General features: G+C 45.9%; 37 protein-coding genes. 16 read left to right on the top strand and 21 right to left on the bottom strand.

Annotation, left to right across the window (positions count from 1 at the left end):
- The first annotated feature begins 391 nt into the window (after window positions 1-391).
- From QUB12_RS26970 to QUB12_RS26950, 5 genes are all read left to right on the top strand, one after another.
- Window positions 392-1,294, top strand: a complete 903-nt coding sequence (locus tag QUB12_RS26970; RefSeq protein WP_333140586.1) for a glycoside hydrolase family protein — start codon at window positions 392-394, stop codon at window positions 1,292-1,294.
- A 41-nt stretch (window positions 1,295-1,335) separates the two neighbouring features.
- Window positions 1,336-2,238, top strand: a complete 903-nt coding sequence (locus QUB12_RS26965) for a peptidoglycan-binding protein (protein ID WP_333140584.1) — start codon at window positions 1,336-1,338, stop codon at window positions 2,236-2,238.
- Between the two features lie 152 nt (window positions 2,239-2,390).
- On the top strand, window positions 2,391-4,511 hold the full coding sequence (locus tag QUB12_RS26960) for a caspase family protein (protein ID WP_333140581.1): 2,121 nt from the start codon (window positions 2,391-2,393) through the stop codon (window positions 4,509-4,511).
- Between the two features lie 135 nt (window positions 4,512-4,646).
- On the top strand, window positions 4,647-6,059 hold the full coding sequence (locus QUB12_RS26955; RefSeq protein ID WP_333140579.1) for a caspase family protein: 1,413 nt from the start codon (window positions 4,647-4,649) through the stop codon (window positions 6,057-6,059).
- Window positions 6,060-6,155: 96 nt separating this feature from the next.
- Window positions 6,156-10,520 (top strand): nSTAND1 domain-containing NTPase, encoded by a 4,365-nt coding sequence (locus QUB12_RS26950; RefSeq protein ID WP_333309225.1) that lies wholly within the window; start codon window positions 6,156-6,158, stop codon window positions 10,518-10,520.
- Between the two features lie 243 nt (window positions 10,521-10,763).
- On the opposite strand, the gene QUB12_RS26945 is transcribed toward QUB12_RS26950, so the two are convergent.
- Window positions 10,764-11,441, bottom strand: a complete 678-nt coding sequence (locus QUB12_RS26945; protein WP_333309223.1) for a hypothetical protein — start codon at window positions 11,439-11,441, stop codon at window positions 10,764-10,766.
- 278 nt (window positions 11,442-11,719) lie between these two features.
- The gene (locus QUB12_RS26940; protein WP_333283184.1) at window positions 11,720-12,313 is read right to left on the bottom strand and encodes a glyoxalase-like domain protein; all 594 of its coding nucleotides are present in this window, start codon (window positions 12,311-12,313) and stop codon (window positions 11,720-11,722) included.
- Window positions 12,314-12,558: 245 nt separating this feature from the next.
- Here QUB12_RS26940 and QUB12_RS26935 point away from each other — a divergent pair, with 245 nt between their 5' ends.
- Window positions 12,559-12,963 (top strand): gamma-glutamylcyclotransferase, encoded by a 405-nt coding sequence (locus QUB12_RS26935; protein WP_333078464.1) that lies wholly within the window; start codon window positions 12,559-12,561, stop codon window positions 12,961-12,963.
- A 20-nt stretch (window positions 12,964-12,983) separates the two neighbouring features.
- Here the strand turns inward: QUB12_RS26935 and QUB12_RS26930 are convergent, their stop codons facing one another.
- From QUB12_RS26930 to QUB12_RS26920, 3 genes are all read right to left on the bottom strand, one after another.
- On the bottom strand, window positions 12,984-13,337 hold the full coding sequence (locus QUB12_RS26930) for a response regulator transcription factor (protein ID WP_333140567.1): 354 nt from the start codon (window positions 13,335-13,337) through the stop codon (window positions 12,984-12,986).
- A gap of 114 nt (window positions 13,338-13,451) precedes the next feature.
- The gene (locus tag QUB12_RS26925) at window positions 13,452-13,823 is read right to left on the bottom strand and encodes a response regulator transcription factor (protein ID WP_445300676.1); all 372 of its coding nucleotides are present in this window, start codon (window positions 13,821-13,823) and stop codon (window positions 13,452-13,454) included.
- A 286-nt stretch (window positions 13,824-14,109) separates the two neighbouring features.
- The gene (locus QUB12_RS26920) at window positions 14,110-14,682 is read right to left on the bottom strand and encodes an ATP-binding protein (protein ID WP_333140565.1); all 573 of its coding nucleotides are present in this window, start codon (window positions 14,680-14,682) and stop codon (window positions 14,110-14,112) included.
- Between the two features lie 223 nt (window positions 14,683-14,905).
- Between QUB12_RS26920 and QUB12_RS26915 the strand changes: the two genes are divergently transcribed.
- Window positions 14,906-15,358, top strand: coding sequence for a hypothetical protein (locus tag QUB12_RS26915; RefSeq protein WP_333140563.1), 453 nt, complete (start codon window positions 14,906-14,908; stop codon window positions 15,356-15,358).
- A gap of 61 nt (window positions 15,359-15,419) precedes the next feature.
- Window positions 15,420-17,600 (top strand): NACHT domain-containing NTPase, encoded by a 2,181-nt coding sequence (locus QUB12_RS26910; protein WP_333300345.1) that lies wholly within the window; start codon window positions 15,420-15,422, stop codon window positions 17,598-17,600.
- Window positions 17,601-17,787: 187 nt separating this feature from the next.
- Here QUB12_RS26910 and QUB12_RS26905 read toward each other — a convergent pair whose 3' ends face one another.
- The 3 genes from QUB12_RS26905 to QUB12_RS26895 form a co-directional block, all read right to left on the bottom strand.
- Window positions 17,788-18,375 carry a zf-HC2 domain-containing protein gene (locus QUB12_RS26905; RefSeq protein ID WP_333140559.1) on the bottom strand — a complete coding sequence of 196 codons (588 nt, stop codon included), beginning with the start codon at window positions 18,373-18,375 and terminating at the stop codon, window positions 17,788-17,790.
- Window positions 18,376-18,515: 140 nt separating this feature from the next.
- Window positions 18,516-19,175 carry a sigma-70 family RNA polymerase sigma factor gene (locus QUB12_RS26900; protein ID WP_041622468.1) on the bottom strand — a complete coding sequence of 220 codons (660 nt, stop codon included), beginning with the start codon at window positions 19,173-19,175 and terminating at the stop codon, window positions 18,516-18,518.
- A 93-nt stretch (window positions 19,176-19,268) separates the two neighbouring features.
- Window positions 19,269-19,760 (bottom strand): molybdenum cofactor biosynthesis protein MoaE, encoded by a 492-nt coding sequence (locus QUB12_RS26895; protein WP_333140557.1) that lies wholly within the window; start codon window positions 19,758-19,760, stop codon window positions 19,269-19,271.
- A gap of 636 nt (window positions 19,761-20,396) precedes the next feature.
- Between QUB12_RS26895 and QUB12_RS26890 the strand changes: the two genes are divergently transcribed.
- Window positions 20,397-20,801, top strand: a complete 405-nt coding sequence (locus QUB12_RS26890) for an SH3 domain-containing protein (RefSeq protein WP_333140555.1) — start codon at window positions 20,397-20,399, stop codon at window positions 20,799-20,801.
- 137 nt (window positions 20,802-20,938) lie between these two features.
- On the opposite strand, the gene QUB12_RS26885 is transcribed toward QUB12_RS26890, so the two are convergent.
- Window positions 20,939-21,919: an aspartate carbamoyltransferase catalytic subunit gene (locus tag QUB12_RS26885; protein WP_333140553.1), complete on the bottom strand. Its 981-nt coding sequence runs from the start codon at window positions 21,917-21,919 to the stop codon at window positions 20,939-20,941.
- Window positions 21,920-21,951: 32 nt separating this feature from the next.
- On the opposite strand from QUB12_RS26885, the gene QUB12_RS26880 reads away from it, so the two are divergent.
- Window positions 21,952-22,089, top strand: coding sequence for a hypothetical protein (locus QUB12_RS26880; RefSeq protein WP_333309221.1), 138 nt, complete (start codon window positions 21,952-21,954; stop codon window positions 22,087-22,089).
- 482 nt (window positions 22,090-22,571) lie between these two features.
- A complete protein-coding gene (locus QUB12_RS26875) occupies window positions 22,572-22,790 on the top strand; it encodes a DUF4327 family protein (protein ID WP_193973492.1) in 219 nt (72 codons plus the stop codon).
- Window positions 22,791-22,955: 165 nt separating this feature from the next.
- On the opposite strand, the gene QUB12_RS26870 is transcribed toward QUB12_RS26875, so the two are convergent.
- The 10 genes from QUB12_RS26870 to QUB12_RS26825 all read right to left on the bottom strand — a co-directional run bounded on the left by QUB12_RS26870 (window position 22,956) and on the right by QUB12_RS26825 (window position 34,135).
- Window positions 22,956-24,197: a protein kinase domain-containing protein gene (locus tag QUB12_RS26870; protein ID WP_333309219.1), complete on the bottom strand. Its 1,242-nt coding sequence runs from the start codon at window positions 24,195-24,197 to the stop codon at window positions 22,956-22,958.
- 812 nt (window positions 24,198-25,009) lie between these two features.
- A complete protein-coding gene (locus QUB12_RS26865; RefSeq protein ID WP_333309216.1) occupies window positions 25,010-27,313 on the bottom strand; it encodes a serine/threonine phosphatase in 2,304 nt (767 codons plus the stop codon).
- A 481-nt stretch (window positions 27,314-27,794) separates the two neighbouring features.
- Entirely contained in the window at window positions 27,795-30,350 is a 2,556-nt protein-coding gene (locus tag QUB12_RS26860) for a DHH family phosphoesterase (RefSeq protein WP_333309214.1), read from the bottom strand.
- A 118-nt stretch (window positions 30,351-30,468) separates the two neighbouring features.
- Window positions 30,469-31,284 (bottom strand): PD-(D/E)XK nuclease family protein, encoded by an 816-nt coding sequence (locus tag QUB12_RS26855; RefSeq protein WP_333140549.1) that lies wholly within the window; start codon window positions 31,282-31,284, stop codon window positions 30,469-30,471.
- A 190-nt stretch (window positions 31,285-31,474) separates the two neighbouring features.
- Window positions 31,475-31,819: a DUF5615 family PIN-like protein gene (locus QUB12_RS26850; RefSeq protein WP_333283144.1), complete on the bottom strand. Its 345-nt coding sequence runs from the start codon at window positions 31,817-31,819 to the stop codon at window positions 31,475-31,477.
- Entirely contained in the window at window positions 31,816-32,109 is a 294-nt protein-coding gene (locus QUB12_RS26845; RefSeq protein WP_333140545.1) for a DUF433 domain-containing protein, read from the bottom strand. Before QUB12_RS26845 ends, QUB12_RS26850 begins: the two co-directional genes overlap by 4 nt.
- Window positions 32,110-32,245: 136 nt before the next feature.
- Complete coding sequence (locus QUB12_RS26840; RefSeq protein ID WP_333158798.1) at window positions 32,246-32,551, bottom strand: type II toxin-antitoxin system RelE/ParE family toxin; 306 nt, start codon at window positions 32,549-32,551, stop codon at window positions 32,246-32,248.
- Window positions 32,548-32,802: a type II toxin-antitoxin system ParD family antitoxin gene (locus QUB12_RS26835; RefSeq protein WP_333105636.1), complete on the bottom strand. Its 255-nt coding sequence runs from the start codon at window positions 32,800-32,802 to the stop codon at window positions 32,548-32,550. Before QUB12_RS26835 ends, QUB12_RS26840 begins: the two co-directional genes overlap by 4 nt.
- Before the next feature lie 185 nt (window positions 32,803-32,987).
- A complete protein-coding gene (locus QUB12_RS26830; RefSeq protein WP_333283141.1) occupies window positions 32,988-33,656 on the bottom strand; it encodes a Uma2 family endonuclease in 669 nt (222 codons plus the stop codon).
- A gap of 218 nt (window positions 33,657-33,874) precedes the next feature.
- Window positions 33,875-34,135 (bottom strand): hypothetical protein, encoded by a 261-nt coding sequence (locus QUB12_RS26825; RefSeq protein ID WP_333283138.1) that lies wholly within the window; start codon window positions 34,133-34,135, stop codon window positions 33,875-33,877.
- A 164-nt stretch (window positions 34,136-34,299) separates the two neighbouring features.
- On the opposite strand from QUB12_RS26825, the gene QUB12_RS26820 reads away from it, so the two are divergent.
- Complete coding sequence (locus QUB12_RS26820; RefSeq protein WP_333228438.1) at window positions 34,300-34,539, top strand: helix-turn-helix transcriptional regulator; 240 nt, start codon at window positions 34,300-34,302, stop codon at window positions 34,537-34,539.
- A 414-nt stretch (window positions 34,540-34,953) separates the two neighbouring features.
- On the opposite strand, the gene QUB12_RS26815 is transcribed toward QUB12_RS26820, so the two are convergent.
- Together QUB12_RS26815 and QUB12_RS26810 are read right to left on the bottom strand one after the other, a co-directional pair.
- Window positions 34,954-35,538, bottom strand: coding sequence for a PAP/fibrillin family protein (locus QUB12_RS26815; RefSeq protein WP_333283136.1), 585 nt, complete (start codon window positions 35,536-35,538; stop codon window positions 34,954-34,956).
- A gap of 255 nt (window positions 35,539-35,793) precedes the next feature.
- A complete protein-coding gene (locus QUB12_RS26810) occupies window positions 35,794-37,470 on the bottom strand; it encodes a glycosyltransferase family 4 protein (protein ID WP_333283133.1) in 1,677 nt (558 codons plus the stop codon).
- A gap of 413 nt (window positions 37,471-37,883) precedes the next feature.
- Between QUB12_RS26810 and QUB12_RS26805 the strand changes: the two genes are divergently transcribed.
- The 4 genes from QUB12_RS26805 to QUB12_RS26790 all read left to right on the top strand — a co-directional run.
- A complete protein-coding gene (locus QUB12_RS26805; RefSeq protein ID WP_006631296.1) occupies window positions 37,884-38,123 on the top strand; it encodes a DUF3134 domain-containing protein in 240 nt (79 codons plus the stop codon).
- A 129-nt stretch (window positions 38,124-38,252) separates the two neighbouring features.
- Window positions 38,253-39,368, top strand: a complete 1,116-nt coding sequence (gene mraY / locus QUB12_RS26800) for a phospho-N-acetylmuramoyl-pentapeptide-transferase (RefSeq protein ID WP_333309212.1) — start codon at window positions 38,253-38,255, stop codon at window positions 39,366-39,368.
- Window positions 39,369-39,690: 322 nt separating this feature from the next.
- Complete coding sequence (locus QUB12_RS26795; protein ID WP_333309210.1) at window positions 39,691-40,398, top strand: L,D-transpeptidase; 708 nt, start codon at window positions 39,691-39,693, stop codon at window positions 40,396-40,398.
- Between the two features lie 66 nt (window positions 40,399-40,464).
- Window positions 40,465-40,716 (top strand): glycosyltransferase (locus tag QUB12_RS26790; RefSeq protein ID WP_333309208.1); only part of this gene is annotated, 252 nt, incomplete at its 3' end.

Raw genomic sequence — 40,716 nt, 5'->3', positions numbered from 1 at the left:
TTTTTGTAGGTTGGGTTGAGGAACGAAACCCAACGCCACGCTTGATTGTTGGGTTTCGTTCCTCAACCCAACCTACGAAGTTATTTAATCCACGATCCTAAGTGTAATTTGATAGTGGTGGAATTGGGCGATCGCGATCGTTAAATAGAACAAGCAGCACACCGCTCTCGATCGGCAAAAATAAACTTTTGTAAAGGTTCAAGAAAATCCCGGAAATTACTTTGGGACAGACGTAACCAGTGAAATCACCGATCAAACAAAGACTTTGGATAACAAGTATGAATTGATAAACTCTTTTCACACGTTGTCAGAGGCAGGCAAAAGTTTGGCGATCGGGATCTTCAGGATGCGTCCTTCCAGTTCATCTACCTTTTCCAAAGGAAAAACTAAAATGCCAAGAAGATCACTTGAAATCTTCGGCGATGGTCGCGTGTACGAAATAAAAGACGACCTAGCCGTTAAAGTCACCGAGACAAATGGGCAAGTAAAAGCATTAATTGATGCTTTAAAGTTCAGCGTGGCTAAAACATACAACATTAATCCTCCAGAAAAACAACCGCCTGATGTGGCAGAACGCAGAGGTTCAAAGCAAATCAATGGAGAAGGCTTTAAGCTTCTGACTACGTTTGAAGGATGTAAGCTAACTGCTTATGATGACGGCGGTGGAGTTTGGACAATTGGTTACGGACACACTGGCAACGATGTTTTTCCAGGACTGACGATTAGCCAAACGCAAGCAGAAGAATTGCTGAGCAAAGATTTAGAAAAATTTGAATCCTTTGTTGAGGATGCCGTTGAAGTTCAGCTCAATGACAATCAGTTTTCTGCACTGGTTTGTTTCTGCTTCAACGTGGGGCCAGGAGGTTTTGGAGATTCAACTCTTCTGAGGCTTTTGAACGAGGGAAATTATCAAGGAGCTGCTAATCAGTTTCCTCGCTGGAATAAGGTAAATGGTGAACCCTGGCTAGGGCTGACACGCCGACGATTGGCTGAACGAGCACTGTTTTTGGGAAAACCCTGGCAGTCATTCTTAACCTATGAAGGAACAGGCGAAGAAGTAACAGGTGAAACAATCTCAGAAGCACCTCGCACTTTGAAACTCACCGAACCCATGATGCAAGGTGAGGATGTTCGTCAAGTGCAAGAAGCTTTGAAAACAGCAGGAATTAATCTCGAACCTGATGGATTCTTTGGTAATGATACTGACAAGGCAGTGCGACAGTTTCAGCAGCAGAAAGGGCTAACGGCGGATGGTGTGGTAGGTGCCCAAACACGAAAAGAATTGGGACTATAACATCGATTGTGTAACCAAATTCAAACCGATAGGAGAAAACCATGACTGACTCAAGCGATCTTCTCTTTAATCAACCTGTAATTGTCGAGGCTTGTGAAGAATTTGTCGAACGGGATATGTTGGGAATTAAAGGCAGTTTTCCCGGATTGCTCAAAGATGCACCCATGTCTTCGACTGCGGTGGTCAATGGCTTATCTCAGCAGTTGATATATCAACTCCAACTGATTGTGCCAGATGCCTTTGTCAGTTTTGATGACCTCAATGTAGACTTGCTGGATGCAGCCTTTCCCTATGTACAAGCCCCTGCAAAACAGGCACTCCAGAGAGCGATTCAAGATCGAGGTCAAACTATGCAGGTGAACTCTGCCTACCGCACGATCGCTCAGCAAATGCTGCTATACAACGATCGCTTCAACAACTCTAATCCTGTAGCTGCACCGGGAGCCAGCAACCACCAAACTGGGTTAGCGATCGACATTGAAGATGCAAGAGGCTGGGAAGTTTATTTGATGCGGTATGGCTGGTATCCATTACGAAACGATCCGCCTCACTTCGACTACCAAGGCGGCGGCAGGATCGATCTTCGCAGCAAATCAATACTCGCATTTCAGCAGCTTTGGAATCAGAACAATCCTAATGCAAAGATTAGCGAAGATGGCAGCTTTGGCCCTCAAACTGAGGATGCGCTTAATCGTTCTCCGGCTCCAGGGTTTCCTAAAGCGCCGTGGGATGACAAACCCAGAACGTTGCGCTTGGCGGTGCCCCGAATGGAAGGTTCGGATGTACTCAAGCTTCAGGAGGGTTTGAAAAAGGCTGGGATTGTAGTTGGGGCTGATGGTGAATTTGGGCCAGCAACAGATAAAGCCGTCAAGGAATTTCAGCAGAAGAAGGGTTTGAAGCCAGACGGAATTGTCGGACCAAAAACCCGCGAACAAATGGCTTGAACTGTTCGCGATCGAATTAACAAAATCTTGAACTGAAGGATACGTTGCTGAATGGGCAGAGTTTTCTGAAAAGCTTGAAATTGCGGCTCTAGAACTCTGCCGATACACCAACTCTCTGAGTTAAATACAGATGCTGGAGTGATGAGGTAAAAATGGCTGACCAACCCGATCAAACACTGAATTTTTACGCATTATTAATTGGCATTGACTACTACTTACCCAATCGGTTGTACAAGAATCTTAAAGGAGCCGTGCGTGACATTAATCTTGTAGCAAGCTACCTCTCCGAGACACTGAAGATTCCATCCGAAGGGATTTTCAAGCTAACTTCTCCGAATCCTGAAGTCGCTGAAACAATCGAAACCAAAGACCCGGAACCAACTTATGAAAATATTGTGGCGAAGTTTAAGGCTATTACAGAACTAGCGCAGCCGGGAGAGCAGGTTTACATTCACTATTCTGGACATGGAGGACGGACGACAACTATTTATCCAGAATTGAAGGGGAATGACCAACTCGATGAGGGAATTGTGCCAATAGATGTTGGCAACGAATCTGGGCGCTACCTGCGAGATGTGGAATTGGCGACACTGTTGAAGCGGATGACGGACAAAGGGTTGATTGTCACCCTTGTCTTGGATAGCTGCCACTCTGGAGAAGCAACTAGAGGCGACGATGTTGCAATTCGAGGCCCCGGAGAAACCGACACAGCACCGCAAGACTCTGAAAGCTTGGTTGCCCAGCGACAAGAGCTAATCGCAAACTGGCACACTCTGACTGATGGGATTCCTGCAAGTATTACCCCCGGGCAGTGGCTTCCTCAACCTAGAGATTATGTATTGCTAGCTGCCTGTCGTCCTAGCGAGTATGCCTACGAGTATGCGGTGAGCGGTAAGGAGCGACATGGGGCGCTGACGTACTGGATGATCGATACGTTAACCAGTAGCCCTTCAGGATTGACATACAAAACATTGCACGATCGCGTCAGTGCGAAAATTCAAAGCAAGTTTCCTCAGAGGCCAATGCTGGTGGGCGAGAGCGATCGCTTTGTCTTCGGAGTTGAGCGCGGATCTTTACAATATGCCGTCAACGTGCTTGAGGTAATTGAGGAAGAGGTAACAGAGGCAGACTCAGAACCGAAGAAAGTCGTCAAGCACGTTCGGCTGAATGCGGGGATGGCAAACGGTCTCAGTCCAGGTTATCGTTTCGCAATCTATGCGTTTGGCACGACAGATTTTACCCAGAAAAATAAGCAATTGGCGATCGTTGAAATTGCCAAAGTTGGTGCTTCTGATGCCTGGGCAGATGTAATTGAAGTGCTACGTCAGGACAAGATTGACCAAGGTTCTCAAGCAGTGATGCTGTCAGCCCCTGTCGATTTGGTACGGGGAGTACGCCTTTTCAAAAAAGAGGTTGGTGAGAAAGACAATGAACTGCCTCAAGCAATTGCGGACAAGCAAGATAATGCACTCTCAGCAGTTAAGGAAGCATTGGCAGGAAATGGCTGGTTGAAACTGGCGGATGCACAACAAAAGGAAGATTATCTAGTTGCGGTTAATCAACTCGGTGAGTATGAGATTTGCGTTGGCACGCCCATTGAAAACCTGCTACCTGCCCTGAAGATTGAGCATTCTGAGGCTCCGCAACAGGTAGTACAGCGTCTGGTACATTTGGCAAAATATCAGGCAATTCAGGAGTTGAGCAATCAATTTTCTGAGTTGACTAATCAGCTAGAAGTGGAATTACTCACACAACCAAACTGGCTACCAGGGATGCCTAAAAAACCGCAGCCGTTTCCCGATCCAACTAATTTAGTTGTTAAATCTGGTGAGTACGCATTCTTGCGAATTAAGAATACTTCCTCTCAAGTTTTGAATGTTGCTGTGCTGGATCTCGAATCAAACTGGGCGGTTTCCCGCATTCAACTCCAAATACCAGAGGCGATTTTTTATCCATTCAATCCCAATCAAGAAATGTTAATTCCGCTTGCGATCAATCTCCAGGATACTGTGAAATATTCCAAAGGAGCCGAAACCTTGAAAGTTTTTGCGACTGTCAGACAGAATGATTTTCGTTGGCTGGAGTTGCCCTCACTTGATGAAGAAATTGCATCAAAGGCAGGACTCCAACGCGACCCCGATCCGCTTGGGATACTTTTGACTGCGGTTGGTGCTGATGTTGATGATGAACCCCCAACTCGCGCAGCAGTTCCGATTTTCGATCCGAGTCAGGAATGGACCACGAAGGAGATCCAGCTCACGGTAATGCGATAGGTGTTTTGTGAATAGGGCTATTCATCCAATTGGAATAGATCGCTGGTGATTAGCATCAGTTCCATGCTGACTTCTTGAATAGTCCTAGACTCATCAATATCCAGAGAGCCAATTAGTAAATAACTTGTCTGTGCAATGTCCGAACAGCAACCTACTAGCCGACGTGCAGAACCAATAATCTCAGAGTTAGAGGTGTACTCAGAGTATCGCAAGTGCGATCGCTGGGCAATTATTGTTGGTATATCACGGTACCGATATCAAGGTTGGAATCTGAGATACGCTGATCGGGATGCAGAGGAGCTTTACAACCTGCTCCTCACTCCTAGTGGAGGCAACTTTAAGAAAGAATTCATCTGTAAATTAATCAATGAGGAAGCAACAACTGCCAACATTACACGAGCACTCCGTGCTTTTTTGAAAAAGCCAGCACGAGAAGACCTTGTTGTTATCTACTTCGCCTGTCATGGCACACCGGATTTTGACCGACCAGGCAATATCTACCTGCTTACTCACGATACAGCTCCTGGTGATATCGCAGGGACTGCGCTACCCATGCGTGAAATTGACTTGTCTCTGAGAGAAAATCTGCTCGCTGAGAAAGTCATTGTCTTAGCTGATACTTGCCACAGTGCAGCCATTGCTGGAGGAATTGGTCGTAGAAGTGCTGTTGATGATTCTACATTTGTAAACCGCTATCTACAGGAAGTGAGTAAGGCCAGAGGAGGAATCGCTCTACTAACCTCGGCGGAGGCAAATGAGGTTTCGTTTGAGGATGCTAGATGGGGAGGAGGGCATGGAGTTTTTACCCACTATCTGTTAGAAGGAATGCGAGGTGCTGCCGATGGTGACAAAAATGGAATTGTGACGGTTGGGGAGCTATTTGAGTATGTGCGTGACAATGTTAAACGTGCAACCGATCACAGGCAGCATCCTTTGATTGGTGCAAATGTATATGACCGTAGTATGCCTGTTTCAATGGTACCTTCTACGGAACTCTCTAATATTTTAAGAAATGAGCAACAGCCATACACAGAATTTCACCTAAAGGACGAGGCAAAAGAACGTCAACCTAAAAATGTGAAATTGCCCAAGTGGCAATTAATCGGAGTGGGTCTTGTTTGTGTAGTCATTGTTATTACAATCGTTTATCCTATTTTAACTAATGTTGATCGACCTCCACAAGTTATACCAACACAAACTTATGTAGAGCCTCAAATCCTGAAAGATTATGAAATTCGTATTTATTTTATAAAAGATAGACCGGATGTAGAAACAAGAGCCAATAAGATTAAAGAATTATTTAGCAAAAATTTTGGGGATAAAAATATATTTTTACTTCCTCAAGAACAAGATTTTTTCGACAAATATACATTCCCGAATCCGGACATCAATACACCAGTCAATGAAATTCGTTACACTTCAAAAAATGAAGAGGCAGCTAAGTATTTAGAGAAAATTCTCCAAAACAAATTGCCTTCAGAGCAATTTGATCTTTTGCCCATTGGTTCTGCTTCAGGGAAATATGTATCTATTTTTATTAGACCTTAACCCGAAAGATTTGTTTGCCAATTTCTGTATTTCCTACTTATCTGAAATAAGACTCAATTATTGAAGGCTTTGTCCAGTCATAAGAGATAAATTACTATGTCAAACTTTGAACACAGTTATGCCCTAATTATTGGTATTAATGACTACAAAAACGGCATCTCTGCACTCAAAACAGCCGTCAGCGATGCGACAGAAATTGCCCGCATCCTCGAAACCGAGCATGATTACACCGTCACTCTGCTTCTGAATCAAGCAGCTACCCTCAGCCAACTTCGGCAGGTATTAGAGATAGAATTGCCGCAACAAATTCAAAAGGGCGATCGCTTTCTCTTCTACTTCGCTGGACATGGGATTGCCCTCAACGGTGAGGATGGCCCTGAAGGCTATCTGATTCCTCAAAACGCTAAGTTGGGCAATGTTAGCACTTACCTGCCGATGTCAGAGGTGAATAAAGCCTTGCTTCAGCTTCCCTGCAGTCACTTTTTAGGCATTCTCGACTGTTGTTTTGCGGGTGCTTTTCGCTGGTCAAGCCTACGCAAAGCGATTCCTGTTGAACTGGTTACGATCCACAAAGAACGCTACGATCGCTTCATTCAAGACCCCGCATGGCAAGTCCTTACTTCGGCTGCCTACGATCAATCTGCATGGGATGCCTTTGACTTGAAAGACGATCGCGGACAAATTGGAAGCCATTCACCGTTTGCCGGTGCTTTGATAGAAGCACTTGAGGGTAAAGCCGATGCCTTTCCGCCAGCAGAACCCGGTAAGCCTGCGGGGGATGGTGTAATTACGGCAACCGATCTCTATGTGTATTTGCGCGATCGAGTGGAAATTGCGACTGAAGCACGTGCCATCCGCCAGACGCCAGGGATTCATTGCCTCAACAAACACGACAAAGGCGAGTATATTTTTCTGACACCAGGACACGCCCTGAATCTACCGCCCGCACCACCATTGGATGTTTCCAAAAATCCCTATCGTGGCTTGTTACCCTTTGAAGAGGAACACAACAAACTGTTTTTCGGTAGAAACGAACTAATAGAAAAGTTACAAAATATTGTCCAAACTAATCCTCTAACAGTGGTTTTGGGTGCTTCGGGTTGTGGTAAATCCAGTTTGGTAAAAGCCGGATTAATCCCCAAATTGAAACAGCAAAAAAGCGACAAATGGTGTATTTTATCACCAATACGCCCCGGAGCAACACCTTTTCAAGCCTTGAATAATGCGCTGATTGATGCCCAATTACCCAAAATTGAATTACAAAATCAACAAAAAACTCTGAGTCAAAGTATTGCGGTTTGGGCTAAAAATCATCCCGATTCCCATTTATTAATCTTTATAGATAAAAGCGAAGAAATAATTACACTCTGTCAAGATGAGGATGAGCGCCCGGAATTTTTCCAACAAATACTTACAGCAATTGATGCCCATCGGGATAAATTACGAGTAGTGTTAAGCCTACGTTCTGACTTTGAAACCCAAGTCAGAGATGCTGGCTTAAAGTTTTTCCCCACAGTCCTTAAAAAAGAAGTGGGAAACACTGACACCGAGCTTAAAGAGCGTTGGCTCAACGGACGATTTATTGTACCAGCGATGACACGAGCCGAACTACGGGAAGCGATTGAGAAACCCGCTGAAGCACGGGTAATGTATTTTCAACCCCACGATTTAGTAGAACAATTAATTAATGAAGTGGCAGATATGCCGGGAGCATTGCCACTGCTTTCTTTCGCGTTGAGGGAACTTTATCTGAAGTATTTAAAGCGACAACGGGATGCACAAAATCGAGGAATAACAATTGACCGGGCGCTGACTCAAGAAGATTATCAAGCTTTGGGAGGAGTCATCCGATCGCTGACTCAAAGAGCTGATGAGGAATATCAGGCGCTAGTTCAAGAAAATCCAGCTTATAGCCAAGTTATCCGTCATGTAATGCTGCGGATGGTAGCCCTGGCTGGGGGTGAATTAGCGCGCAGACAAGTCCCGTTATCGGAATTGGAATATCCGCCAGATAAAAATAGTTTAGTTAAGAAAGTAATTGAGCGTTTTAGCACAGCCAGGTTGTTAGTGAAAGGGCAAGATGCAGAGGGAAATCCCTACGTGGAACCAGCCCATGATGCTTTGGTGCGGGCTTGGCAAAAGCTGCTGAATTGGGTAAAAGAGGAGAAAGATTTAGCACTGCAAAGGCGTTTAACTCCATCCGCTTTAGAGTGGAAATATCGGCAACAGGCAAAGTTTCTTTGGAATGCTAATCCCTATTTGGATGTATTGAATAAGGAGGTACTCAACTCCCCTGATAATAATTGGTTAAACCAGGTAGAAACTGAGTTTGTGCAGTACAGTTTGCAAAAAAGGCGAAACAGTCAGCGTAGTTTGGTTGCCACTGTGACTGGAGTCATTCTTTCTCTAAGTGGATTTGCCATTTTTGCTGGATATCAGTGGAGACAAGCAGAAATAGGACTAATTGAGGCTTTAATGCAATCTTCAAAAGCTAATTTCACGGCGAATAAAAATTCTTTTGATGCCCTGATTTATGCACTGACAGCTAATAAGCGTTTGCAACAATTACCTTGGGGCAGCACAGACCAAAAACTCCAGACCGATCTTCTCACAACTTTGGCGCAATCTGTGAGCTGGGTAAGGGAGGAAAACCGCTTGCAAGGGCATCAAAATACTGTTCAGAATGTTAGTTTTAGCCCGGATGGTCAAATGTTTGCTACAGCTAGCCACGATCGCACAGTTAAGTTGTGGCGACGGGATGGAAGTCCAGTCAAAACTTTGTCAGGACATACAGAGGCGGTTATGAGCGTCCGTTTTAGTCCTGATGCGAAGATGATTGCTTCCGGCAGTCTAGATGGAACAGTCAGACTTTGGGACAGCAACGGCAAGCTGATACGGGTTATTCCTGCTCATAAAAATTCTTCGGTGATCGGTATCAGTTTTAGTCCAGATGGAAAAACAATCGCTACTGCCAGTAGTGATACAACTGTAAAACTCTGGCGGCTGGACGGTAAATTGATTAATACCCTTAAAGGACATCAAGGCTTGGTAAGGCAAGTGGATTTTAGTCCTCAAGGCGATCGGATTATCACAGTCAGTGATGATAAAACCGTAAAACTGTGGAGTCGGGATGGCAAGACTCTAATCAAGACTCTCACCAACCACTCTAAGCCTGTTATAAGTGTAGATTTCAGTAGTGACGGTCAGATTTTTACCACTGGTAGCCTAGATGGAACAGTCAAAATATGGAGTCGAGAGGGGCAACTTTTAAAGACTCTTCTACATCCTGGGGAGGAGGTATGGAGCGTGAGTGTCAGTCGAGATGGACAAACCATTGCTTCTGGCACTAAAGATGGAACCGTAAGACTGTGGGCACAAGATGGCAGATTACTGGATACTTGGGTAGGTCATAACGGGCCCATTTCTTGTGTTACTTTTAGTCCAGATGGACAGACGCTGGCAACTGTAGGTCACGATAACCTCACGAAGCTTTGGCAGCTCGATCGAAAGTCGTTAACTGTTTTGTTTGGACATCAGCAAGAGGTGAATTCGGTTCAATTTAGCCCAGATGGTAAACGGATTGCCAGTGCAGACTCTGATGGAAGAGTGAAGATATGGAATCGAGAAGCTAAGCTACTTTTGAATCTGAAAGCAGACAACAGCAAGGTGAATGCCGTTAGCTTTAGTCCTGATGGAAACACGATTGCTAGTGGCAGCGACGACGGCACAATCAAGATTTGGGGTCTAGATGGGCAACTCCAGAGAACACTGAAAGGGCATCAAGATATGGTCAGATCTGTTAACTTCAGTCGTGACGGACAGACACTTGCCTCTGCGAGTGCTGATGGAACCGCAAAACTTTGGAGTTTGCAAGGTAAAGAACTGAGCACCCTAAGAGGACACAAGAAGAGAGTGTTGAGTGTGGCTTTTAGCCCTGATGGACAAACAATTGCCACTGCTGGTGATGACACAACCCTAAAATTGTGGAGTTCTAGGGGGCAAAAACTCAGAACACTGACAGGACATACAAGTATAATTCGGTCTGTTAGTTTTAGTCCTGATGGCACCAGGATCGTTACTGCTAGTGATGACCAGACAATCAAACTTTGGCACCGAGATGGAAGGTTAATCACCACACTGAGCGGAGACACTGGTAAGGTGACTAACGTTAGCTTTAGTCCTGATGGAAAAACGATCGCCTCTGCGAGTATGGATGGGACAATAAAGCTTTGGCAACCGGATGGAACGTTAATCACCTCCCTGAGTGGACATACTGCGGGGGTGTATGCGGTGAATTTCAGTCCCGATAGCAAATGGTTAGCCTCTGCCGGGGCAGATCGAGTTGTTTTGCTATGGAAGGTGTCAGATATGAGTTTTCAGGGGTTGTTAAAGAAAGGATGCAACCATATCCACAATTACTTGCAAACTCCACCAAAAAAATTAAAAGAATTATGTAATTGATCTCAGTTTTGCAAGTTAACTATTAAGTTAACTCCCGTTTATGTATGTAAAAATACCGTACTTTTGCTGGGTTTGTAGGTACGCAAAACCGGGTTTCTTGAAAAAAACAAGTTTGTGGGCAAGAAACCTGAAGAAACCCGGTTTCTGGGCGGTACTTCATAAAAGAACAATTTGCTGTATGTGTTGGATTCTCCCCACTATTTATTTTAGTTTCCGCCTCCTTGGTTGCGGTTTTCACCTTCTTTAGGCTCTCTTTTCTGGGGGGGGGCATCCGCCTCCTCTAGGCTGACATGGGAGATCTCCGCTAGCTGGTTTTACTCCGCCTCCTCCAGGCTGACCTAGGAGATCTGCGCCACCTCCTTGTTGCAGTCCCTCCATTAAACGGAACTTCTTGTTTGTGGTTCCGCCTCCTCCAGGCTGACCGAGCTCAAGTTCATCTCCTCCGATTGCAGACTTCGGTAGATTTTTCTCCCAAGTCTCGCAAATTCCAGTAGCAATGTACTTGGAAACTTTTTTGATAATTAGAGTAGCCAGGAGAGTAGCAACAGCAGGAGCTAACCCAACTCCACTGACTAAAACAGGAGCCAGCATCCCAGCCGCTTTAGTATAGTTCTGATTGATTGTTTCATCTAAAATCTTCTGAGTCTCTGCATCGTCCCCGAGGGGTTTGCACATAAGTTGGTAAACTAAGGGGTTGACGCGATCGAACAACTGCTTACCTGCTTCTAGAAATCTTGGATCGATCGCTGCTCTAGCCGCAACGTTCACATCAATAGATTCCAAGGAAGCTGGGTCTACCCCTATTGCTCCACGTCCAGCAACATCATCCCCTATGGCTTGTACGCGAGAGCCTAGCTGAGCTTCCAATACATCATCATCCAGCTCCCACAAACTTGCCACAATGGCTTCAACTTCTGTCATTGCTAGTTATCTCCAGGCTTTAGTTAACAAGAGAGTTACTGATTATTCTGGGGATATAAAAATATCTTCCGAAACCAATCAAGCTAGTTTAACCAAAATATAGTGATATTTCAAAAATCTCAACTATTCTTATCATTTTTTGATTGAGCGACTATCTCTCTGGAGATGAGCCGTGTTCGCGACTAATATCATTCCGGGTGGGCCGGAATGATATTACCCAACAAAAGAAGCCGGGGGTAGCGCGCGAGATCGTTTTACTTTTAATTAGAACGACCTACTTAATTACTAACCTCAGCCATTTCAATCACGCGACCGTCGTAATCCTTGACCAAAAAATTCAGCGGCTTTTCCCGGCGAATTTTATAACTAATGCCGCGAGTTTGTACCCTCATCAATAGCTGATCCAAACATTCGCGATCGAAACAAACGTGACGCGGACGATTTTTTTCCCCTGCACCGGCGCCGCTAATAATGTGCAGTTGCGTATTTTTCATCAACTGATACCACAAACCATCGGGACTCCCCATTGTTTGAGATGTCGTTGCCCTCCCGACATTCGGCGACAAATACAGCGGATCAATACCAGTTGTTCCCAAAGTTTGCTCGTAATTGTAGTAGTAGTGCAGCGGCACTTCTGCTACGGGCAGGTTTAGCATACCTTCATAGAACTCCCTCGCTTGTCCGAGATCCGATACCATCACGGTGTGTACCTTCGGAGCACTGGTGAGAAACATCCACATCGCCCCCGCATAGGCGGCCAGCAGCATCACCATAATCCCTTGAGTCGAAAACAAGCTGTCCAGGGACGGCAAAAAAGAGCTCAAGTACAAAGGCCGAAGTCCAAAAGCAATAAAACTAACTGCTAGAGTCATGAATTATAAGAAAGGGTAAACAACGAAATTTATCAAGATTGCAGTCGCGATCGCCCGCGAGACTTAAACTATTAGCTTAGCCATCTATAGCAATCCTAAATGATTCGTGTAATTCTTGTAGGGGCAAACCCCCCGTGGTTGCCCCGCTTGACTGGGGTAGGCACGGGGGCACTACCCCTACATATTTTTACAAATGATTTAGGATTGCTATATGTTAGCAAAAACTAGCGGTTAAGCCCTACCCGATGAAAGTCTTTGTCTACGGCACACTCAAACCGGGGGAGTGCAACTACCTCCGCTACTGCGAAGGAAAAGTTGTGGATGCTTGCCCCGCGATCGCCCGCGGTCAACTTTTTGCGCTGCCGATCGGCTATCCTGCGATGATGGCCGGAGATGGCACAGTCTGCGGTTTTCTCCTCTGTTTCGCAAACTCGGCTATTTTGGACGATTTAGACCGATTGGAAGACTATCATCCGCTGCGGGAACCGACACAAAACGAATATCAGCGACAGGAAATCGAAATCTTCGATCGACACCTCAAACCTTTAGGCACGGCTTGGGCTTACTTCATGTTACCCGATCGCGTTCGTTCCCTAGGAGGCATCTGGCTGCCCGACGGCAGGTGGGAAAATAGGTTTTTCACCAAATAAGGTGGTTAATGCCGATGAGCTTAGTTAATAGCTATTGCCGTGCGATTCGGCGGCTCGAACCTGTAACCGTAACCCCGAATTGTTTTAATAAACTGCGACGCATTAGCATCAACTTGAATCATTTTCTTGCGAATCTGGCCGATATGCACGCTAACAACTTGCTTTTCTCCTGTGTCGTGGCAGTTCCACCCCCAGATTTTTTCGATTAGCTGTTGGCGACTCCAAGATTGATTGGAATGACTAGCCAAAAAATACAAAATATTAAATTCCAAGGCTGTTAAGTTGATAATGCGATCGTTGAGTGTTGCTTCCCGACGCGCTGAATCGATCGCGAATCGATCGAATACAATACGTGATGAAGTGACAGGCCTCATACCAATTTTTTATGAGGCCCCGTAGAATGCGATCCCCCCTAGCCAAGAGGGCGGGCACTCTTGGCACCGCCCCTACTAAGGGGGGGACAAGATTCCGATCTTTCGTCCCCCTTCTTAAGGGGGATTTAGGGGGATCGAGATATGTGCAACTTCACATTCAATTGGTATCATCCGTCTCAACACAACTTCTATACGAATTGCCAACTCTGCCAAACCAAAGGGTTTGCAGATATAGTCATCAGCACCTGCAGACAGGACTTTAAGTTTATCAGCTTCGTCGGTGCGGCTGCTTAGCATAATCACAAAAACATTAGTACGGCGATGCATTTCCTGGCAGAGGTGATAGCCTGTAGTATCCGGCAAATTCCAATCAAGAACTACTAGCAGTGGCTTTAATTTCTCAAACAATTCTAAAGCAGTCTCGCCATCTGCTGCCGAATCTACTTGATATTTCTGATTTAAAAAACGATGAACAAGATTGCGGATTGATGAGTCACTCGATTTTAGATTTTAGATTTTAGATTTTAGATTTTAGAATTGAAGCATTGACCCCACGGATAAATTCGGGGGCAAGTTTCATCGAATACAGGTTTTTTATTTCTGGACTGATGAATCACGTGGCGGGTATCCTGGATGCTTTCGGTCATCATCCACAACGAGAATCTTGGGAGTAGTATCAGTAGTCATAACAAAAAAGTTTCTTCCTAGCGTCAATTTAAAGCTGGCAATTACAGCACAGCTTTAGTGGAGCGTAAATCCCAGATCGTTCCAACTAATACAGACTTTTTTGGGGCAATTCTTCTCTCAACTTCGCTTGAATGTCAAAAGGCTCTCCCCAATCCCAAATTTTTACTTCTAGGTGTTCGTTAAATACCATTATTTCCAGCTCTATCGGAGTTTCTAATGGCAGATTTTTGTGAGCGTGGCGAACAGCATTCGTAAACCCTTCAATCACAGCAAGTTTACACTGATGCAAAACGACTAGGGGAATTGGTAGAGGATCTAGCTGTTCAACCCACGATAAAACTTGAGCAACAGCCTTGATATCAGTATTTATTTGAAGGCGGATTTTTTGAACTAGCTGGTTATAACTTGGCTCGGATTGGGGAAATCGTTGCTTTTGAAACCCGAAATTAAAGCTGGTTAAAACATCGATAGCCCGCTTAAAAAAACCATCTTGAATGCTGCTTTGGGATGGTACTAGACCAGGCTGCTGATAATATTTTACAATGAACAGACAGTTCCGACCGTCAGAAGTGCGGGTATAACTTAGCTCATCGGCAATTTTGCCAATAATTTTTATACCTATCCCACCTGACGGAATTTCATCTATGTTATCTATCATGGTGCTATCCTTTGTCATCATTTAATGTGTACTTTTTTACCTAAAAAAGACAGTGGCATTCTGAACGATTAAGTTTGCATGATTTATGCCTGACTTTTCCCGTATGCCGTGCAGTTGTTGTCCCGATCATTTTCTCTTTTTTGATCGGGTCTTGACAAACTCAGTTTGCGATCGCTAAACTGATCGAAAACTGACGTTGACAATTAGATAAGTAAATTATACAATGACCACCCTCAAAGCCTCTGAGGAGGGATTAGTAAAAATTAAGCAAGCTAGAAGAGAAAGGGGCTCGACTATAGAAGACCCGATATGGCTAGTAGAAGCTAGTCAAAAATTAGAGCCCGATCGAACTTGGACAGAGGCCGGGCCCTATGCCGATGGCCTCTCGCTGCCAACTTGGAGGCGTTTTTTAGGAGGAAGAGACCCAATTAAAGCTAATGCTTTCAAGGCTTTTTGCACGGTTTTGCAGTTGAATTGGGAAGAAATTGTCGATCGTCCTCCTTTAGCCCCCCCTTACCAAGAGGGGGTTGGGGCAGGGCTGTTTAATTCTCACCAAAAACATGAATTTTGTAGGGGTAGTGCTACCCCTACTCCCCGTGCCTACCCCCGACCTAGAGGATTCGATCGGCAGATCCGACCAAGAGGGCCGGCACGGGGGCACGGCCCCTACGGATAATGAAACTGCCCTGGGGGTTGGGGGGGTTAGAGATTTTTGCCAACAGCATATTGATTCGGTAGTGCAAGAGATACGGCAAAAATGCCACAGCAAAATCCAACAGCTTTACAGCAAAATGCAACTGTTGGATATTGCACAGCCCGTTGATGTCAGCAACCTCTACGTTGAACTCAACATTTTGGAGGAAATTACCAGTTGGCAGCCGGGAGAAATTAGCGATTTACTCAGAGAGTTCAACCCAGATGCGGATAACTTTAACCGCTTGGGATTAGGTAAAATATGCCAGAAACGAGTACCAGGATTGGATGCGGTGAAATCTCACTCTAAACTGATGGTACTCGGCAAACCGGGTTCCGGTAAAACTACTTTTTTGAAACACATTGCCATTCAGTGCGATCGCTCTGAATTTGAAGCAAACAAAATACCGATTTTTATCTCTCTGAAAACCTTTGCTGAAATCGCTAATCTTGACTTATTAGAATATATCAGCGACGAATTTGCCAGTTGCGGAGTTGAGGCGCGATCGCAAACTGAATCTGTACTCAGTCAAGGCAGAGGGCTGATTTTGCTGGACGGCTTAGATGAAGTGCCAGAATCAGATAGCGATGCAGTCGTCAGACAGATTCGTCAGTTTGTCCAAAAGTATTACAACAATCAGTTTATTATTACCTGTCGAATTGCCGCTGCTAAGTACAGATTTCACGACGAAGCCTTTACCTGTGTTGAGGTAGCAGATTTTAATAACAAGCAAATCGCTGCCTTTGCTCGCAATTGGTTTGTGGCATTTTCCCAGAATATGGAGGCAGGGAAAGCTTTAGCGTCTCAATTTGTATATCAGCTAAAAATGAATAAAAATCAGCAAATCCGAGAACTGGCAGTAACGCCTATCTTGTTGAATCTGACTTGTTTAGTATTCCAAGCCAAAGCACATTTTCCATCCAACAGAGCCAAGTTGTATGAGGAAGGATTGGAAATTATGCTCAGAAAATGGGATGAAACTAGAGGCATTCAACGGGATGAAGTTTATCGAGATTTGAATTTGTGCCGCAAGAAACATTTACTTGCTTTTGTGGCAGCTATTACTTTTGAGCGGGGCGATTACTTTTTTGAAAAAAATCAAATCCAACAAGTGATTGCCAACTATCTGGCTAACTTACCCGATGCCACAACTGACCGCGTTCAGTTGGAGAGCCATAGTGAGGTTGTGCTGAAGGCCATCGAGGCACAACATGGCTTATTAGTGGAGAGGGCAAGAGGGATTTATTCGTTTTCTCATCTAACATTCCAAGAGTATTTTACTGCTACAGAAATAGTTAACAATTCCACTCCACAAGCTTTGGAGAAACTGGTCAGCCACCTGACCGAGAAGCGTTGGCGAGAAGTCTTGTTTTTAGCAGTTGGGATGTTGCCAAAAACTGATGACTTGTTACTATCAATGAAACAGCAAGTTGATGGGATGGTTGCTGAGGATGAGCAGTTGCAGCAGTTCCTAATGTGGGTAAGAAATAAATCTTTTTCCATTAAGGCTCCCTATAAACCATCAGCTATCCGCGCTTTTTATCTGGGTCGAGAGGTAGAGCGCGTTAGTAACCCTCGTTCGGACTTGAATTTTGACCTAAGTTTGATCCGTATTCTTGGTTATGCCATTGACCATACCTTTAAACCACCCCTTGAACTTTTTTTCTTGGACTTTACTTCTTATTATGACAATGAACGTGACTCTGGCTTGGCTACTGAACGCCACTCTGACTTGGCTACTGATATTGTTCTTGATGTTGCAATGTTTTATGCAATTGACCTTAATATTGCCTATACTTATGCTGCTGGTTCAGGTCGCAATCTTCTCTCTATCCTCGCCTTTTCTCTCAATTTAAATCTTGAACCAGAATTGAAGCAATCTCTGCAACAACTCAGAGACCAACTATATGCTTCAGCATATCCAAACAGAATACAGCACTGGTGGAGAAGCGAGCGGGAGTGGTGGAATGCTAAAGGTCGAGATTGGACTCAGCAATTAATAAATGTGATGATTAAGTATCGCAATATAGGTCGCAATTGGATATTCAGCGAACAGCAGAAGTCATTGCTGAGGAAGTATTATGATGCTAATAAATTGCTAGTAGATTGCCTCAATAGCGGTTGTAATCTATCTCCTGCTGTGCGGCAGGAAATTGAGGAGACATTGCTGTTGCCGATCGCAAATCTGCAAAAAATCGGTGACAAGTGCGATCGCCCCGTCTAATTCCACTCGCTACCTACTAGGATATTAAGATGCGATCGCCCCACAATTCGTCATTCAAAGCCGGGAAAGCGTCAAAGGATATATCCACCTTGAAAAACTGGGAAAAACAGCAAAAAGCCCCCTTTTTTAGGGAGCTTAGCAACTTTCGTTATTGCTCAAAACAGAAATCCTACTGCGCCTTTAGCAATTACTTTTGAGGGGTTGCTACACCAACTTTGGGAATATCCATGATCGGTGCATTCACCCCAAGCATCAAATCATTGGGATTAACCATCTCCACCAGAGGCTCGTTTAAAGCCATAATCAAACCGTCTGATTCAGCAGGAACGGGCGATCGAGCAAACTGAGGAGCAAACAATTGGCGATCGCCACCGACACCAGACACCACCGCAACCAACAAAGCTGCGATCGCACCTCCACCCACAATCCAAGTTCGTTTCGGCTTGCGTTCCACCCGCTGCAAAACCTTCGTCGCCAACTCCTCGGCAGATTGTTCCGCAGCAGGCACCGGCATTGCCTGAAAACTCTGCTGCATCATCAGCAGTCGCGAGTACAAACGCTTCGTAGTGGGGTCATTTGTCAGCCACTCCTCAACTTGCCGGCGTTCTGCTGCCGTCACTTCGCCATCGAGGTAAGCACTTAGCAATTCAAAGCGATCGCGCATCATAGTAGTTACATTGCCCTGGGCATAATTGTTGTTAACTTCAGTTTCAGCGAGTGAATCCCCCACGCCTTGCTGATTCTGATTTTTATCGGATTCAAAGTTACCACTCATAATTTCAGACTTGCTCTAATTGGGGAATCACGCACTCGGTATTAGAATGATTTACTGCTTACTTATATTTTAAAAGAGAAGTTTTGATGTCACAGCAAACTTCACCAAATCTTCTTAACCCGCCTCTGAAATTACTCTTGCTAATTACCATCGAGATATTTTTGCAATTCCAACTGCAATCTTTGGCGAGCTCTAGCAATTCTCGACTTGACAGTTCCCAGAGAAACTCCGGTCATTTCGGCTATTTCCTCATAGGCTAAACCTTCTATTTCTCTCAAAACAATTGTCGTGCGGAATACTTCCGGCAAATCTGCGATCGCCACCCGCAACTGGTCGTAAAATTCTCTCGTCGTCAAATCTTCATCAGGCCCCGGACTGTCGGCCGGAATTTCCCAATCAACCTCGCCATCTTCCAGAGTACGGGGTACGTCCAGCGACAGCGGAGTTCGCACCCGTTTGCGCTTCCGCAACTCATCGTAAAACAAATTAGTGGCGATGCGGCTCAGCCAGCCCCGAAATTTAACAGGCTCTTGCAAGCGGTTAATATTGCGGTAGACCCGAATCCACACTTCCTGAGCCAAGTCTGCTCGGTCTTGCCAGTCAGGGGCCAAGTGATAGAGAACCCTGTCTACGTGGGACTGATACCGCTTCAACAGTTCTGAAAAGGCCGTGGTCTCAGGTCGATTTCCTTCCTGACACCGCAACACCAAGTCATAATTAGAGAGTTTTTCGGCTGGCAATTGCACTCTTTGAACGGTCGCCACAACCGCAGACCAGGACACGGAAATAAAGTCGCTCATCGGTGGAATCGGCTCATCGAACATTCCACACTTTTTGACGTTAGGAGATCGTAACAAGTTCCCCTCTTCAATCTCAAATCTCAAATCGATTGACTAATGCCCGACAACCTCGCACGCTCCAATACTAACCCAACTGCTAGAACCGTCAGCCCAATGTTCCTTTTTCCAAATCGGTACATTGTGTTTGAGCGTATCTATGGCGTACTGGCAAGCTGCAAACGCTGAGCCCCGGTGGGGACAGCCAACAGCCACCAATACGCTGATTTCGCCCACCTGCAAGTGTCCGACGCGGTGGTGAATAGCGACCCGATTGACATCGGCCCACTGGCGGCGGATTTCAGTAGCAATTTGCTGGAATACTCGCACGGCCATCGGTTCGTAGGCTTGATATTCTAGGGAAACTACAGCTTGACCGTCAGTTTGGTTGCGGACTGTACCGCTCATTATTACCACGGCTCCGTTCGCGGGGTCATCTGCCAAAGCGTATATTTCCTCTACAGACAGCGGCGCTAAGGTAATGGCGAAGCTGTCGGATTCATGGCGTTGAGGAATTGTGCCGAGAGAAAGTGCAGCGAAGGAGTTCATTGCGAAAGAAGTGGTGCTGGAGAACTCGATCGATCTTGACACAAATCAAGTCGCGATGGATTTGTCTTGCATTCTTGTCGGGGACACTGGGAGGCTAATCTTGAGACCCATCTTGTAGCACGGCCGAGGGCCCGACGCCATCGCCCCGAACTTCTGCACGAGTGCGATCGGCTACACTATGACTGACCCCAAGCAAATTAAGATTGGGCTTGAAGACGAGCCGGATGCTTGTTCGATATAATTAACTGCCGATCTTGCTGTAGCAGTTCAATAAATAAGCACCAAAATAAGTAGTGTCATTCGCAACTCAGTACAAGCCATTTCCTACCCCAATCGATAACTTCGTTCCCTTTTTAATGACACAGTTAAGTTTAATTCTGCCCGGAGTTCTGATCCGCGTCGGCAAAATTTTTAGCAGCCGATGTAAACTTTATTTATTTTTTTGTTCCGGAAAGCTACATCAATGACATGATATACCTGTGCATGGTTCAGGAACATTAGCCAATACTCGGCAACAGCAAGACCTTAACGCCCTTTTGTGGCTTTTATGAAACATAAGTTAATAATTTGGGCTGTTAATTGAGGTTTTGACCTGAGTCTGCACCAAGAAAGGTTAACAACAATCATGAGGAAACTATGGAAGCACTAGCATTGAGCCACTCTTTTGTTGCTTATGAATCTCCAGAGTCCGAACTCCAAGTCAAGTCGTTAGACCAACTCGGCTTGAAAATTCCTAATTCTGCATGGATAGGCGTCGCAGGTATGGCAGTAGCCCTATCTGTTCTGAGTGTCGGTGGCGAAGCCCAGGCGGCAAGTTGCTACCGCAAACACTGTGGCCATCGCGCTCATCACAGCCATCACAGCTACGCCAAAGTTGTCACGAATGGCGGCCGACTGAATATCCGCCACCGCCCCAGTAGCTGTTCTGGTGTAATCGGCAAGTTATATTATGGAGACCACGTAAAATTGACCGGTCGTTACAAAAACGGCTGGGCCCAACTCAAAGGTGGTGGCTGGGTTTCTGCGTCCTGGCTTTCCTAACTCTTAACTAGAGCAATTTACATTTCTAGAAAGAGTTTTAATCGTTACCCGGCCCTACTGGGTAACGATTATTTTAAATATGCGATCGATCCTGAAAATCATTGAAGATCCGAAATTCATGACTAACAACTAACAGCCTAAACTTTACCCCCGCCGATTAGATAAAGTAATGCCATCCGCACCGCCACGCCGCTGGTAACTTGCTGAGATATCAGGCTAAACTGGGCATCGTCCATCAAATCCGAACTAATTTCCACGCCACGGTTAACCGGGCCAGGGTGCAACACCTTCACATCCGGCTTGCAGAGTTTCAGCCGATCGCGCGTAATCCCGTACAAAGAATGGTACTCTCGTAAACTCGGCAGCAAATGGTCGCTCATCCGTTCCTTTTGCAGCCGCAAAGTCATCACAAAATCAGCATCTGCCAAAGCAGGTTCCAGATGCCAGTGCAAAAATAACTTGCCTTCCCTACCATCGCCACACTCAGCAAACAACAGCGGTAGCAAAGTCGGCGGCCCGGCCAAATGAACCTCTGCCCCAGAAGCCGTTAGACTCCAAATATTAGACCTAGCCACCCGCGAATGCAAAATATCCCCCACCACAGCAATTTTTTTGCCCGCTAAAAGTTCCAGCCGCGGACGTTCGGTATCTAACAGAGCACAAATAGTAAATAAGTCTAGCAAACCTTGCGACGGGTGTTCGTGCTGACCGTCTCCAGCATTGAGAACGCTGACTCTCGAACCCAAGCGATCCATTTCCGAAGCAATCGTGCTGGGAACTCCCGCTTGTTCGTGCCGGATTACCATCAAATCCGTTCCCATCGCCAAATAAGTCTTAGCCGTATCCAGAATAGTCTCCCCCTTCGTCAGAGAAGAACTTCCCGGCGTAAAATTCAGCGTATCCGCTGACAGTCGTTTGGCCGCCAACTCAAAACTATTGCGAGTCCGGGTAGAAGGTTCAAAAAACAAATTCGCGACCACTTGACCCTGCAGGGCCGGCACTTTCTTCGTGCGGCGGCCGAGCACCTCCCGAAAACTGGCCGCAGTTTGCAGCACTGTATCGTATTCGTCCGAGGTAAAATCAGCCAGAGTGAGAATGTGTCGCCTTGTCCAAGTCATACAATTTTAGATTTGAGATTTGAGATTTTAGATTGACTCAATCAGGACGGACGATGGGTTTGGAAGTTGCTTGTACGCCCGCCCTGCTGTCGCCTTTGAATGTTCGATCGACATTTAGGGGTGGCGATCAACAGTATCCAACAATTTTTGATCGCTTTTGCGGTGAGTAGAGTTATAATCAGTTTATGTAGCTCCGACCCCACTCTCACAGCGAACCCAGCGTCGAAGGTGAAACAGGTGTGGTTTACCCGCAGGAAAGCGGAAATTACGCTGTAGCAGCCAAAGCGCAGTAGTTGCAGTTCCTCCTACGCAAACTCAGCCTTGTCAAGAACAAGCCGAACGCAGCCCTTGCATCTGCCACTATGTGGAAACAACGATGTGGAAACAATCGAGGCGGCCAACCTCCCACTGTCGATCGACAGCATATAGCGGGACATTTTAAAGATGATTAATTCTTTGAAGTCGGTCTTGACTCTTCAGTCCTGCTTATAGGGCCTTGTCAAAACGAACTGTGTTAAGATACAAGTTAAATATGTAGCTTCCCGACAAAAATCTACACGTATCTTGGCGAGACTGTTCTTGGCGAAACTGCGGTAAAAAGTGTGAGATCGGAAGTGGTAATTCACAAAATTTAAACAATTCAAGAGGTATTATGAGCCAGAAGGTTATACAGCCGATGGTTAAGTTCCAGCGTCAGGTGCATTCTCTCGTCACGTCTGACATTATCAAGCCGACAGACAGTATTTGGAAAATTGCTCTGCTTTACGGCGACGAATGGCCGTACTGGAAACAGCAATTGCTAGAGTTTGATTTTTCTATGCAAGACCCCGTGAGCGAGTTGATAGCTGTAGAAGCTTGGGACGAGGAATAACAGAGGAGACGGAGGACTGGGGTGTCGGAGAGAAATTCCGAGGCGATCGGCTAAATTTTATTTAATAAAATTCCGTTGCTAAATTCTTCCCTCTTCCCTTTTCCTTTTGCCCTCTTCCTCATAAATTCTGACTTTTGGCTTTTGAGTTTTGACTTCTGACTTTTGTTAAAGCGAAGCTGCTAAAGCTCGAGCTAATTGTTGAGCAGTTTGAAAGCGATCCCCAGGCTTAGCTGCCGTGGTTCGCAAAATGGTGTCCCGCAGCTTGGGGGCGATCGTCGGAATATTTTCGAGCTTAAACCCGTAACCTCCAGCTATTTTGCCGTAAAAGTTTTGAGGGCTTTGGGCCGTCAGCAAAAAAATTAAAGTAGGCCCAATAGCATATAAATCCGACTGAGGGAGAGGCTGTCCCCGGTCTTGTTCTGGTGCGGTGTAGCCTTCAACGCCGATGCGAGTGCCCGGAGGAGTGCCGATTTCTTTAACGGCTCCAAAATCCAGCACTGTAATGCGATTGTCCCGGTGCCGCACCAGCAAATTAGCAGGTTTAATATCCCGGTGGACGATCGGGGGTTTTTGAGAGTGAATGTAGTCCAAAACCTCACAGGTTTGGCTCATCCACTCTATTGCTTGTTGGGGAGCAACAGGCCCGCGGTTGTAGATGCGTTTTTCTAAATCCTCGCCGTGGAGCATTTCCATCACCAAGTATTTTTTGCCCCCTTCCACAAAAAAGTCAAAAAACTGAGGAATTCCCGGATGGTGGAGGGCCTTGAGAGTTTTAGCTTCACGTTCAAACAGTTCTTGAGCTTTGACTATTTGAGCCATGTCAGCATTCATTTCCTTGAGGACTACCAGAGAAGCTGCGGGGGAACTTCCGGGTTTTTGAGCTTTTGCTTTCTCTCGATCCCAGGCTAAAGTCGTTGTCCCCATACCGCCTTGGCCCAAAGTTCTCAGCACTTGGTAGTGGCGCACCGTGCGATCGACTTTAATCGGTTCGCCGCAGTGGATGCAGAATAAATTCCCCGGCGGGTTTCCCGCGTGGCTGCACCGTGGGGCGGCGAGATTGACGGTGGGGTTCGCCTTAATTTGGCCGCCGAGTTCAATAGTAATCACTTGGAAATGCAGAATTGGGCCGCCCCGCGCCAACTGGATCAGGGCACCGTCGGAGATCCAACCCTGAGACATGAGAATACCGTTAACCAAAGTGCCATTTGTCCCGGAATTGACTAAGTACCATTGGCTGGACTTCCCGCTATTAACTCTTTGTAGTTCCAGATGCTGCCGCGACACTAGAGCATTGGGGATCACAACGTGATTTTCAGGAGAGCGACCGATGCGAATAATGGATTCGCTCTCGAAACTCCACTGTTGCAGGGGGGTCTGTTTTTCTGGATCTAAAAGAGTCAGCAGCATTTTCGATTGATGTGGTTGAACTCCCTGATTTGGCAGTGAGAGTGGGCGGGAATTTACAGATTTGGGGCGTAGGGCTTGGAAAAATTAGAAATTAAAAATTACTTATGAGCTTCACAGGTTAGTTTCAGGAAAACTTTATAATATCCTGATTGTGATTAAAGATTTCATAAACAATTAAGTTATAAATACTTTTTTGGGAACAATTATCGGTAAAAATTCTGAGTGGTCGATCGCTCCTTAAAACACAGTCGATCGATTTAACACTTGAAACTACAAAAACTAGGTAAACAATCGCTAAACTTTTACGTAAATTTGCTGTAGCAGCAGGTTGTGATTTACCCCTCACATCTATAGGTAGGGCGGGCACTTCCCACCTAGACCCAAATTGCCCCGACAGCGATCGAGTATAAAGCAGATTTCGCATCAGCCCGCCTGCCGAGTCACTTCATTTTAGTTAATTTTTTTTCATTAGACTAACTATTTTTGTAAGTGAAAGCTCTTTCAACTATGATGAATCCACTTACTATCAAGCCTGTTTTTCCGGTAGATTCCCTGAACCGAGTCTCAAAATTAAAGCTACGGATAAATGGTTGGTACTCCACAGCTTTTCTGAAATCGTATGGGTCTGCAATCAGTTTTTGAGCAATCAAACTGAAGCTGTTTCAACACCGGATACCTAATAACAGAGCGAGTAGTAAAGCCTTGCCCGAAAAAGGCAGAAGCTGTTTCCTTTCCCTGCAACAATTGCCGATTTAACCCAGGGGGTCACGGGGGAAAGCACCACCTTTGAACAAGTTGGCAGCATCCAAATTCTAAAATCGAAATGCGCCTACCTGCGCCCGAATGATAATTGCCGTGATATTGTCGTGACCGTTGCGTTTGTTGCCCAGTTCAATCAATTGGGAAACTCCCTGGTCGAGATCAGCTTGGGGATTGAAAAGGGGTTCGAGAGTGTTCTGCCAGTGAGTTTCCAACAAATCATTATCTGTCAGGCCGTCCGAAGCCAAAATTAATAAGGTATCTTCGCACAAGTCTAAAAACTGTACCTCTGGCTTGAGAAAATTACTGTCTCGCGGGCCGATGGCTTGAGTTAGTTGATAGGCGTCGGGACGGGCATAAGCAGTTTCCGGGTCAACCCCGCGCTTAATTTCGCGCTGCCCTACTTCGTGGTCTGAGGTGATTTTTTCTAGGGTTTGTCCCTTTCTCAGTCGGTAGAGGCGGCTGTCGCCGACGTGGGCAACGGCGAATTGGGTGTCTTGAACTAAGACTGCGACTAGAGTTGTACCCATGCGGGCGCTGCCGGAGCGTCCGTCTTTTTGATTGATTTCAAAGATGGCTTTGTTGGCTAGCAGGACTCCCTCGCGGATGGTGTCTGCCGGAGGTAGTTGATTTTCCCAACGGGTTTGAAAGAATTCTCTGAGGGTTTCAGCCGCTAGTTGACTGGCTACTTCTCCGCTGTCGTGTCCGCCCATGCCGTCGCAGAGAATGTAAAGCCCTTTGGTTTGAAAGATGCGACCGAAGGAGCTTTCGAGTTTGTTGAGCTGAGTCCAGATGCTGAAGAAGTCTTCGTTGTGGTCGCGGGTGCGGCCGACATCGGTGAGGCCTGCGTCTTCTAAGCTGTAAATCTGGAGTGGCATCGGCTGGGTTAAGACCTCGCCAACCTCGGGGGGGGACTCGTCGAGGCTGCGGTAATGCCTGCGTGTCGGGGTTGAGCTTGGTGAAGGTGCGGGTTGGAGTTCGAGGGGAACTGTTTCTAGGCGCGATCGCAATTCTTCGATTGTGTTAATCTCGCCTCTGTACATTTGTTGCAGCAGGTCGAGCAATGCGCCAAACTGAGTGCGATGATCGGACTGGCTAAATATCACCTGCCACAATTGCCCCAAATCTACCAGTTGCAGGTTGGAGCCGGCGGGTTCGGGATAGAGGTATTGCAGTCGCAAAGAAGCCAAGGAAAAGGAAGAGTCGGGGTTGACTCGCAAATTTGTCAGTTCCAACAAGCTTTGCCGACAGCGCCAGGGTTCTAGGGCAGCCCACAGTTCTGTCATTTCGTGCAGCCAGTATAAAATTTGCTGGGTGGAAGTTTCGGGTTGACTCCAGCGTTCTACCAGCAGCGGCCATTGGGAGCAGTCTTCTAGCAGCAGCACTGCCTGTTCGTTGTCTGACCAGCTATCGTGAATGACTGGCAGGTTGTGAGAGAATTGCCACCGGAGTGCCAGATAAGGTTCAGCTATGCCTTGGCAAAGCTCTGCTAAGGCGGAATTGGTTGAATTTTCTCCGCGTTTGATTGCTGCGCTATAGGGGGATGTTCGTCTGGCGACGCTGGCAGAGTTGGCTGCTAGCATGGCTTTGAGGGGTGACATTTCCAGCGGCTGACAGTCCAATACTGTTACTTCTACTGTGTCGGAGCGTTTTCTCGGCGGCACGGTTTCTAGGAGTTGGTAGCGCTGCTGAGTGTCTAAATAAGCTCCTGCTTGCTGGGAAGGGATTAAATATTCTGAATTGGGGACGGGGAATTGTGGAGATTGGGGGGAGATGTCAGCTATGTTTGGGCTGTCGGGGTTCTCTGTTGCTTCCTGGATTTGTTGAGGCTGTGATGCGATTGTAAAATGCTGCTCAGATGGGGTTATTTCGCGCTCTGGTGCTGTAGTAGAGCTTTTTTCTGTTGTTTGAAAGGATGCTGGTGCGATCGCCCCCACGGCTACCACAGGGTCAATTTCTGTGCTGCTGAATTCGCCGTCGCTTGGCTGTGGAGAAGTTGATGCGACTGCTATTGGGGGTTCGGCTGGGGTGGTTATTTCGGTTTTAATGGCGTCTGTGATTGGTTCAGGAGAGTTTTGGCGCGATGGGATTTCTGGAACCATCTCTGGTTTTTGGGGAAATTCGGCTGGGGGTAGGGTTGACTCCTGTGGCTCGACTGCTGGAAAATTCGATCGACCGCAGATAATGGCCCGCCACACTTGACCTGTTGCGACGCCGCAATTCTGACATAATGCGGCGCTAAAAGCGACTTGGGCACCGCATTCGTGGCAAGGTTTGTAAATTAGGGAATTTCCGCATTGTTGACAAAACTTGTTTGGATTGGGATTTTCAAATTGGCAGCGGGGACACAGAAGCATAGGGGTTTTAAATTGGAGATGGGCGATCGAGTGAAAGCGGTGGGGAGTTTTGGGTTGTGGCTTGTGAGTTAGGAGTTATGAGTTTTGGGCCTGAGTCGCAACGGATAACTCCCATTGGCCTATGCCTTATTTTATCGGGATGAATTCAGAAGTAAGATATTTCTTAGAACTGAGATGTTGCATCGGTGTCAGGAATAGGCCTCTTAAGCCACATCTACAACAACTTCTCTCGCTTCAGGGCCCCAAAAGCCAGCCCCACCGGTGGTAACAGCGTGCGGGCCCGACAATAAAAGTTATCTCATGAGTGGAACGGGCCGAAGAGCCCGTTCTTAACAATGGTGCAATATGTCAGTCAGAACTCATGTGTTGCACCATTCTCAATAAGCTTTTTATGAACAGGCAAGATGCCTGTTCCACAAAGAGTTAATTTTCTTGTGGAACAGGCATCTTGCCTGTTCTTGAGAATAGTCCAATATCTCAGTTAGAAGGGATTTGCTGTAGAATCTTCTTGGAAAACGGTCTCTCGGGCGATCGACACAATGGTGGAAAGGGGTACTTCACAGAAATATTTCCGCCGGAATTGTTCTTCGGAGACTGCTGCTAGGAATTGCGCTGCAAAACGGGCGGCGATGGGGGAATTTGGCACGGAGGATTGGATGGATTGGCTATCTAATAAGGATTTGGGGATTTGATCGGGCGCGTCTTGCTGCTGTGCGGTTTCGGGTTGTCTGGTGATGTGGAAAGCTCGATCGCGATAATTGATTTTAAAACCGAGATATGTTAGGGTTTTGAACCCTAGTTGCAAGGATGTGTCGCTGATGCCGAGTTTCTGGCGGAGTTGCTGTCTGGTGACGGGTTTTTTGGTGCGGCTGAGGTATTTGGCGATGCCGATTAGCTGTTGGCAGATTTGCTGTGGGGGTACGAGTGGGGGTAATGTGTAGGCGATCGCGAGTTTTTTCTGAGTGTGCTGTGCTTGCCTAAACCAGATCCGCAGTTCGTCCCAGCTTGCGGGGCATTCTTTGAGGACGATCGAGTTTTCGCGATCGACCATTTCGGAATTGTAAACTAGATTGTCGATCGGCATTGGAGATTCTAAGTTTGTGCTGGCTGCTAACAACTCTTCCTCATTATTTCTATTGCGCCAGTCTACGATCCAATCTATTTTAGTCGGGGAATTGATTGGGTTGTCTGCCGTGCGTTCCCGCACTGCTACGAGGCGCACTTCATACCGCGATTTGTAAGTATTAAAATCTAGTTCAACGGTGACATCGCAGCGACCTTGGGGAACTTCATTTTGATTATGTCCCCACCAAAGGCCGGGAAATCCAGTATCGCTAGATTCATCCCTAATTGTAAATTCTGTTTTAAGATATTCTACTTTTTGCCCTTTCAAGTCTTTGATTTTTTGATTCCACAGATTGTCAAACCAGCAGTTTTCAATCAGCAATTTGGGTGCGGGGTTGCCCATACCGCACGGTTCGAGCAATTTTAGTTCTTGAAATAAGTCTTTGCCTAATTCGGAGACAGTAATTTTTAGGTCTGCTTGAACTGGGGCGGCTGTTAAACTATCTGTACTGTATTGTTGTCGCAGTTGCTGATTTACCGCATCGGTAAATAGGGGGATATTTTCAACAGGGAGACTCAATCCGGCGGCGAAGGGATGACCACCAAATCTGTCCAATAAATGCGCTTGGTCTTTGACTAATTGGTAAAGGTCAATTTGATTGGCGGAACGCGCCGAACCCCTAGCAATTTTGGATGGGGAAAGTGTTTTTGATTCTGAATCTAAGAAAGAGGTCAATTGGGTTTCCTGGGAATTTTCCTTAATTTCTTCGCTTCCTTCTGTGCTGAATAAAATCACGGGACGGCCGTATTCTTGGGCGATTTGTCCCGCTACTAATCCTAATACTCCTACGGGCCATTGGGGGTCGCTGAGGACGATGACGCTAGTAGTTGAGAGGTCGAGTTTGGCTAATTTGGCGGCGGCATCTTTGGCAACATCTTTTTGTAAAGATTTGCGCCGGGAGTTGGCAATTTCGGTTAAATTTGCTAGTTCTTCGCAGCGTTTTTTGTCGCGGCTGGTGAGGAGTTCTACGCAGAAGCTGGCGTCACCTTGAATGCGGCTGACGGCGTTGATTCGGGGGCCGAGCCCGAAGGATATGTCGGTTGGGCGATCGCCCGATCTTTTGCACAGTTCGAGCAATTTTGCAACTCCCGGGCGGGTGGGATTTGCGATTTGTTTTTGCAGTTGTTGGATGCCGATTTGTGCTAGGTAGCGGCTGTCTCCTGTAAGTTGGACTAAATCGGCAATTAAGCCGATCGCTACTAATTCTAATAAATCTGCGATCGGGCGCTGCGGAATATCCGGTAATGTGTCATATAATGCTTCAACTAATTTATAAGCTACTCCCACTCCTGAAAGGTTAAATAGTTGGTGGCTTGGGGGAAAGTAGCGGGGATTGATAATGGCTGTAGCTGGCGGGCGATCGTCTGGTAATGTATGATGGTCGGTGACAATTGTATCGATGTTTAAGCTGGTGGCATATTCGATTTCGGCGATGTTTGTACTGCCTGTATCGCAGGTAATAATTAAGCTAATTCCCGCTTTTGCTAAGGCATCTATTCCTGTGATATTGAGTCCGTGAGATTCGGTTAATCGGTTGGGAATGTAATAAGTTAGTTGGTCGTTTTGAGTAAAAAATTCTCCCAGTCCATCCCACAAAACAGAGGTTGAGGTAATGCCGTCGGCGTCGAAGTCTCCCCAAATTGCAACTTTTTCTGCGCTGTTTCGTGCTTGCTGGATTCTTTCTATCGCCCAGTTCATTTCTAGCCCGAATTCAAAGGGACTTGCTGGTTGGTAAAGTTGGGGGTTTAAGAAACCTGGTATTTGTTCGGGGTTGTGAATTCCTCTATACCAGAGAAGTGCGGCGGCATAGTTTCCGGGGAGTTCTGGTGCATGGTTCCTGACAGCTTGGATCAGCCAAGCTGGGGGTTGGGATAGGGGTTGAGTTGGCAAATTTTGAAGTAGTTCTGTCATAAGTTATTTCATTAATTCCTGTAGGGGCGGGTTCACCAACAATCTTTCATTCACATCCACAATATCTATAAACCCGCCCCCACCGGGGACTAATAGTTGGCATAGTAAAAGATTTGAATTAAATAGACATTTCCTCAATGATAGCAAGATTTGGCAGCCAATCTGTGGGAGTTTCTGCGGAAAGATTGGATGAGGAAGCTGTGTTGTCTGTTGTGCGGTTGCAGCGAGTTGCAAATTGACAGGAATCGCAAAGATTGGAACTAATTTCTACTTGGGGTAAGAATTCGCCGCCTTCGGTATAGCGCTGTCGCCACTCGCTTAGCTGGTGCAATAGGTGGGTTAAATCTTGTTTTGTGCGATCGTGTTCTGTTTGGTTGTAATAAAACGTGAGTTTTTGCGGCGGTTCTTCTCCTTGCAATTGTACGAACCAGTATGTCATGGAAACTTGTTCGGGGGAATAGTCGCTGGTTTCTACTAAAACATATAAATAGAGGCGAGTTTGCCAACTTTCGGCTATCCATTTTGATTTTTGAGGGCGGGGATAGGTTTTCCAGTCGAGAATTTGCGCGGCGTTTGGTTCTGCTATTAGCAAGTCATAGATAACGGTGAATAGGTAGTCTTGGAAAATTAGGGTGCGGGGGTGTTCGGCTTGGCGGAAAATGCGATCGCTATTTTCTGAATTAGCGAAAAGTTCGGGTGCGGTGTTGATAAATGCTGCCACACAGCGTCCCAGTTCGGGGTCTTGTTGGATGATGAATTCAATGGGAAGTCCGAGTTCTCGCTGCTGCATTAATAGGTGAAAGTGGCTTCCCCATGTGAGTTTTTCTTTGTGTTCTGGGGATGCGGTGGTGGCGAGTAGTTCGAGGTAGCTGTGTTGGAATTTGCGGGGGCATTCTTCGAGAATTTTGAGTTGGGTTTGGGATAGTCGGAGCATTTTTTTATGATTTTAGATTTTATATTTTTTATGATTGTAAGGGGTAGAGATTTTTTTTTAACCGCAGATGTCGGCAGATGGACGGAGATAAACGCAGATAAATTAGGGCGATCGCATTTTTGGAGGAGAGTACGCGCGTGCGTAGCTATCCCGTAGGGAATCGCCCTTTGCTTTCCCAAGTGCGATCGCTTTATACATATAAAAGCTGATTAGCGATTTCATCAGCCGTTAGCGTATTTAATAAAATGGCAACCCGTTGAGCAATCTCATAGGCGTTCTTTTGAGGGATCACAATAATCCCCGAATGTTGTTTTCCTTCTCTCATATAATCTAGATGCAGTCGCTCAAAGTCTACGCGATTATGGGTGAGCAAACATCGCTCCATAGATGCTGGGTAAGCTAATTGTTGGCTATCGGATTTACTCAGCATTCCCTGTTCGCTGGTTGTCGTCACATCGAACCCTCTAGCCAGCAGTAAAGTAGCTACAAGCCTTGAAACATCTTCATCTGTATAAATAGTTGCAAACAGTTTCACGGCTTTCTCATTGCAGCTTTAACAGCAGGATGAATCAATTCTTCAGGAATTCGATTGCGCTCAATATAAGTATTTATTTCTTCCTGGTTATCCAAATAAAAGCTCAGCGCGTCAAAAATTTGAGCTAATTTCAGGTGAGGTAAGTGCATCGGGATTTCTTCAGGAGTAATACCCAAACGCCACAATTCCACGATCGCCCGAACGGAAGTCCTGGTTCCTGCGATAATTGGTTCGCTTTGCAAAATTTCAGGGTGACGTGCGACATAACGCGAAACAGATTGTACATTCATGGCAGATTAACAGGGCAGATATATTTTTATTATATGTTATTATTTCAGCTAAAAGTGTGCAAAAAATTGAGAAGCATTAAGCGCGATCGCCCTTTTTTACAAGTGCGATCGCCCGTTCAGATCGATCCAACGCTAATTAATCTTCCCCTAACTCTAAAAACAATAATTCCAAGTCTCGATCGCCCCGCAGAACGCGAGCAATATCAATCCCGTCCGATCTCGGGTAATAAAAAATTAAATAATCCCTAACAATAAATCCGCGCAAGTTGGGGGATAACCTCTCATAGCGTTTGCCCATATTGGGAAATTCGGCGACAAGTTTACATTTTTGACGAATTGCATCAAAAAGCTCGCTGGCTGCCCTGGAACTATTGCCAGCAATGTACTCACAAATCTCATTCAAGTCTCGGACGGCTTCATCTGAAAATGTATAACTGTTCATGCCCCTGACTGTTCTCTTCGATCGATCTTTTCTTGAATTTTGGCAAACACAATTTCTCCATCTGTCACTTGTCCCTTAGCAATTTGTGCAGTTCCCACTGCTATTTTCTGGCGGAGTTCTTCGATGCGTTGTTTTCGTTCTCTTAAAAGTGCGATCGCTTCTCCAATTAGTTCTTCAGCGCTGCCATATTTTCCGCTTTGAATTTGCGATCGAATAAACTCTTCGTATTCCGGCTTTAAGACAATATTCATTGACTTGCTCCTTTAAATCACAGAAAGGTTACTGCACGATCGTGACATCTTTTGTAGATTAGCTTAGCACAAATATCAACATTCTCAGAGATTGTGGCTGCCCTAAAGTCGAGCTTGAAAAAATTATTGTGAATCGCCTGCGATCCTCTTCGAGGGCTTCGCTAACGCACTTTTCGCCAACCTCTCTACAACTTCCCAATTTGTTGAGCAAACCACATCGCCGCCGTCCCATTTCCCTCACCCAAAAGTTTCAAAGTATCCGACAGCAAAGCAATTGGCAATCCCTCAAGCGCACCGGAAATTTCGCATTCATGATATTTCCCGTTTTCCTGCAAGCGAAATGCCAAAACTCTCTCGCCCTTAATATCTACTACCCAATACTCAGGAATTCCCAAAGCAGCATAAAGCCGCTTCTTTTCATCTAAATCGCTGGCCAAAGTAGTATCGGCTATCTCCCCGACTAAATCGGGAACTCGCGACTGATTCAGATTAATTCGGCGAGGTTCCCCTTTTTGCCATTGGTGGAAATCTCCGCCGATGTATAAAACTTTATCTGGTGCACCCGCTCCCACTTTAGGTTTCTCAATTACACAACCGCTGAGAGAATCAAAAGTTTGTCCTATTTTGGTAGTAAACCACACGAAAAATATGATAGTAAACAGATCGTTAAATCTGGCGTGCTGAGGCCCTTCATTACCCATGTCTATCCAAAGATATCCTTCATAAAAAAATATTCTGGCTTCCTCCAAAGATGGATCTTCGCAGGCTGCTACATAATCTTCCCATGTCGCGGCTTGCCATTGAGGAATTTCACCCACTTGAGGCAAGATGAATTTTACAGTTGTAGAAGTCATGATTTAAAAGCAAATTGAGGATAAAATTATCCTAACTTAAGTCGCTATTTATAGCCAAAGGAAGAAGGAAGGCACTACACGGATACACGAATGAATTATCGAGTCTGAGTCATTCTTAAAAAGGAAGAAGGAAAATACAAGAAAGATCGACTTGAAGTCAGACGAAGGGGCGGGCACGGGGGCACCGCCCCTACAAATGGCGATCGCAATCCTTGTGCTTATCGAATTGCTGTGGGCGCCGCAATTGGTACTTCTAAATCTGGCTGCAAGTCAAAGACTACGACAAGCGTTGCTTGAGGCATCAGTTGGCGCAGACACAGCAAGTGCCCGTCAGCATCCGATCGACTGCGAAATCGCCCCACAATCGCCCGCTGCATACTGGGCATGAGTTTGGCGATCGCCCAAGGGTAAAGGCGTTTTTGGTACGCGATCGCCCCAGGATTCGCAGCGAATCCCTGTTGATAACCGTTTTGTGGCATGATGGTTTAGTATCCTCTATGGACTACAGGAAAGGGCGTTAGTAAGTCTCTTGCCGGAAATCGACTAACGCCTCTACTACTATGATTAAACACCAAACTCACCTCATGTGTCAATACTTGGCGCTAAATATTCACACTTGCTATATTGAAAGGTTTATTCAGCTATGGATTTGAGAGCCTTGAGAGAACGTGCAGGGCTGACAATCTTAGACGTAGCACGGGAACTAGAATGCGCGGAGTCTTCAATTCGCAACTGGGAAAAAAGCCGAACCTTGCCAAAGATGGAAGTTTGGCAAGTATTCCGAATGCGAGATTTGTATCGATGTAGCGAAGCGGAGTTGATGCTAGCTGTCAGAAAGTCAATGCCGACGGAAAAGAAAGAACAGACAAAACTGACAGAGTAAGAATCCTCTGGATTTATTAGAGAATGTAAAGTATTGTAGGGGCGGGTTTTACAGAAAATAATTGTCTAAAATCGATCATCTTTTAAACCCGCCCCCACCCAACGGCAAATCCCCATCTACCTGTAGGATCAGGTTTATGAAACTGTGGGCTTTGCAATTAGGTCGGGGCGGGTTTTTGAGATTGTGGGTCTTAGGCTGAGATTTTTCGTAAAACCCGCCCCTACATCAAATAATAACTTGGTAATTAGGTCGGGGCGGGTTTTTGAGATTGTGGGTCTTAGGCTGAGATTTTTCGTAAAACCCGCCCCGATATCAAATAATAACTTGGCAATTAGGTCGGGGCGGGTTTAAAAGATTGTGGGTCTTAGGCTGAGATTTTTCGTAAAACCCGCCCCGATATCAAATAATAACAAATCACTCTTTTGTCAAGACAAAAACACTGTCTTTATTCCCCCGTCCAATCCGCAAATCTTTATCCAAATAAGTAATATCCAGCCATCCCTGCTGTTCGCGAGTATCCAGCCCAAAATCTACAGCCGCGAACTTTTTCCCCGACTCAATCTCATCGATAAACTTCCCCGGATATTCATAGCCAATCAACCTGCTTAAACCTACTATAGACCGCTCAAACTTCACCTGCACTCGCCGTTCGGAAGTTGGCTCAAATCTCGCCGCCACACTGACAATTCCTTCCAAATAAGGCAAGCCGTAAAGTTCGCCAATGTTGTAAATTTTAGATTCTTTGACGCGGATAGATTGATAAATTTGACCTAATTTGACCAAGGGAAAACTGTCCAGATTCAGCAGTTCGCGGCTGGTGGTGTACAATAACCGCCAATCACCATTTAAAAGCTCTGCAGCTTCGACAGGGCGAGGCGTGGGGTTGTAATCTTCCAATTGGGCGATCGCACTTAAAATCGCTTGTTTGTCGCTGGGAGTCGCCAGCAAACCTCGATTCTTACCAGCAATTATCTCTAAGAGTGCAGATTTTCTAAGCATGATTTTTTAAGAAGGAAGAACACGGATTTTGACACGAATACACGGATTAATTATCGAAGGTGAGGCAAAAGTGAGACCGCTCTTTTCTTCAGTCTCAAGCGAGAGGGAGGAAATTTTGTGTAGTAGCGATATTAATCGCCGAGTCCGCAGAGTATTAAGCTGTTGTGCATTTAAATAGAATGTCAAAAAACAATATAATTCTTGTGGGGTGGGCGTCTCGCCCGCCCTGAATATGCAATTTAAATGCGTGACAGCTTAACAACTAATTACTAAGATATCAAATTTCACCAAATAAAGCAAAGTCCGATACAGGTCGGCTAATTCTTGCTCGTTTTTAACGTAGCGTCGGATAAGTTCCCCCACGCCGATCGCACCTTCCTGCTTAATTATCTCCAATATCTCCATCTGAATGCTAACAGATATTCTCCTATCCTCACCAAAACTGGTAAACCTAATTGTCTGTACCTGCTTTAAAAGTTCTGGTGTGGCGATCGCACCCAGACTCAGCATCATCTCATTGCTTAAACTTCTAGTCGCATAATGGCCCAATACCCGAAACGGATCGTCGCCTAGGGGATAAGGCGGCTTCCCAGGTTTTAAAGGTGCTGACTCCGGTGCCGCAAGGCGAATTTCTGCTAATTCCCGCCACAATTGTTCGTAAGCAGCAATTACTACTTTCCAATCATAAATTTCCCTCGCCCTTTGTCGGGCATTTTCCCCCATCCGCTTTCTCAATTCGGGGTTTTCAATTAATTGACACAACGCCAGAGTGCAAGCATCAATGTCAACTGCTGTCGCGAGAGAAGTGTGACCCATGTAAGTCGGCCAATTTAAGCTGTCGTCAAGATAATTTAGCGCTAAATCTAAACAAGATTCGGGGGGCGGGATGAGTGTGGGAATGCGGAAGCCGTCTATTTCGTGGCGTACAGATTCTTTGTATCCGTTCCAATCGGAGACTATGGCCGGCAGTCCGTTTGCCATTGCTTCAATTGGCGTCAGCCCAAAGGATTCTTGAACGTTGTCCGAAAGCGAAATGAAAATGTCGGCGGCCGACCAAATATTTATTCTAATTTCCGGCTTTCTCCCATCTAAAAAAATAGCATTCACGGAGGGACAAAAGATTTGCGCGCTATTTTTAAAGTCGGGTTCTTCTCTCGGATCTTCGATCCAACCTGCTTGAATTAAGTGGATTTTGGCTTTTGTCTGTTGTGCGGCGCCCTCTAGGGCGATGTACATCGGTACCGGATGAGCTTTTGCAGAAAAAATCAATCGACCGACAAATAACACAACTATATCTTCGGGAGAAATGCCGAGTTCTTGTCGCAGTTGGCGGCGACTATTAACTGCTTCCACACCCTGCGGAAACGCGCTGCAATCCACTCCTAGGGGAATAACCGGCAATTTGACTAAAATTTCCGGTTTACCGCCGTTGCGCTGGGCTAAATATTCAGACCACTCCCTCATAACTCCTTCTACTGCTGTTTTCACCGCTTCAGAGGTGCAGATCAGGGCGTCCCAAGGCTGCATGGGTGCGGTTATCAAATCGCCGATCGCCCCCATGATGTATTTTGTACCGATCGTGTGAGTAACGCCGCAAACGCTGTAGGCCCGCTGATCGACAAATCTGCGCGCCCAAACCATCTGCGACAGAAGCGGATCGGGTCGGTAAATTGTGCCCGGTTGAGATAGCAAATCCGGTCGTTCTGTGGGAATCCAGCGGACTTTCCGAGGTTTTTGCAGCCAAGGTTGGATGTGCGAACAAAACTCCTTAAAGGTTGTTTTGCTGTCGGCGTAACAGTAGAGAGAGTCAGCGGTTCCGTGTTGGACTAAGCTTTTGAGAAACCCTTCTCCGGCTGAATGACGCCCCAGAAGTTTTTGCCCTCCGGTGTCGTAGCCCTCTTTGTTGTATAAAACCGCTGCCGTTATATCCATTCTGAGATTTATTGCTTGAGAGTTGACTGAAGAAGCCAGACGGCATTCGAGCTCAGGCTTTGATGAAAAACCAGGAGACTGTTGTGAATCAAACCCTTGCCGTTAGCGAAGCTTGCAGAATACGATCGCCACTTGTCCCGCGATATCTTAAAGACGATCGTCTTAGATTACAATGCTTACGGCTAAAGAAGGATTGGCAAGAGCGGATTTTAGTGTTATCCTCATGCCCATGCTTGGGGGCGATCGCCTTTTCGGTCTCCCATCTTATCCCGATCCGGAACCAAACAGTGCCTGTGGTATAATGCTTTAGCCTTGCTAAATGCCCGATTTGCAAGTGCTTGATCAAAGGAGCAGTTCGTCGGCAAAACGTTACCTCTACTCGATCGCGTCTTTGTCTTTAAAAACCAATAATCATGTACAACCCATCTCTGCGTCAAATTCCTCGCCATTTACCTGCGGATGTAATTCCATTAAAACAGCAATCTTCTCTTTTAGACTGGTTGGAATCTAACAATCGCCTGTTAGCAAGGGATGTCCAAGAACCCGACTATCTGCACGAAGAAGAAATTTCGGAACTTATGGCAGTTGACGACAGTCCTTACGATGATTTAGAAGAGGAAGTAGAAGAGGATGTGAGTGTAGGCGAAGAATAACGGGTAAAAGGGTGAAGAAATCAACCGGAAACAGGGAAGAAAAACTAAGAGATTTCTCAATCTCCTGTATCGCACCCTATTCCCCATTGTCAATTGCTTATTCTCAAATAGTGTGTGGTGAGGAGTGTTATGGATAACTTTTTGGATGAGAAAATCCCTTTTAGTCTGCCTTTCAAACTTACGGGCAGGAATTTATTCCTGCTGCTGGGTTTGGGGCTAGGCACTGTAGCGATCGGTTTAGATGTAGCAGCGGATAGATTTTTGAATTTACCTGCATCGCTATTTATGCCGCTAATTGTTTGTGCTTTAGTTGCGTCGGGGTTGGGCTATGCAGTTGTACCCCTACTCCAGCAACTAAAAGCAGGACAAATAATTCGCGAAGACGGCCCCCAAGCCCATTTGAAAAAAGCGGGAACGCCGACAATGGGAGGCATCTTTTTTATACCTGCTGGGGTAGCAGTCGCTTTACTTTGGTCTAAGTTTAACTCAGATGTTGTTGCCGTATCGGCTTTAACTTTAGCTTACGGTTTCATTGGCTGGATTGATGACTGGCAAATTCTGCGACGCAAGTCGAACAAAGGTATTTCACCTCGGATGAAATTGGCTTTGCAAATAAGTTTTGCTGCTCTATTTTGTCTGTGGCTGATGTTTCATCAACCAGCAATTTCTACGAATGTTGCTTTGCCTTTCGGTTGGGTATTGCCATTAGGTTTGCTGTTCTGGCCGCTGGCGGGTTTTGTGCTAGTTGCCGAAAGCAATGCTACTAATATTACCGATGGTGTTGACGGGTTGATGGGAGGTTTGGGGGCGATCGCACTTTTGGGATTGGGCGCATCTGTAGCCTCAACTTCGCCAGAATTAATGATATTTTGCGCTTGCATCAGCGGCAGTTGTTTCGGTTTCTTAGCACACAACCGCAATCCAGCCAAGGTGTTTATGGGCGATACAGGTGCTTTAGCTTTGGGCGGTGCGTTGGGTGCGGTAGCTTTATTAACAAATAGCCTTTGGATATTATTAATTATCAGCGGGATTTTCTTTATTGAAACGCTGTCAGTAATTGCTCAAGTAGGTTATTACAAAGCTACAAAAGGCCCGGATGGCATCGGCAAGCGTCTGTTAAGAATGGCTCCACTGCACCATCATTTAGAGTTGTGCGGCTGGTTGGAAACTCAGGTTGTTGGCATCTTTTATTTAACAAACGGGGTGTTAGTGTTAATGATTTTGATGTTTACTAGCAACAGTTAACCGCGGATTTGGTAACGGATTGTGCAGGGGATGCAAGAGATATTTTCTCCTATTTCAAAGAAACAGGCAAGATGCCTGTTCCACAATAACTCAATGCAGTTGTGGAACAGGCATCTTGCCTGTTTAAGGGAAAGAAACAGGCAAGATGCCTGTTCCACAATAACTCAATGCAGTTGTGGAACGGGCATCTTGCCCGTTTAAAGCTAAAGCAACACGCTTTTGGACTGTTCCACATTTCTTAGTCTCTTAGAGAGGGACTTCGTTTCTGTAGTAAGTAGCAGTTTCAACCGCCGAACAATCTATAATATCCCTAGTTAATGCAATGGAAATAAAAAAAATCAGGGGCAATATTGGAAGAACTGTTTCATCTACAAGCCTTCTATTGCTGGCTGCTAGCTTAGTTTTTTACTGGAACCTCGTTAGGCTGGGTTATGCTGTTCCAATTCCCTACATTTTAGACGTTTTCTGCTTAAATAACTGTCCGGCTGATGATTTAAATATTTTGCATACCCAATTCCCGCCCGATAATTTATTAAACTACGACAAGCCGCTAAGACACATTTTAGGCGAACCAGATAAGTTAGATAAAAACAGAATTTCCATCCTAGTTGAAAAATCAAAATACAGGCTGACTGTATACGATAGCAAAAAGCCAGTAAAATCTTATCCTGTAGTATTTGGTGGCAATCCCGCAGGTGATAAATTAAAAGCAGGGGATTTGCGGACGCCGGAAGGTGTTTTTAGGATTAAAGATATGTATCCTCACGAAAGTTGGTCAAAGTTTCTGTGGCTGGATTATCCAACTAAACAATCTTGGCGAAAACATATAAAAGCTAAGCAAAATGGTACAATTGGCTGGGGCGATAGCGTGGGCAGCGAAATCGGGATTCACGGCGTTCCTCCTAATTCGGATAATATAATAAAATATCGATCGAACTGGACTTTGGGCTGCGTTTCGCTGGAAAATAAGGATGTTGAGGAGTTGTATGGGTTTGTGCAGAAGGGAACGGCAGTAGAAATTGTTAAATAAGGTAAACTGGTATAAAACTTGTTTTTCTGAAGCAACAGGCTTTCCGGCCTGTTCCACAAGAATTTAATGAACAGTGACGGGTTTTTACCGCAAGTTTCGGTGGTTGTGCCAGTTTACAACGGCGAGATGGATTTGCCGGAGTTGATCGAGTGCCTGCGATCGCAAACTTATCCGATCGACAGTGTAGAATATCTCTTAGTAGACAACAACAGTCGCGATCGCACTTCAACCATCATCCAAACAGCAGCCTCTAACCCCCCCTCACTCCCAGGGCTGTTTCGGGGCAACCACGGGGGGATGGGCGGGCACGGGGGCACC

Origin of the sequence: Microcoleus sp. B7-D4 (assembly GCF_036705125.1) — a bacterium.
Classification (GTDB): domain Bacteria; phylum Cyanobacteriota; class Cyanobacteriia; order Cyanobacteriales; family Microcoleaceae; genus Microcoleus.
The sequence above is the reverse complement of the archived record's forward strand: the minus strand, read 5'-3'. Positions and strand labels throughout refer to the sequence as shown.

Excerpts from the sequence above, each read along its gene's own strand:
- QUB12_RS26840 (WP_333158798.1), bottom strand. The coding sequence starts at position 32,551 with ATGAACAGTTATACATTTTCAGATGAAGCCGTCCGAGACTTGAATGAG.
- QUB12_RS26930 (WP_333140567.1), bottom strand. The coding sequence starts at position 13,337 with ATGAGGCCTGTCACTTCATCACGTATTGTATTCGATCGATTCGCGATC.
- QUB12_RS26835 (WP_333105636.1), bottom strand. The coding sequence starts at position 32,802 with ATGAATATTGTCTTAAAGCCGGAATACGAAGAGTTTATTCGATCGCAA.
- QUB12_RS26955 (WP_333140579.1), top strand. The coding sequence starts at position 4,647 with ATGTCCGAACAGCAACCTACTAGCCGACGTGCAGAACCAATAATCTCA.
- QUB12_RS26830 (WP_333283141.1), bottom strand. The coding sequence starts at position 33,656 with ATGACTTCTACAACTGTAAAATTCATCTTGCCTCAAGTGGGTGAAATT.
- QUB12_RS26915 (WP_333140563.1), top strand. The coding sequence starts at position 14,906 with ATGACCACCCTCAAAGCCTCTGAGGAGGGATTAGTAAAAATTAAGCAA.
- QUB12_RS26900 (WP_041622468.1), bottom strand. The coding sequence starts at position 19,175 with ATGAGCGACTTTATTTCCGTGTCCTGGTCTGCGGTTGTGGCGACCGTT.
- QUB12_RS26845 (WP_333140545.1), bottom strand. The coding sequence starts at position 32,109 with ATGAATGTACAATCTGTTTCGCGTTATGTCGCACGTCACCCTGAAATT.
- QUB12_RS26865 (WP_333309216.1), bottom strand. The coding sequence starts at position 27,313 with ATGCTTCTGTGTCCCCGCTGCCAATTTGAAAATCCCAATCCAAACAAG.
- QUB12_RS26890 (WP_333140555.1), top strand. The coding sequence starts at position 20,397 with ATGGAAGCACTAGCATTGAGCCACTCTTTTGTTGCTTATGAATCTCCA.
- QUB12_RS26860 (WP_333309214.1), bottom strand. The coding sequence starts at position 30,350 with ATGACAGAACTACTTCAAAATTTGCCAACTCAACCCCTATCCCAACCC.
- QUB12_RS26965 (WP_333140584.1), top strand. The coding sequence starts at position 1,336 with ATGACTGACTCAAGCGATCTTCTCTTTAATCAACCTGTAATTGTCGAG.
- QUB12_RS26875 (WP_193973492.1), top strand. The coding sequence starts at position 22,572 with ATGAGCCAGAAGGTTATACAGCCGATGGTTAAGTTCCAGCGTCAGGTG.
- QUB12_RS26960 (WP_333140581.1), top strand. The coding sequence starts at position 2,391 with ATGGCTGACCAACCCGATCAAACACTGAATTTTTACGCATTATTAATT.
- QUB12_RS26810 (WP_333283133.1), bottom strand. The coding sequence starts at position 37,470 with ATGGATATAACGGCAGCGGTTTTATACAACAAAGAGGGCTACGACACC.
- QUB12_RS26940 (WP_333283184.1), bottom strand. The coding sequence starts at position 12,313 with ATGACTCTAGCAGTTAGTTTTATTGCTTTTGGACTTCGGCCTTTGTAC.
- QUB12_RS26920 (WP_333140565.1), bottom strand. The coding sequence starts at position 14,682 with ATGATAGATAACATAGATGAAATTCCGTCAGGTGGGATAGGTATAAAA.
- QUB12_RS26895 (WP_333140557.1), bottom strand. The coding sequence starts at position 19,760 with ATGAACTCCTTCGCTGCACTTTCTCTCGGCACAATTCCTCAACGCCAT.
- QUB12_RS26950 (WP_333309225.1), top strand. The coding sequence starts at position 6,156 with ATGTCAAACTTTGAACACAGTTATGCCCTAATTATTGGTATTAATGAC.
- QUB12_RS26805 (WP_006631296.1), top strand. The coding sequence starts at position 37,884 with ATGTACAACCCATCTCTGCGTCAAATTCCTCGCCATTTACCTGCGGAT.
- QUB12_RS26795 (WP_333309210.1), top strand. The coding sequence starts at position 39,691 with ATGGAAATAAAAAAAATCAGGGGCAATATTGGAAGAACTGTTTCATCT.
- QUB12_RS26870 (WP_333309219.1), bottom strand. The coding sequence starts at position 24,197 with ATGCTGCTGACTCTTTTAGATCCAGAAAAACAGACCCCCCTGCAACAG.
- QUB12_RS26820 (WP_333228438.1), top strand. The coding sequence starts at position 34,300 with ATGGATTTGAGAGCCTTGAGAGAACGTGCAGGGCTGACAATCTTAGAC.
- QUB12_RS26855 (WP_333140549.1), bottom strand. The coding sequence starts at position 31,284 with ATGCTCCGACTATCCCAAACCCAACTCAAAATTCTCGAAGAATGCCCC.
- QUB12_RS26825 (WP_333283138.1), bottom strand. The coding sequence starts at position 34,135 with ATGCCACAAAACGGTTATCAACAGGGATTCGCTGCGAATCCTGGGGCG.
- QUB12_RS26905 (WP_333140559.1), bottom strand. The coding sequence starts at position 18,375 with ATGAGTGGTAACTTTGAATCCGATAAAAATCAGAATCAGCAAGGCGTG.
- QUB12_RS26935 (WP_333078464.1), top strand. The coding sequence starts at position 12,559 with ATGAAAGTCTTTGTCTACGGCACACTCAAACCGGGGGAGTGCAACTAC.
- QUB12_RS26885 (WP_333140553.1), bottom strand. The coding sequence starts at position 21,919 with ATGACTTGGACAAGGCGACACATTCTCACTCTGGCTGATTTTACCTCG.
- mraY (WP_333309212.1), top strand. The coding sequence starts at position 38,253 with ATGGATAACTTTTTGGATGAGAAAATCCCTTTTAGTCTGCCTTTCAAA.
- QUB12_RS26945 (WP_333309223.1), bottom strand. The coding sequence starts at position 11,441 with ATGACAGAAGTTGAAGCCATTGTGGCAAGTTTGTGGGAGCTGGATGAT.
- QUB12_RS26815 (WP_333283136.1), bottom strand. The coding sequence starts at position 35,538 with ATGCTTAGAAAATCTGCACTCTTAGAGATAATTGCTGGTAAGAATCGA.
- QUB12_RS26970 (WP_333140586.1), top strand. The coding sequence starts at position 392 with ATGCCAAGAAGATCACTTGAAATCTTCGGCGATGGTCGCGTGTACGAA.